General features: G+C 65.2%; 52 protein-coding genes and 2 pseudogenes (2 of these 54 running past the window's edge). 16 read left to right on the top strand and 38 right to left on the bottom strand.

Annotated elements, in window-relative coordinates:
* From LU671_RS17255 to LU671_RS17265, 3 genes are all read right to left on the bottom strand, one after another.
* A protein-coding gene (locus LU671_RS17255; protein WP_232856346.1) for an AAA family ATPase crosses the window boundary here: on the bottom strand, positions 1 to 1,030 show its 5' portion. Its footprint begins 134 nt before the window's first position; 1,030 of the gene's 1,164 nt are visible here — the first part of the coding sequence; it begins with the start codon at positions 1,028 to 1,030; its stop codon lies off the left edge, out of view.
* 82 nt (positions 1,031 to 1,112) lie between these two features.
* Positions 1,113 to 2,429, bottom strand: a complete 1,317-nt coding sequence (locus LU671_RS17260; protein ID WP_232856347.1) for an APC family permease — start codon at positions 2,427 to 2,429, stop codon at positions 1,113 to 1,115.
* Positions 2,430 to 2,848: 419 nt separating this feature from the next.
* The gene (locus LU671_RS17265; RefSeq protein WP_232856348.1) at positions 2,849 to 3,661 is read right to left on the bottom strand and encodes a LuxR C-terminal-related transcriptional regulator; all 813 of its coding nucleotides are present in this window, start codon (positions 3,659 to 3,661) and stop codon (positions 2,849 to 2,851) included.
* A gap of 123 nt (positions 3,662 to 3,784) precedes the next feature.
* Between LU671_RS17265 and LU671_RS17270 the strand changes: the two genes are divergently transcribed.
* Positions 3,785 to 4,600, top strand: coding sequence for a carbon-nitrogen hydrolase family protein (locus LU671_RS17270; RefSeq protein ID WP_232856349.1), 816 nt, complete (start codon positions 3,785 to 3,787; stop codon positions 4,598 to 4,600).
* 63 nt (positions 4,601 to 4,663) lie between these two features.
* Here the strand turns inward: LU671_RS17270 and LU671_RS17275 are convergent, their stop codons facing one another.
* Positions 4,664 to 5,536, bottom strand: a complete 873-nt coding sequence (locus LU671_RS17275; RefSeq protein ID WP_232856350.1) for a contractile injection system protein, VgrG/Pvc8 family — start codon at positions 5,534 to 5,536, stop codon at positions 4,664 to 4,666.
* Between the two features lie 187 nt (positions 5,537 to 5,723).
* Positions 5,724 to 6,827 carry a polyamine ABC transporter substrate-binding protein gene (locus LU671_RS17280; RefSeq protein WP_186733918.1) on the bottom strand — a complete coding sequence of 368 codons (1,104 nt, stop codon included), beginning with the start codon at positions 6,825 to 6,827 and terminating at the stop codon, positions 5,724 to 5,726.
* A gap of 138 nt (positions 6,828 to 6,965) precedes the next feature.
* On the opposite strand from LU671_RS17280, the gene LU671_RS17285 reads away from it, so the two are divergent.
* On the top strand, positions 6,966 to 7,757 hold the full coding sequence (locus LU671_RS17285; protein WP_232856351.1) for a helix-turn-helix transcriptional regulator: 792 nt from the start codon (positions 6,966 to 6,968) through the stop codon (positions 7,755 to 7,757).
* 2 nt (positions 7,758 to 7,759) lie between these two features.
* Here LU671_RS17285 and LU671_RS17290 read toward each other — a convergent pair whose 3' ends face one another.
* The 3 genes and pseudogenes from LU671_RS17290 to LU671_RS17300 form a co-directional block, all read right to left on the bottom strand.
* On the bottom strand, positions 7,760 to 8,215 hold the full coding sequence (locus tag LU671_RS17290; RefSeq protein WP_232856352.1) for a hypothetical protein: 456 nt from the start codon (positions 8,213 to 8,215) through the stop codon (positions 7,760 to 7,762).
* A gap of 167 nt (positions 8,216 to 8,382) precedes the next feature.
* Positions 8,383 to 8,787: pseudogene (locus tag LU671_RS17295) on the bottom strand (MAPEG family protein); the annotation flags it as partial.
* A complete protein-coding gene (locus LU671_RS17300; RefSeq protein ID WP_232856353.1) occupies positions 8,784 to 9,098 on the bottom strand; it encodes a DUF2834 domain-containing protein in 315 nt (104 codons plus the stop codon). The gene LU671_RS17300 and the pseudogene LU671_RS17295, both read right to left, overlap by 4 nt.
* A gap of 246 nt (positions 9,099 to 9,344) precedes the next feature.
* Here LU671_RS17300 and LU671_RS17305 point away from each other — a divergent pair, with 246 nt between their 5' ends.
* Positions 9,345 to 10,169: a helix-turn-helix domain-containing protein gene (locus LU671_RS17305; protein WP_232856354.1), complete on the top strand. Its 825-nt coding sequence runs from the start codon at positions 9,345 to 9,347 to the stop codon at positions 10,167 to 10,169.
* Positions 10,170 to 10,214: 45 nt separating this feature from the next.
* On the opposite strand, the gene LU671_RS17310 is transcribed toward LU671_RS17305, so the two are convergent.
* The 5 genes from LU671_RS17310 to LU671_RS17330 form a co-directional block, all read right to left on the bottom strand.
* Positions 10,215 to 11,567, bottom strand: coding sequence for a spinster family MFS transporter (locus LU671_RS17310; protein WP_232856355.1), 1,353 nt, complete (start codon positions 11,565 to 11,567; stop codon positions 10,215 to 10,217).
* 179 nt (positions 11,568 to 11,746) lie between these two features.
* Positions 11,747 to 13,000: an OprD family porin gene (locus tag LU671_RS17315; protein WP_232856356.1), complete on the bottom strand. Its 1,254-nt coding sequence runs from the start codon at positions 12,998 to 13,000 to the stop codon at positions 11,747 to 11,749.
* 63 nt (positions 13,001 to 13,063) lie between these two features.
* On the bottom strand, positions 13,064 to 14,368 hold the full coding sequence (locus tag LU671_RS17320) for a CitMHS family transporter (RefSeq protein ID WP_050704953.1): 1,305 nt from the start codon (positions 14,366 to 14,368) through the stop codon (positions 13,064 to 13,066).
* A 124-nt stretch (positions 14,369 to 14,492) separates the two neighbouring features.
* Positions 14,493 to 15,806, bottom strand: coding sequence for a C4-dicarboxylate transporter DctA (gene dctA, locus LU671_RS17325; protein ID WP_028690501.1), 1,314 nt, complete (start codon positions 15,804 to 15,806; stop codon positions 14,493 to 14,495).
* A 76-nt stretch (positions 15,807 to 15,882) separates the two neighbouring features.
* Positions 15,883 to 16,962, bottom strand: coding sequence for a 4-oxalomesaconate tautomerase (locus LU671_RS17330; protein ID WP_028690500.1), 1,080 nt, complete (start codon positions 16,960 to 16,962; stop codon positions 15,883 to 15,885).
* Positions 16,963 to 17,108: 146 nt separating this feature from the next.
* On the opposite strand from LU671_RS17330, the gene LU671_RS17335 reads away from it, so the two are divergent.
* The 3 genes from LU671_RS17335 to LU671_RS17345 all read left to right on the top strand — a co-directional run bounded on the left by LU671_RS17335 (position 17,109) and on the right by LU671_RS17345 (position 20,651).
* The gene (locus tag LU671_RS17335) at positions 17,109 to 18,002 is read left to right on the top strand and encodes a LysR family transcriptional regulator (RefSeq protein WP_028690499.1); all 894 of its coding nucleotides are present in this window, start codon (positions 17,109 to 17,111) and stop codon (positions 18,000 to 18,002) included.
* 133 nt (positions 18,003 to 18,135) lie between these two features.
* Positions 18,136 to 19,389, top strand: coding sequence for an MFS transporter (locus LU671_RS17340; protein WP_232856357.1), 1,254 nt, complete (start codon positions 18,136 to 18,138; stop codon positions 19,387 to 19,389).
* Between the two features lie 8 nt (positions 19,390 to 19,397).
* Entirely contained in the window at positions 19,398 to 20,651 is a 1,254-nt protein-coding gene (locus tag LU671_RS17345; protein WP_232856358.1) for an arsenic transporter, read from the top strand.
* A gap of 9 nt (positions 20,652 to 20,660) precedes the next feature.
* Here the strand turns inward: LU671_RS17345 and LU671_RS17350 are convergent, their stop codons facing one another.
* The 3 genes from LU671_RS17350 to LU671_RS17360 all read right to left on the bottom strand — a co-directional run bounded on the left by LU671_RS17350 (position 20,661) and on the right by LU671_RS17360 (position 23,229).
* Positions 20,661 to 21,884: an amidohydrolase family protein gene (locus LU671_RS17350; protein WP_232856359.1), complete on the bottom strand. Its 1,224-nt coding sequence runs from the start codon at positions 21,882 to 21,884 to the stop codon at positions 20,661 to 20,663.
* A 184-nt stretch (positions 21,885 to 22,068) separates the two neighbouring features.
* On the bottom strand, positions 22,069 to 22,539 hold the full coding sequence (gene cynS / locus LU671_RS17355; protein ID WP_186714928.1) for a cyanase: 471 nt from the start codon (positions 22,537 to 22,539) through the stop codon (positions 22,069 to 22,071).
* A 30-nt stretch (positions 22,540 to 22,569) separates the two neighbouring features.
* Positions 22,570 to 23,229 (bottom strand): carbonic anhydrase, encoded by a 660-nt coding sequence (locus LU671_RS17360; RefSeq protein WP_186733909.1) that lies wholly within the window; start codon positions 23,227 to 23,229, stop codon positions 22,570 to 22,572.
* Between the two features lie 110 nt (positions 23,230 to 23,339).
* Between LU671_RS17360 and cynR the strand changes: the two genes are divergently transcribed.
* A complete protein-coding gene (cynR, locus tag LU671_RS17365) occupies positions 23,340 to 24,230 on the top strand; it encodes a transcriptional regulator CynR (protein WP_232856360.1) in 891 nt (296 codons plus the stop codon).
* A 3-nt stretch (positions 24,231 to 24,233) separates the two neighbouring features.
* On the opposite strand, the gene LU671_RS17370 is transcribed toward cynR, so the two are convergent.
* Positions 24,234 to 24,572 (bottom strand): hypothetical protein, encoded by a 339-nt coding sequence (locus LU671_RS17370; protein WP_110738724.1) that lies wholly within the window; start codon positions 24,570 to 24,572, stop codon positions 24,234 to 24,236.
* Positions 24,573 to 24,667: 95 nt separating this feature from the next.
* Positions 24,668 to 25,507 (bottom strand): AraC family transcriptional regulator, encoded by an 840-nt coding sequence (locus LU671_RS17375; protein WP_442799891.1) that lies wholly within the window; start codon positions 25,505 to 25,507, stop codon positions 24,668 to 24,670.
* 165 nt (positions 25,508 to 25,672) lie between these two features.
* On the opposite strand from LU671_RS17375, the gene LU671_RS17380 reads away from it, so the two are divergent.
* A complete protein-coding gene (locus tag LU671_RS17380) occupies positions 25,673 to 26,059 on the top strand; it encodes a hypothetical protein (protein ID WP_232856362.1) in 387 nt (128 codons plus the stop codon).
* 18 nt (positions 26,060 to 26,077) lie between these two features.
* Positions 26,078 to 26,377, top strand: a complete 300-nt coding sequence (locus tag LU671_RS17385) for a hypothetical protein (RefSeq protein ID WP_232856363.1) — start codon at positions 26,078 to 26,080, stop codon at positions 26,375 to 26,377.
* A 4-nt stretch (positions 26,378 to 26,381) separates the two neighbouring features.
* Here LU671_RS17385 and LU671_RS17390 read toward each other — a convergent pair whose 3' ends face one another.
* Positions 26,382 to 27,308, bottom strand: coding sequence for a LysR family transcriptional regulator (locus LU671_RS17390; protein WP_232856364.1), 927 nt, complete (start codon positions 27,306 to 27,308; stop codon positions 26,382 to 26,384).
* 228 nt (positions 27,309 to 27,536) lie between these two features.
* Between LU671_RS17390 and lysA the strand changes: the two genes are divergently transcribed.
* The gene (gene lysA, locus LU671_RS17395; protein ID WP_232856365.1) at positions 27,537 to 28,766 is read left to right on the top strand and encodes a diaminopimelate decarboxylase; all 1,230 of its coding nucleotides are present in this window, start codon (positions 27,537 to 27,539) and stop codon (positions 28,764 to 28,766) included.
* A gap of 87 nt (positions 28,767 to 28,853) precedes the next feature.
* Here the strand turns inward: lysA and LU671_RS17400 are convergent, their stop codons facing one another.
* The 14 genes from LU671_RS17400 to LU671_RS17465 form a co-directional block, all read right to left on the bottom strand.
* Entirely contained in the window at positions 28,854 to 29,549 is a 696-nt protein-coding gene (locus LU671_RS17400; protein WP_232856366.1) for a response regulator, read from the bottom strand.
* Positions 29,546 to 32,200 (bottom strand): sensor histidine kinase, encoded by a 2,655-nt coding sequence (locus tag LU671_RS17405; protein WP_232856367.1) that lies wholly within the window; start codon positions 32,198 to 32,200, stop codon positions 29,546 to 29,548. Before LU671_RS17405 ends, LU671_RS17400 begins: the two co-directional genes overlap by 4 nt.
* 156 nt (positions 32,201 to 32,356) lie before the next feature.
* Complete coding sequence (gene kdpC / locus LU671_RS17410) at positions 32,357 to 32,920, bottom strand: potassium-transporting ATPase subunit KdpC (RefSeq protein WP_232856368.1); 564 nt, start codon at positions 32,918 to 32,920, stop codon at positions 32,357 to 32,359.
* A gap of 10 nt (positions 32,921 to 32,930) precedes the next feature.
* The gene (gene kdpB / locus LU671_RS17415) at positions 32,931 to 34,985 is read right to left on the bottom strand and encodes a potassium-transporting ATPase subunit KdpB (RefSeq protein ID WP_232856369.1); all 2,055 of its coding nucleotides are present in this window, start codon (positions 34,983 to 34,985) and stop codon (positions 32,931 to 32,933) included.
* 10 nt (positions 34,986 to 34,995) lie between these two features.
* A complete protein-coding gene (kdpA, locus tag LU671_RS17420) occupies positions 34,996 to 36,690 on the bottom strand; it encodes a potassium-transporting ATPase subunit KdpA (RefSeq protein WP_232856370.1) in 1,695 nt (564 codons plus the stop codon).
* 9 nt (positions 36,691 to 36,699) lie between these two features.
* Positions 36,700 to 36,789 carry a K(+)-transporting ATPase subunit F gene (kdpF, locus tag LU671_RS17425; protein WP_011534724.1) on the bottom strand — a complete coding sequence of 30 codons (90 nt, stop codon included), beginning with the start codon at positions 36,787 to 36,789 and terminating at the stop codon, positions 36,700 to 36,702.
* A gap of 238 nt (positions 36,790 to 37,027) precedes the next feature.
* The gene (locus tag LU671_RS17430) at positions 37,028 to 38,080 is read right to left on the bottom strand and encodes an AI-2E family transporter (RefSeq protein ID WP_232856371.1); all 1,053 of its coding nucleotides are present in this window, start codon (positions 38,078 to 38,080) and stop codon (positions 37,028 to 37,030) included.
* Positions 38,081 to 38,092: 12 nt separating this feature from the next.
* Positions 38,093 to 38,887: a DUF4892 domain-containing protein gene (locus LU671_RS17435; protein ID WP_203651834.1), complete on the bottom strand. Its 795-nt coding sequence runs from the start codon at positions 38,885 to 38,887 to the stop codon at positions 38,093 to 38,095.
* Between the two features lie 102 nt (positions 38,888 to 38,989).
* The gene (locus LU671_RS17440; protein ID WP_232856372.1) at positions 38,990 to 39,844 is read right to left on the bottom strand and encodes an alpha/beta hydrolase; all 855 of its coding nucleotides are present in this window, start codon (positions 39,842 to 39,844) and stop codon (positions 38,990 to 38,992) included.
* The gene (locus tag LU671_RS17445; RefSeq protein ID WP_232856373.1) at positions 39,841 to 40,629 is read right to left on the bottom strand and encodes an alpha/beta fold hydrolase; all 789 of its coding nucleotides are present in this window, start codon (positions 40,627 to 40,629) and stop codon (positions 39,841 to 39,843) included. The genes LU671_RS17440 and LU671_RS17445 overlap by 4 nt, the downstream gene beginning before the upstream one ends.
* Before the next feature lie 99 nt (positions 40,630 to 40,728).
* The gene (locus tag LU671_RS17450; protein WP_203651830.1) at positions 40,729 to 41,076 is read right to left on the bottom strand and encodes a hypothetical protein; all 348 of its coding nucleotides are present in this window, start codon (positions 41,074 to 41,076) and stop codon (positions 40,729 to 40,731) included.
* 334 nt (positions 41,077 to 41,410) lie between these two features.
* Positions 41,411 to 41,869 (bottom strand): phosphohistidine phosphatase SixA, encoded by a 459-nt coding sequence (gene sixA, locus LU671_RS17455; RefSeq protein ID WP_232856374.1) that lies wholly within the window; start codon positions 41,867 to 41,869, stop codon positions 41,411 to 41,413.
* A complete protein-coding gene (locus tag LU671_RS17460; RefSeq protein WP_203651828.1) occupies positions 41,866 to 42,213 on the bottom strand; it encodes a DUF4389 domain-containing protein in 348 nt (115 codons plus the stop codon). Before LU671_RS17460 ends, sixA begins: the two co-directional genes overlap by 4 nt.
* 11 nt (positions 42,214 to 42,224) lie before the next feature.
* Positions 42,225 to 43,250, bottom strand: coding sequence for an NAD(P)H-dependent glycerol-3-phosphate dehydrogenase (locus LU671_RS17465; protein WP_232856375.1), 1,026 nt, complete (start codon positions 43,248 to 43,250; stop codon positions 42,225 to 42,227).
* 195 nt (positions 43,251 to 43,445) lie between these two features.
* Here LU671_RS17465 and LU671_RS17470 point away from each other — a divergent pair, with 195 nt between their 5' ends.
* From LU671_RS17470 to fabB, 5 genes are all read left to right on the top strand, one after another.
* Positions 43,446 to 45,593 carry a TonB-dependent receptor plug domain-containing protein gene (locus tag LU671_RS17470; protein WP_203651827.1) on the top strand — a complete coding sequence of 716 codons (2,148 nt, stop codon included), beginning with the start codon at positions 43,446 to 43,448 and terminating at the stop codon, positions 45,591 to 45,593.
* On the top strand, positions 45,593 to 46,483 hold the full coding sequence (locus LU671_RS17475) for an ABC transporter substrate-binding protein (protein ID WP_232856376.1): 891 nt from the start codon (positions 45,593 to 45,595) through the stop codon (positions 46,481 to 46,483). The genes LU671_RS17470 and LU671_RS17475 overlap by 1 nt, the downstream gene beginning before the upstream one ends.
* Positions 46,480 to 48,408, top strand: coding sequence for a response regulator (locus LU671_RS17480; RefSeq protein WP_232856377.1), 1,929 nt, complete (start codon positions 46,480 to 46,482; stop codon positions 48,406 to 48,408). Before LU671_RS17475 ends, LU671_RS17480 begins: the two co-directional genes overlap by 4 nt.
* A gap of 206 nt (positions 48,409 to 48,614) precedes the next feature.
* Complete coding sequence (gene fabA / locus LU671_RS17485) at positions 48,615 to 49,130, top strand: 3-hydroxyacyl-[acyl-carrier-protein] dehydratase FabA (RefSeq protein ID WP_102684717.1); 516 nt, start codon at positions 48,615 to 48,617, stop codon at positions 49,128 to 49,130.
* A gap of 11 nt (positions 49,131 to 49,141) precedes the next feature.
* On the top strand, positions 49,142 to 50,362 hold the full coding sequence (gene fabB, locus LU671_RS17490) for a beta-ketoacyl-ACP synthase I (protein ID WP_050706509.1): 1,221 nt from the start codon (positions 49,142 to 49,144) through the stop codon (positions 50,360 to 50,362).
* 209 nt (positions 50,363 to 50,571) lie between these two features.
* Here the strand turns inward: fabB and LU671_RS29755 are convergent, their stop codons facing one another.
* The 3 genes and pseudogenes from LU671_RS29755 to LU671_RS17500 all read right to left on the bottom strand — a co-directional run bounded on the left by LU671_RS29755 (position 50,572) and on the right by LU671_RS17500 (position 53,319).
* Positions 50,572 to 51,435, bottom strand: coding sequence for a methyl-accepting chemotaxis protein (locus LU671_RS29755; protein WP_420713669.1), 864 nt, complete (start codon positions 51,433 to 51,435; stop codon positions 50,572 to 50,574).
* Positions 51,427 to 52,197 (bottom strand): annotated as a pseudogene (locus LU671_RS29760) (MCP four helix bundle domain-containing protein); the annotation flags it as partial. The gene LU671_RS29755 and the pseudogene LU671_RS29760, both read right to left, overlap by 9 nt.
* Before the next feature lie 114 nt (positions 52,198 to 52,311).
* The gene (locus LU671_RS17500) at positions 52,312 to 53,319 is read right to left on the bottom strand and encodes an amidohydrolase family protein (RefSeq protein WP_232856379.1); all 1,008 of its coding nucleotides are present in this window, start codon (positions 53,317 to 53,319) and stop codon (positions 52,312 to 52,314) included.
* Positions 53,320 to 53,428: 109 nt separating this feature from the next.
* On the opposite strand from LU671_RS17500, the gene LU671_RS17505 reads away from it, so the two are divergent.
* Positions 53,429 to 54,292: a pirin family protein gene (locus LU671_RS17505; RefSeq protein WP_232856380.1), complete on the top strand. Its 864-nt coding sequence runs from the start codon at positions 53,429 to 53,431 to the stop codon at positions 54,290 to 54,292.
* Between the two features lie 104 nt (positions 54,293 to 54,396).
* Here LU671_RS17505 and LU671_RS17510 read toward each other — a convergent pair whose 3' ends face one another.
* Positions 54,397 to 55,122, bottom strand: coding sequence for a dienelactone hydrolase family protein (locus tag LU671_RS17510; RefSeq protein WP_232856381.1), 726 nt, complete (start codon positions 55,120 to 55,122; stop codon positions 54,397 to 54,399).
* Between the two features lie 159 nt (positions 55,123 to 55,281).
* On the bottom strand, positions 55,282 to 55,975 hold the 3' portion of the coding sequence (gene htpG / locus LU671_RS17515; protein ID WP_232856382.1) for a molecular chaperone HtpG. It continues 1,214 nt past the right edge of the window; 694 of the gene's 1,908 nt are visible here — the last part of the coding sequence; its start codon lies beyond the right edge, outside the window — the gene reads right to left on this strand; the stop codon is at positions 55,282 to 55,284.

Genomic DNA, 55,975 nt, shown 5'->3' on the forward strand with positions numbered 1-55,975 from the left:
CCTCCACCCGCACTTCACGCCCCACGAACGTCGAATACTCCCCCGCCGCCTCGCTGGAAAACACACCCCGCGTCTCGCCATCCACGGAGGCGATCCGGGCGAAAATGGCCTGGGCCAGCACGCCCAGTTCCTCGACCTTCATCAGTTCCAGGTCGGCCGCCGCCGAACGCAGCGTGGCCGCGATCACCGGCAGCACCACATCCGCCCCAGAACCGAGGCTGGGCGAGTGAATCAACTGACGCAGGGCACGGATGAACTCTTCAGGCCGGCTGCCCAGTGTCTTGAACGCTTCGGTCGCCACCTCCAGCGAGGGCAGGTTGTCGAGGCCATCTGCGGCGAGCCGCTGGAGCCAGAACGCGACATAGCCCTCGTCCAGCACCGGATAAGCCACGTTGGTGGCGCCGGCAAACGCCTGGTTACGCCGGGCGGTCAGCTCGTTGACCATGGCCCGGTGCGAGCCGGTGCCGATGAACAGGAAATGCCCAGGCGTCGCGGGCCTTGGGTTGATGGCGTCACGTGCGGCCTTCAGGGCCAGCATCATCTGCTGCCCGTCTTCTGTGGTGATGGCATGCTGCACTTCGTCGACGATCAGCACGACTGTCGCCTTGGCCTGGTCCACCGCTTCGGTCAGCGCTTCGGCGAGTGTCACGCCGCCTGCCTCACCCAGGGTATCGAGGTTGAAACCGAACTTGAAACCGGCCAGCTCCACCTCGGCGCCACGCACGCGCTTGAGACGTTGCATGAACGACGAGGTCGGTGTCTGCAATTCGTGCAGGGCTTTGCGCACGGCAGCCAGCACCAGCTTCACCGGGCTTGTCTGGGTGTCGCTCCACAGGTCGACGTAGATCACCAGTGCGCCCTGTGCCTCCAGGGCCGGGATCAGATCGTTCTTGAGGAAGGTGGTCTTGCCCGTCCGGCGCAGGCCGGACAGGAACAACCCGGAACGCAGGCCGATATCCAGTGCAGAGGGCTTGAGCAGTTGCCTGGCCATATCGGCCGCCAGTTCCGGGCGCAGGAAAATGTCAGCCATGGGTTTATCCTAAATTATGAGTTACCAATAATTATTGGCCTGGAATAATTCCGTGTAAAGCTGCAGTGGCATACGCATCACCTCAAGACTCAACCTCCATAAGCCCCGGCGTGGACTTGCTGAACCCCGCCGTCAGCCACATCAGGTACAACCCGCCACACACCAGCCAAGCCACCCCGGCCAGTATCACCACCGTGCTCAGCAGCGACAGCAGATACAGGTTCACCCCAATCGCCAGCAGCGGAAACACCACGAACCCCACCCCGCTCAACCGCTGCTTGCGCCGCTCACGCAGGTAGTACGCAATCACGCAGACATTCACCGCCGCAAACGCCAGGAACGCGCCGAAGTTGATCAGCGAAGCGGCCGAGCTCACATCCGCGCCGATCCCGATCAACCCCAGCCCGGCAATCAGCAGCAGGTTGAACACCGGCGTGCGCGCTCTGCCCTGCAGCTTGGCGAAATAACGCGGCGGCAGCACGCCTTCGCGGCCCATGAAGTACAGCAAGCGGCTGGCGCTGACCTGCACCGCCAGGCACGAGGCGAAGCCGGCGACGATGCCGCCGAGGTTGACGAAGTCGGCGAAGAACTGCCCACCCACCTCGATCGACAGTGCGTAGGTCGCAGTCTCTGGGTCGGCGAACTGGCCGCCGGGGTGGCTCAGTTGCATCAGGTAGGCCACCGCCGTGAACAGCAGCCCGCCCACGCTGATCACCAGCAGCACCGCACGTGGGATGTCGCGCTTGGGCTGCTCGGCCTCCTCGGCCAGGGTGGTCACGGCGTCGAAACCGAGGAACGAATAGGCGGCGATGGCGGCGGCGGCGGTGAGGCCGGTCAAGGTGCTGTGCTCGTTCCAAACGGGGTGGGTGAAGCCGACCTGGGGCTGGCCGGCCACATAGCGCAGGCAGTAGCCAATGAACAACAGCACCAGGGCCACGCTCAGGACCGTAAGCACTTTGTTCAGGCGGTCGGTCAGGGTCATGCCGCTGACGGTCACCGCCGTGGTCAGGCCGATGTTGATCAGCAGCCAGCCCCAGGTGGGCACCTGCGGGAACTGGGCGTTGAGGAACACCGACTGCAACAGCCAGGCGACCATGGGCATGAACAGGTAGGCCAGCAGCACCGCCCAGCCGACCACGAAGCCGCAACCGGGGCCGAGCAGGCGCTTGGCGTAGTAGTAGGCCGAGCCGGACACCGGGAACAGGCGCGACAGCTTGGCGTAGCTCAGGGCCGACAGCAGCATGGCGCCAGTGGCCAGCAGGAAGGCGCTGGGGGCGATGCCGTCGCTGCGTTCGGAGATCACGCCGAAGATCACCATGGCCAGGCTCGGGCACATGTAGGCCAGGCCGAAGGCGGTCAGGGAGGTCAGGGAGAGTTTTGCGGGGGTGGCGTCAGGCATGGGTGGCCTCCTGGCGCGCAGGGGCAATGCCACGGGCCAGGCCGTGAGCGAAATGAGCCATGGGTCATCCTCTTGTGATTGTTCTAGGAAATTGCCAAGCCGGTCTGCAGCACGCTAAGCAGGTGCAGCAGGTGCAGGAAATACAGCGTGGGAGCGGGCTTGCCCCGCGATGCAGGCAATGTGGTGGATGGCACCGGCCTTGCCGGTGATCGCGGGGCAAGCCCGCTCCCACGCTACGACCGCGCAGCCCGCTACTACGCTACGACCGCGAACCCCGCTCCCACGCTGCGACCACGAAGTCCGCTCTCACGCGGCTTCCAGGTGGTCACGCGCAAGGAAGCTGCCAGCCCAGTATGCGGATCCCCGTGGGGATTCCTATAACGTCGAAGGATTAACCTGGGGGTAATGGCGCGGGGGAATCACGGCGCCGGTTGCAGGCTGGCGAGGTCTTCGCCGGCCAGGAACAGCAGCGAAAAAAGCTCGCTCTGGGAGTTCACGTCCAGCTTGCGGTACACGTTGCGTCGATGGACCTTCACCGTCTCGGCCGACAGCTTGAGCTTGATGGCCGTCTCCTTGTTCGAATGCCCCGACAGGATCAACCGCACCACGTCCAGCTCCCGCGCCGTGAGCACCGACTCAAGTTGCCGGCGCGCCTCGTCGCGCCCCTGGGCCAGGCCCAGCGCGGGCTTGGCCGGTGCGCGCTCGGGCACTTGTTCGAAGTGCAGGCGCTGGCGCAGCAGACCGATCAGCCAGGGGCGTACCAGCTCCAGCTGGGCGATGGCCTGGGCGTCGAAACGTGAGCGCCCGCCCAGCGACAGGCACAGTGTGCGCCCATCGCCCAGGGCCAGGTTGAACTGCACCTCGTCGGCGACCACGTTGTGGGTGAAGTACAGGCGGTAGTAGTCGGTCTGCTGGAACTGCTCCGGGGCCACGTCGGCCAGGCGCACCAGGCCGGTCAGCGGCCGCTCGCGGTTGCTGATGTAGAACGGGTCGAGCAGGTACAGGCCGTTGGCGTACACACTCACCAGCGGGTCGATGCCCTCGCGCTCGTAAGGGCTCTGGTCGAAGATCAGCGGCTTGTCGTGGCTGAACAGCAGCGCCACCCAGGTATCCACCTCGACGAAGTCGCCGAGCAGCATCGCCAGTGTGCGCCAGAAGCTCGGCCGGTCGAGGTGCTCGATGCATTGGCCCACACCCTGGTGCCACGAAAGATCCTGCAGGCTCAAGCTCATGCCCTACCCCCGGGTTAACCCGTCGAAGTGATTGTTTTGCCAGTGATTGTTTTCATACTTGCACCACCCTTCGCAAATGTCACTCGCCCGCGGAAGGGTCGGGCCCAGCGAGACGGATTGCCCATGAAGATCGAAGTGGTACAGACGACAACCCGCGACGGCGACACCGCCCACAACCTGCGCGGTATCCTCGAGGCCCTGGCCCAGTGCGCGCCGGACACCGATATCCTGCTGTTCCCCGAGTCGCACCTGACCGGTTTTCTCACTGAGGACGACGTCGGCATGCTGTCCGAAGCCGTCCACGGCGATGCCGTGCAGGCGGTGGTCGCGGCAGCGCGCCGGCACAATGTCGCGGTGGTGCTGGGGCTGTACGAGAACGACGGTGGCACCTTCTACAACACCACCCTGTTCATCGCCCCTGAAGGCATCCTGCTCACCTACCGCAAGACCCACCTGTGGTTGCCGGAGCACGGCATCGTCGTTCCGGGCAATCGCTTCGCCACCGTCGAATGGCGCGGCGTGCGCCTGGGTCTGTTGATCTGCTACGACAGCGAATTCCCCGAGACGGCGCGGGCACTGAAGGCCTTGGGCGCGCAGTTGATGCTGATCACCGATGGCCTGGCCGAACCGGAGGATCATGTGCACCGGGTGTCGGTGATGGCCAGGACGATGGAGAACCAGGTGTTCGCCGTGGTCGCCAACCGCGTGGGCGATGGGCCGGATGGCTGCGTGTTCGTGGGGGCGAGCCTGGCGGTGGACCCGTATGGCCGCACGCTGTTCGAGGCTGGGCGCGGCGAGTCGAGGCATAGCGTGACCCTGGACCTGTCGCTGATCGGCAAGGCCCGCGCCTTCCATGACTACAGCGCCAACCAGCGCATCCAGTTGCCGGGTGAGCGGATCGAGCATGCCAGTGGCGTATGGGAGCTGGTTATCGATTAAGGGAAAACACGACAGGGCAGGACGCAGAGGATTTCGGATAAAGCTGCCGTAGCCAGAATGAGGCTATCGGCAGCACAGGCACCCACTGACCCGCGGCTGATCAGGATCGTTTCCGAGAAACGTGACCATGACTTCCATTCCCGTTCGTGGGGCAGTGCTTTCACAGCACCATTCGGACTCCACCGACAACCAGCAACAGCTCTTGTCGTCGAACCTGTCCTCAGGATCCCAGGGAAACTTGACCTGAATCCGGGCAAGGCGCCGATCACACCGGCTCTCGTCATCCTCCACGGCAATGACCACGGCGGTCTGATTCTCCACCACCCGGGGCTTGGCATGAACCAGGGGCGGACGATAAAGCACGCCCCACGGCAGCACCGTCTGGCCATCGGCAAACACAAGCACATGGCCTTGGGCACTGTGCTGGAAGTGGAAGCGAATGCCCTCCTCTTCACACAAGCGCTGGACGAAGTGCAGATCCGTTTCGCCATACTGGGTGCAGTAGTCGCGCTCGGGGTAGCTCGCACTCAGCTCGAAGCGATAGGCGTCTCCCACGATCCCATGCTCTTCCAATACCAAGGCGACGATCCTGGGCACTGAGAACTGTTGAAAGATCCGCTGGTTGATGCGGTGACGCAGGTAGGACAAATGCGGCACCAGAGTCAACCTGTAACGCGCCGAACACGGGGCCTGCCCCATCGGCGCGATGTGGTAGATCCGCCCATGGATGCCATTGCCGTTCATGTCGAAGCTGAAGAAGGCCTCGAGGTCGAGGAAGCGTTCAAGGTCCAGGCTAGGCCGTTCGCTGGCCAGTTCCACGTTGAAGAAGAAAGGCCTGTTGGCCACCGCTTCCCCGGTGTAGCCGAGCACCTGGAAATCGTGCTCCACACCTTTGATCGTCAAGTTCAAGTATGTCTTATGGGCTGGGCTGAACATCCGCTGTTCTCCTCCGGCATAAGATGAAATCAGGTGCGCAAGACCATCGCCCGCTACTGCCAAACAGCCGGGTTCCACGAAACGATGGTATTCGCGGGGCGCTGAAGCAATCGGCCGCAGGCAACCCTGTTCAACGCGCTGCCCGATACACCCTTGCACCAGGCAGCTGGCGACACATCAGCTCAGGTCAAACGCCACTCTTCACCTTGGTCCAGACCCGTGTGCGGATCCGCTCCAGTTTCAACGGCAGCGGCTCGAGCGGGATCAACGTGGCAACCGTCTTCTTGTCGGGGTAGATCCACGGGTTGTCCCGCAGCGCCTGTTCGACGAACTGGGTGGCGTCCTTGTTGGCGTTGGGGTACAGGGTGTGGTTCGAGGTCTTGGCGATCACTTCCGGGCGCATCATGTAGTTGATGAACGCCATGCCGGCCTTGGGATGGGGCGCATCCTTGAGCAGCACCAGGTTTTCCGACCACACCAGCGCGCCTTCGCGCGGCAGGCTGTAGCCGATCCGCCGCCCGGTGTTGTTCTTCTCGTTGAGGGCCTGGGCGGCCAGGGCGCCGTTGGCCCAGCCGACCACCGCGCAGATATTGCCGTCGGCCATGTCGGTGTCGATGCGCGACGAGTCGAAATACAGCACGTACGGGCGGATCTTCATCAGCAGGTCTTGCGCCTTCTGGTAGTCCGCCGGGTTGCTGCTGTTGCTGGGCAGGCCCAGGTAGTTCAGGGCAATCGAGATGATCTCGCTGGGCGAGTCGAGCATCGCCACGCCGCAGGATTTGAGCTTGCTGATGTTCTCTTCCTTGAAGATCAGGTCCCAGCTGTCCACCGGCGCCTGGTCGCCCAACGCGGCCTTGACCTTGTCGATGTCGTAGCCGATGCCGGTGGTGCCCCACAGGTAGGGCACGGCGTAGCGGTTGCCGGGGTCGTTGACCGCCAGCTGGGCAAGGATATCGGGGTCGATATGCGAAAGATTACCCAGTTGCGCGCGGTCCAGCGGCTGCAGCACGCCCGCCGCGATCAGGCTGGGCAGCACGTTGGAAGTGGCCACCACCACGTCATACCCGGTGCGCCCGGCCATGACCTTGCTCTGCATGATGTCGGCGCTGTCGAACGCGTCCATGTGCACGCGGGTGCCGGTTTCCTGCTCGAACGCCTTCGGCGTCTCCGGTGCGAGCAGCCCGAACCAGTTGTACAGGTGCATCCCGGGCTCGGCGGCCAGCACCGAGGTACTGATCCCCGCACAGAGCAGCGAGGCCGAAAAAAGGGTTCGCAAACGTGACCGTCTCATGCAACATCCTTATCGAATCGATGTATCTTCACGGCCATCCTAGGCCCAGTGAGCGACTATACCGGGCAGGACCGGATAGTAAATACCTCGGAATACTTACCTCTGACCCGCGAATGCCTAACCCAAAAGGGGTAGATAATGCCGTTCGACCTGCAAAGCCTGGCCTGGCACCGATCGATCGGCAAGCTGATCATGCAGCTGGACCGTCCGGCGTTCTGGAGTTCGCTGGTTAGGGTGTTGAACGAGTACGTGCAGATCGACAACTGGGTGGTGCTGATCTTCGCCAACCAGCAAGTGGAAGTGGTGAGCTTGCCCGAGGTGGCGGATGCCGAAGAGGTCAACGCGTTCATCCATCGTTATGTGAAGGGGCTCTACCTGCTGGACCCGTTCTACATCGCCAATCGGGAAAACCCGCAGAGCGGGTTCTTCCACCTGCTGGATATCGCGCCGGAGTACTTTCTCGAAACCGAGTACTACCACCAGTACTTCGCGCACTACATCTCGGCCGATGAAGCACAATACAACGTTCAGCTCGACGCCGACCGCACGCTGTGCATCTCCATTGGCAGCAAGGCGCGCTTCAGCCAGGAGCAGATCACCATCCTCGACCTCATCAAGCCCTGGGTGACGGCCTTGATGCACCAGCGCATGGCCTTTGAAGTGGACGTCGAGAAGGACCTTGCCGAGGCACCGCCCTGGCAGGAAACACTGAGCCAGCTGGGCGCGCAGATCACCACCCGTGAAAGCGATGTGCTCAGGCTGCTGCTGAGCGGTTTCTCCAACAAAGAGATTGCCGGGAAACTTTCACTCTCGGCGGAAACGGTGAAAGTGCACCGCCGGAATATTTACGCCAAGTTGAACATCAAGTCACAGTCTGAATTGTTTGCTCGGTTCTTTGTGCCCAAGCCGGATGCATTCTGTACCCGTTGAAGTCAGGCTTTTTGACTGACGCTGCTCCCTGTCCATCCGGTGCTTTGCAGCAACAACAGGGCAAACACCGCGCAGCCCAGCAATGGCCATCCCAGAAACACCTTGAACCACAGCGACCCTGGAAACCAGCACATGATCGCCAGGTTCGCTACGACCCCGCAGCCCAGCCCCGCCCAGGCCGAGCCGATCCATTCCGGCGCCCGGGTGCTGCGCAGGAAATGCCGGTACAGCTTTAGCCCTGTGTTCACGCCGACAAGGCCTACGATCAACACAATGACCAACCCAATGCGATTCAGTTGATAGTCCCAAGGGTCATTGAACCCGTTATAGATCATCCCCGGGAGCAAGAACACGGCGAATGTGGTGCAGTATCCCGTTACCAAAAACACGGGCAGCACCACGACCAACCCCAATAGCCGAATGGCCAGTTTCCTGAGTACGGAAGGGGTATCGCTCATATCGACTGTCCTTGTCATTCGAGAACCAACGGCCCGCAGCCTCATGGCTCGGCGGCGCAAACTACCACAGCCGGGCTTCATGCACGAGCGCGTGCCAGTCCGGTGATGGGCTGCGTAGCAGCCCCAATGCCGCTTGCTGGATCCTGCACCGAATACAGGCTGTCGATGACCAGCGCCGCCAGCCCGATCAGGCACAGTACCCCGACGCCATAACTCACCGTCCGCCACGGCTGGATGCCCGCCAGGTAAGTCACCGTATGCGACACCCTCGCCACGGTGAATACCCCGCACAGCCAAGCCGTCATGACAACGGGCGCCTCCAGCACCACCGCCAGGCCGCCCAGCGCGAGGAACATCGGAATGTTCTCCAGATCGTTGCGCCAGGCCTGCATGGCCCGCGTGACCTGCGGCAGCTCCGCAGGGCAAGCCAAACGCTTGAACACCGCCGCATCCTCGCTGTTGGTGAAGGCCAGGAAGCGCAGGCGGAAGTAACCCTGGTAGCAGGAAATCGCCAGCATCTTGAAGAACAGCACCACTACGCAGCAGGCGTAGACCGCGAGAGCGCCGCTCATGCCCCGCGTCTCTGCGCAAAGCCCTTGACCACGATGTACAGCAGCGGCCCCAGGGAAACAAACACCGCTGTCAGCAACAGATAGGGCATGACGCCGAGCAACGATCCGCCTCGCTGGCGCTGGTCGCTGACCATCCACACACAGCCCAGCCCAGCCATCACATACAGGTCAATAACGACTTGAGCTGTATCCGGCCGGGATATCAGTTCAAGGCCAAAGGCGATAAGCGATTGATCAACAATCATAAGGGTCCAGCCGGTGTACAGGGTAAACAACACCAATACGGGCAGCGTGATCCATTCAGCTTTCATTGTCCGACTCCTTGGCAGGGACCTGTAGGAGCGGGCTTGCCCCGCGATGCAGGCGCCGCGGAGCCTGGCACCCGTGACGCGGGTGATCGCGGGGCAAGCCCGCTCCCACGCAGCCCCAGTCAAATCAAAGAATTATGTTTTGTTCCATGACCGCGATCCTGCTTTCACGGTAGTGATAGAGTCGTCCCCGCCTCAATGACCTCACAGGTCATGGACGCTTCAGCCAAGGACAGCCAGAGTCGATGCATGAGCCCTTCTCCGTTTCACGCCACGCAAACACCCGCCTTCAACGATGCCGGAGAGCACCTGCGCCGTCTGCGTCGTAAGGCCGGCCTCAGCCAGCTCGACCTGGCGCTGTTGGCGGGCCTGTCGCAACGCCACCTCAGCTGTGTGGAAACCGGTCGCGCCAAGGCCAGCCCAAGCACACTGCATGCCCTGCTCAGCGCGTTGGCAGTGCCGCTCGAACACTGCAACGAAGTGTTCCTCGCAGCAGGCTACGCGCCGCGCTATGCAGCCACGGCACCCGACGCTCCGGCCATGAAGATGGTGCTCGACGCGCTGGAGCACATCCTGCAGGCCAACAACCCCGCACCGGCCATCGTCATCGCCAGCAACTGGGACATCACTGCGGCCAATGCCAGTGCCGGGTTGCTGTTCACCATGGCCGGGGTACCGACGAGCAGCACCTCGGGCCTCAACCTGCTGGACACACTGCTACGCCCGGGCGGACTGGGGGATCATCTGGTCAATGCCGATGAGATACGGGCGATCGCCTGGCAGCGGGCGGCCAGGGAGGCGATGGGCAATCGTGACCTGGCGCGGCGGCTACAAGGCTTGCCCGTGCCTCCCGCCATAGCGCCGGACACGCCGCTGTCACCGGTGGTGCTGACGCGGGTACGGGCAGGCGAAGGTGAGCTGAGGTTTCTGTCCACCTTCACCTCCTTCGGCATGCCACAGGACATCACGGTGGCCTCGCTGCGCATCGAACACCTGGTGCCGGCCGACGGCACCACGTGGCGAACTATGACGGCGGCCTATGATCAATGGCTGGCTCGGCATCACCGACGATGAACCCGATGATGATCGAGCCGCAACATCTGGCCAAACTACGGGGATTCAAGCCTGTGCGCCCTGCCCCGCCACCTCTGCGCCATCCAGCACCATGCCCTCGCGCATCCGCTGCGCATCCCGGCTGAAACACCGCGAGGCCGCCAGCAGGAACACCATGGTCAGCAACAGGGCCACGGGGATCAGGTACATCGCGTCATGCAGACCCTGGGCCTTGAACGCTTCGCTCATCGCCACCTCGCCCGCCGCCGCCATGGCCGCTCCGGCAAAGTGGTCCGACAGCCCACCGACCACCACTGGCCCCAGGCCGCCACCCAGCAGGTAGAGCCCGGCGAAGAACAGCGCCATGGCCGTGGCCCGCAGGCGCGGCTGCACCACATCCTGGATGGCGGTGTACACGCAGGTGTAGAAGTTGTACGAGAACAACCAGCCGATCCCGAACACCGCCACAAACACGCCCAACTCGATACGCCCGGCATGCAGCGCCCAGGCGGTGCACAAGGTAGCGCCCAACATGCTCAGCGCGGCGAACACCAGACGTCCGTTGGCAAAACGCTGGTGTACCTTGTCGGCCACCCAGCCGCCAAGGGTCAGGCCCACCAGGCCGCTCAGGCCGACGATCATCCCGGTGGCCACCGCGGCGTCGTGCAGCGGCAATGCGAAGTAGCGCTGCAACATCGGCACCATGAACGAGTTGCAGGCATACGAGGCGAAGTTGAAGGTCAGCCCCGCCAGCACCAGCCAGGCGAAAGTGGGCACGCTGAGCACCCGCCGCAGGGGGCGGTCCAGCGGGGCCTGGGCGGTGGCCACCGTCTCCGCCGCGCCGCGCGCGGGCTCGCGGATCATGAAGATGAACAGCGCCAGCAGCACGCCAGGCACGGCGGCGATGAAGAACGGCGCGCGCCAGCTGTCGAAGGCCTGGACCATCGCACCGATGGTGAAGAACGCCAGCAACAGGCCCAGCGGCAGGCCGAGCATGAAGATGCCCATCGCCCGTGCCCGCCGTCCGGCCGGGAACAGGTCACCGATCAGCGAGTTGGCGGCCGGCGCGTAGCTGGCCTCGCCGATGCCCACGCCCATGCGTACCAGCAAAAAACTCCAGAAACTGCCGACCATGCCGTTGACCGCCGTCAGCCCGCTCCACGCCAGCAGGCCCCAGCCCATGAGCTTGCTGCGTGAACCCGTGTCGGCGATACGCGCCAGCGGCAGGCCGGCGATGGCATAGACCAGGGTGAAGGCGGTGCCGATGATGCCGATCTGGAAGTCGCTCAGGTGCCACTCCAGGCGGATCGGCTCTATGACGATGGCGGGGATGGTGCGGTCGAAGAAGTTGAACAGGTTGGCCAGGAACAGCAGGAACAGGATGCGCCAGGCGTTGGATGCTTGGGTGGCGGTGGGCATAGTCGGGTCCCTCGTTATTGTTGTTCGGGGCTTCCAGCACGCCTTTGCAATCTAGAGGGACATCAGGCCATCGTCTGCCAACATTGATCGCGCTGATAGCAGCCGATGGACCTCGACAAGCCCGCCATCAATGCCCACAACCAACGCCTGGACGCGCACCGTCCACCCAGGATGGACACTCACCAAAGCGCGATGTCGTAGGTCAGGTACACACGGTTGCTATCGCGACCTCGGGCGAAGTCGGAACGATAGACATAGTTACGCAACCTCACCCCCAGGCCTTTGAGCGGGCCACCCTGGACCACGTAGGCCAGTTCGGCGTCACGCTCCCATTCCTTGATACCCGCCTCCCCGGCGCGACCGTTGTCGCCGCTGAGGTAACGCGTCATGAAGGTCAGCCCGGGCACCCCTGCGGCGGCGAAGTTGTAGGCATAGCTGGCCATCCAGGTTTTTTCCTGCTCCTCGATGAACTTGCCGATACCGACGTTGCTGAACGAATACACCGTTGCGCCGCTGATATAGGGCAGCCCCGCCTCGCCATCAAGCACCTGGTAGCCGGCACCGACCGTATGCCCGGAATGCGCATACGCCAGTTGCCCGCTGTACAGGTCGTTGTCGATGGCGCCGCCATGGGCGGCACCGCTGTCGCGGCTTCTGAAGTAGCGCAGGTCGGTGGTCAGCACACCGCCGGCCAGCGGCAGGTCATGCACCAGGCCGGCGAAGTCCTGGCGATAGAAGCCGTCGAGCTGGGCGTGGAAGTAGCTCAGGCGCAGCGGCTTGCCCACCGCATAATCGGCACCGACGTAGGAGAAATCACCGGACGCGTTGCCGCTGTAGCCATCCAGGTACAAGCCGGTGCTGTCCGAGGAGTCGCGCAACTTGAACTTGTCCAGGTGACCGGCGGTGAGGCTCAACCCATCGATGTCGGTGCTGGTCAGCTGCGTGCCCTGGTAAGTCTGCGGCAACAACCGCGCGTCGTTGTAGACCAGCACCGGGGTCTTGGGCAGCAAGGTGCCGTGCTTGATCACGGTCTGGCCCAGGCGCGCCTTGGCGGTCAGGCCGGCGCTGCTGAATTCGTCCGCGGCCCGACCGTCGTCGTGCACCGGCAACAGGCCGCTGCCGCTGCGACCGCGTCCGGAGTCCAACCGCACGCCCACCAGGGCCAGGGCATCGAGCCCAACGCCCAAGGTGCCTTGGGTGAACCCGGACTGGTAGTCGAGCAAAAAGCCCTGCGCCCACTCGGTCCGCTCATGCTTGGCGGAGGCCGCCGCGCGTGGGGACAGGCCCTGCTCGTCACGGAAGTTCTCGTTGAAATAGACGTTGCGCAGCTGCAGCTTGAGCTTGCCGTCGTCGACGAATCCGCCAGCGCCGGCAACGGGCAACCAGCCGCAGAGCAGGCCACAGGTGGCCCCACGGAAAACACTTCGGAACATGATCGGTACTCTGTTGTTGTTCTTGGATGAGCGGTGGGTGGGCGCCGCGCGGCGCCCGGTGATTCACACGAAGAAAGACAAGGCACCTGTGAGCAGCGCCAGCGCGGTGATCACCAGCGAGGTAAGCACCGCCCACTTGACGGTGGCTTTCTGGAAGTCGCCGATATCGCGGTCGACCATCCCCACCAGCAACAGGGTCGAGGCTACCAACGGGCTCATCAGGTGCACCGGCTGCCCCAGTACCGAGGCCCGGGCGATTTCCACCGGGTCGATGCCATAGGCCGCGGCCGCGTTGGCCAGGATCGGCACCACCCCGAAGTAGTAGGCGTCATTGGACAGTACGAAGGTCAGCGGCATGCTGGTCAGCGCCACCACCAGCGGGAACCAGTGGCTCCAGGCGTCGGGGATCCAGTCCACCAAGGTCTGGGCGAGGGCGTCGACCATTTTGGTGCCGGAGAAGATGCCGGCGAATATGCCGGCGGCGAACACCAGCAGCACGACGGTCATGGCATTGCCCGAATGGGCGAGAATGCGCTCCTTCTGCAGCTCCAGTTGCGGATAGTTGATCATCAACGCGGCGACGAAACCGATCATGAACAGCAGCGCGGAATGCATCACGCCCATCACCAGCGCGGTCATCACGGCGATCACCAGCATCAGGTTCACATAGGCCAGGCGCGGACGCTTGTGTGGGTTGTCGCCTAGGATCTCCTTGATGTAGCAATTGCCGCCCCCTGACGCCAGGGTGACATTGCCGATGCGCCGACGCTCGGCGCGCCCCAACAGATAGGCGGTGAACACCACCCAGGCCGCGCCGCCGATCACGGTGGGCAGCATCGGGATGAAGTATTCGGTCGCATCCAGGCCAAGGGCGGCGATCGCGCGGGTGGCAGGCCCGCCCCAGGGGCTCATGCCGCTCATGATACTCAGCGATAGCATCGACACCGTGGCCAAAATCATCGGGTTCATGCCGATGCGTTTGTACAGCGGCAGCATCGCCGCGCAGGTGATCATGTAGGTGGTGGTGCCGTCGCCGTCGAGGGCAACCAGCAACGACAGCAGCGCGGTGCCTATGGCGATCTTGATCGGATCGCCGTTCACCCGCTTGAGAATCTTGCGGATCAAAGGGTCGAACAGGCCGGCATCGATCATCAGGCCGAAGAACAGGATGGCGAACAGCAGCAACGCCGCCGAGGGTGCCACCATCTTCAGGCCATCGAGCATCATCTTGCCGAGCTCGGGAGCGAAACCGCCGATCACGGCAAAAACGATGGGTACCACTGTGAGCGCGACGATCGGCGACAGGCGTTTGCTCATGATCAGGTAGGTGAACGTCACCACCATGATCAGGCCCAGGAGTGCGAGCATGGTTTTTTCTCTTGTTTTTATTCTGTGTTTGGCCGCCCGACGCGCAGGCGGCCCCCTGCCCCACCCGGCATCGCAGGGATGCTGGGGGGAAGTCTACTGCAACATGGGAGCGATAACCGGTTGGTCAGCCGTGCCGGGGAGGCTGCGCGGACCACTCGGGGTGAGCGTCGACGGCTTCGTCGGCCGCCGATGGCGCGCCGTCGAGGCGGCGCAGCAAGGTTTCGCGATCGCAGGCATGCTCCGACAGCGAGATGACCACGGTGGCCACGGCGTTGCTGGCCAGGCTGGTCAGGGCCCGCGCCTCGGACATGAAGCGATCGATACCGATCAACAAGGCAAGCCCGGCCAGCGGTATGTCGTGAATGACCGTGAGGGTCGAGGCCAACGCCACGAAGCCGCTGCCGGTCACGCCGGCGGCCCCCTTGGACGACAGCAGCATGATTGCCAGCATGGTTACCGTCTGCCCGAGGGTCAGGTCGATGTTGCAGGCCTGCGCGATGAACACGGCCGCCAGCGACAGGTAGATGGCGGTGCCATCGAGGTTGAAGGAATACCCGGTTGGCAGCACCAAACCCACCACGCCTTTGCGACAACCGAGCCGCTCGAGCTTTTCGAGCATGCGCGGCAGCACCGGCTCGGTGGACGAGGTACCCAGCACCACCAGAAATTCTTCGCGGAAATAGCGCAGCAGCTTCCAGAGGCTGAAGCCATGGGCGCGACAGATGCCGCCCAGCACAACCAGGACGAAGAAGGCGCAAGCGATGTACAGCGTGCCCACCAGCTTGGCCAGGGCGCCGAGGGAGGTGACGCCGTATTGCCCGACGGTGAAGGCCAGCGCACCGAACGCACCGACCGGGGCGAAACGCATCAGGTAACCGAAGATACGGAACACCATGATCGAGACCGACTCCAGCACCGCAAGGACGGGCCGGCCCTTCTCGCCCATGGACGACAGGGCGAAGCCGCTGAGTACGGCGATGAACAGCACCGGCAGCACCTCACCCTTGTTGAAGGCACCGATGAATGTCTCCGGAATGATGTGCATGAAGAAGTCGACCACGCCCAGTTTCGCCGCCGAGGCGGCGTATTGGCCCAGGCCCTCTGTACTCAGGGTGGCAGGATCGATGTTCATGCCGGCGCCGGGCCGGAACAGGTACACCGCCGCCAGGCCGATCACCAGGCTGATCACGGTCAGCAGCAGGAACAACAGCAAGGTCTTGCTCATCAGGCGCCCCAGGGAGCGCTTGTCGGTCATGCCGGCTATGCCGGTGACGATGGTGCAGAACACCACTGGCGCGATCATCATCTTGATCAACTTGATGAAGGCGTCGCCCAGGGGTTTGAGGGCAACGGCCTGTTGCGCCCAGAAGTGGCCGACCACCACGCCCAGCAGGACGGCGCAGAGGATCTGGAAATACAGGGATCTGGCAAGTTTCATGAGGCATCACCCATTGTTGAAATTGTGCGGATGCGCTTGTTGCTGAAGCCACGCTGATGGTGGCGGCGGCCTGGGTCTATCCCGCCAGCCTGCGCGAGGACGGGGCATAGACGAACCCTGAGAAAAGCCGACGGGCGGTACGCACCACCGATGCCTGCAGGGTCTTGCCATCGACGCCGCTACGCGACAGCGCCACGTCGATGCCACCACTGGGATGTTCGATGCGCACCTGCTCCAAGTGTTGTGCCCCCTCGCCGAGCAGGTCGCCGACCACCGTACCGGCGCTGACGCAAGCCGTGGCCAACCCGACGGCGCCGGTGATCGCCAGGGCCCGGTGGCAATTGTGCGGCATGAAATAGCGCACCTGCACTGTACCGTCATGCCGAGGTGGCGCGACCAGCACCGGCTTGGGAATCACCATGCCGCTGACATCACCCAGGCCCATGGCCTTGCCAGCCTTCAGGCGCAAGGCTTCCAGGCGCTGCAGCAAGGCATTGTCGGCATCCAGCTCGGCCGGGGTTTCCGAGCCGGTCACGCCCAGTTGCCGGGCGTCGACGATCATCATGGGCATCGCCATGTCGATGCAGGTGACCGGCACGCCGTCGATCACATCCTGAGGTTTGCCCGTAGGGAACAGCTTGCCGGTCTTGCTGCCCACTGCATCGAGGAACGTCAGGTGCACCGGGGCCGCCGTGCCAGGGACGCCGTCGATCGCCGTGCGCCCTTCGTAGCGCACGATGCCACCAGGCGTTTGCACCAGTGAATCGACGAAGGTTCCGGTATTGAGGTTGCGGATGCGTACCAGGGTCTTGCCGTCGTTGGCCTTGACCAGCCCTTGCTCGATGGCGAACGGCCCGACGGCGCACAGCATGTTGCCGCAGTTGGGCGCGGTGTCGACGCGCCGCTGGGCGACCATCACCTGGACGAACAGATAGTCGACATCGGCATCGGCGTGCAACGACGGGCTGATGATCGCCACTTTGCTGGTCTGCGGGCTGCCGCCACCGATGCCGTCGATTTCCAGCTCGTGTCCGGAGCCCATCAGGTTGATCAGCAACTCGTCGCGCTCGACCACGTTTGCAGGCAGGTCCCAGGCGTGGAAGAACGGCCCTTTGGAGGTACCGCCGCGCATGAGTACGCAAGGAATTCGTTGCATGATTTCGCACTCTTGTTGATCAATGGACATCATTGATGTTGTGAGCAAAAGAGTGACAGGGATGGATAAATCAATCCAATGCAAATATCGTAGTCATTATTGCGATGCAAGCATCAATAATCGAACGGCCCACTGAGCGATGCCTGATGGAATATGAACTGCAAGATATAAGATCTTTCGTGAAAATCGCCGAACTTGGCAGCTTTCACGAGGCTGCAGAAGCGCTGCACTTGTCCCAACCCGCCCTGAGCCGACGAATCAAGAAGCTCGAGGAAGGGCTCGGTACTTCGTTACTCGAACGCACTACGCGCCGGGTCAGCCTGACGAGCGTGGGTCGGGATTTCCTGCCCAAGGCCAGGCGCCTGCTGGATGATTTCGAGGATTCGATCCTGAGCATCCGCGAACTGGCCGAGCGCCAGACGGGGCAGGTCACCCTCGCTTGCATTCCCACGGCAGCGTTCTACTTTCTGCCCTCGGTGATCCGCGACTACAACGCGCAGTACCCGAAGATCCGCATCCGCCTGCTGGACCTCAGTGCCAACGATGGGCTGGAAGCCGTACTGCGCGCAGAGGCCGATTTTGGCATCAACATGATGAGTGGCCAGCATCCGGACATCGAGTTCGTCTCGCTGGTACAGGAGCATTTTGTGCTCGCATGCCGCCGGGACCACCCGTTGGCCAAGCGCGAGTCGGTGACCTGGGCCGAACTGGCCGACTACCGCTTGATCGGGGTCGGTCGCCTGAGCGGCAACCGCATGTTGCTCGATCATGCGCTAGCCGGCCTGAACCTTCGTCCTCAATGGTTCTACGAGGTCCAGCACCTGTCGACCTCGCTGGGCATGGTCGAGGCCGGGCTGGGGGTCTCGGCCATGCCTAGCCTGGCCATGCCCAGCGCCGACCATCCGACGTTGGTCAGCGTGCCGCTGGGCGAGCCGCAGGTCAGCCGCACGCTGGGCTTGGTGTTTCGTCGCGGTGCGTCGCTGTCGCCGGCGGCCGAAAAGTTCGTATCGATCCTCTTGCAGCAATGGCCCAATCGCTGACCCCTGGACCGATGGCATGCCGGATCCGCGCAAAGTTCATCAGCACCTGCGCCACGGAGTGCATAACGTATGCGGCTGTTGACCGCCCTTGAAATCCAGGGTGCTCTGTTCACTTGTCCCTGCGGAGTTTTCCTTGGCCTCGCCTGCTCATGAACGTTCGCTCGATGGGTTGAATTTTTTCCTGGCCGATGTCCGTGATGGGCTTGGGCCCTACCTGGCGATCTACCTGCTGGCGGTGCACCATTGGGAGCCCGGCAGCATCGGCCTGGTCATGACCTTGGCCAGCGTCACGACATTGCTGACCCAGACGCCAGCTGGCGCGCTGATCGACAGGACCACGGCCAAGCGCGCCGTGATGGCCATCGCCGCGCTGCTGGTGACCGGCAGTTGCCTGGTGCTGCCCTGGGTCACCAGCGTCGCGCTGGTGACGTTGACCCAAGCCATCAGCGCGCTCGCCGGTTCCGTGTTCGCACCGGCCATCGCTGCCATTTCACTGGGCCTGACCGGGCCCCGGGCATTCACCCGGCGCATGGGCCGCAACGAAACCTTCAACCATGCCGGCAATGCCTGCTCGGCGGTGCTCGCCGGCGGGCTGGCCTACCTGTTCGGACCGGTGGCGGTGTTCTACCTGATGGCGGCGATGACTGTGGCCAGCCTGATCGCCATCAGCCGAGTGCCGGCGACAGCCATCGACCATGACCTCGCGCGCGGCCTTGACCCGCGGCCGCCGGGCCAGCATGCCCACCCCGCCGGCCTTGCCGTACTGTTGCACAATCGCCCCTTGCTGCTGTTCGCCGTGTGCTGCGCGCTGTTCCATCTGGCCAACGCGGCAATGCTTCCGCTGGTGAGCCAGAAGCTGGCTCAGGCCAACCTGCAGTTGGCCACGCCGCTGACCTCGGCGTGCATCGTCGCGGCGCAGCTGGTGATGGTGCCCATGGCGCTGCTGGCCGGCGCCAGGGCCGACCGCTGGGGACGCAAGCCGCTGTTGCTCGCCGGCTTTCTGATCCTGCCGCTGCGTGGCGTGCTTTACGTGATGTCGGACGATCCGTTCTGGCTGGTGGCCGTGCAATTGCTCGATGGCATCGGCGCCGGACTGTTCGGGGCATTGTTCCCGGTAGTGGTCAAGGACCTCACCCAAGGCAGCGGGCGCTTCAATGTCAGCCTTGGCGCATTGTCCACGGCCTTCGGCCTGGGCGCGGCGCTAAGTCCCGGTGTCGCGGGGCTGGTGGTACAGTCCGCAGGCTACGACGCGGCATTCCTGACATTGGCGGGCATCGCGACTGCAGCGTTGCTTCTGCTTTGGCTGGCCATGCCGGAGACCCGCCGACCTGCCAGCGATGCCAACGCCGAGCAAGCCCCTCCCCTTCACTCCCCTTCCGGAAACTGAGTCCTCGCATGCCTGTCGCTGAGTCATCCCTGATCATCTGGTCGGTTGCGGCCGCGGCCACCGCCCTGGTCATCCTTCGGCCGGGACGCGTGCCCGAATATGTCTGGGCGATGGGCGCCGCCTTAGGGCTGACGGCCTGCGGCCTGATCCCATGGCGCCTGGCCTTGGCGGCAATCGCCGAAGGAGGCGATGTCTACCTGTTCCTGACCGGCATGATGGTGCTGGCCGAGCTGGCTCGCCAGGAAGGCTTGTTCGACTGGCTGGCCAGGTACGCGGTGCAGCATGCCAGGGGCTCGGGCCAACGCCTGTTCGACCTGGTATTCCTGGTCGGTACACTGGTCACCGTGTTCCTGTCCAATGACGCCACCGCTGTGGTGCTGACACCGGCCGTGTATGCGGCGTGCAAGGCGGCCAAGGCCGAGCCGCTGCCCTACCTGTTCATCTGCGCCTTCATCGCCAATGCCGCCAGCTTCGTGCTGCCCATCTCCAACCCGGCCAACCTGGTAGTCTTCGGCAGCCAGATGCCACCGCTGCTGGAATGGCTGCGCCAGCTCACCCTGCCCTCGCTGGGCGCCATCGCCATGACCTACCTGGTACTGCGCGTGACCCAGCGCAAGCGCATCCGTCAGCCGCTGGCCGTGGCCATCGAGATGCGCCCCCTGTCGGCCGGCGCCCGGCTTTGCGCGCTGGGCCTGATGTTCACCGGCACCCTGCTGTTGACGGTATCGGCACTGGACGTGCCGCTAGGGCTGCCGACATTTTGCGCAGGCATGGCCACCACCGGGTTGATCCACCTGCGTCAGCGGCGCAACCCGGCGCCGTTGCTGCGTCACGTGGCCTGGGGGGTCCTGCCCTTGGTCGCAGGATTGTTCGTGCTGGTGGAAGCCGTGGCCCACACCGGCGTGATCGACCGTCTTGCCCAATCGTTGGCCGCCCTGGCGCAACAGTCGGCAGGCACGGCAAGCTGGACGGCGGGCGTGACTGCGGCCGTGGCCAGCAACCTGATGAACAATCTGCCCACCGGCCTGATCGCCGGTTCCATCGGCCACCTCGTCGAACTGCCCCGGCAGACCACCGCCGCCTTGCTTATCGGCGTCGACCTGGGACCGAACCTGTCGATCACCGGCTCCCTGGCCACGCTGCTGTGGCTGGTGGCGATCCGCCGCGAGGGCGAGCATGTCGGCGCATCGAGTTTCTTGCGTCTGGGCGTGCTGGTAATGCCCCCGGCACTGCTGGCGGCACTGTTGCTGCTGGCCGTCTGAACCCGGCCTTCAGAACACCACCGAACGCCGCTGCTCCGCTGTCGCCACCACCCTGCCGCGCTTGAGCACCATCAGCCGCGCGGGCAGGTCGAGGATCACGTCGCTGACACGGTGGGTGTCCATCAGCACCAGGTCCGCGTCGTTGCCCACCGCCAAGCCATGGCTCTGCAAACCCAGGGCCTTGGCCGGGTTGCTGGTGAGCATCGGCAGCACCGTGGCCTGGTCGTCCGCCCCGCCCAGGTGACAGGCGGGGATGGCCAGCTGCGCGATATGCAGCAGGTCGCCGGTGCCGTAGGGAGTGAAGGCATTGCGGATGTTGTTGGTGGCCAGGCACACGTTCACTCCGCCATCGCGCAAGGCTCGCACCGGGGTCAGGGTGCGCCGCACATTGTGGCTGTCGCCACGGGCGCCCAGGTGCAGGTCGGTGGCCGGCAAGCACATCACGCTGATGTCGGCTTCGCGCAGCAGCGCGATGATACGCGACTGGCGCGCTGGTTCGACGGCCGCCAGGCTGGTCAGGTGGCCGACGCTGACGCGCCCTTGGTAGCCTGCCGCGAGGGTCCGGCGGGCCACGTATTCGATGGTCATGTGCTCGGCGTCGTCGGCGAAGTCCTGGTGCAGGTCGATGTCCTTGCCATAACGCTGGGCCAGGTCGAAAACGAAATCAATGTGCTCGTGGGGCGATACGTCGTTGTAGGGAATGCCGCCGACCACATCGGCGCCCTTCTCCATCGCCTCGACCATCATCGCTTTCATGCCGGGCAACTTGAGGATGCCTTCCTGGGGAAAGGCGACCACCTGGATATCGATGACATCGCGGAATGTTTCCCGTAGCTGCAGCACCACATCCAGGCCAGTAAAACCCTGGGCGGGGTCGAACTCGGCGTGGGCACGGACATGGGTGGTGCCGGCCTGCACCAGCGCGCGCAACACCTGGGTCGAGCGCTCGCGGATGTCTTCGCGGGTGAGCGTGGGCTTGAGCTCGGCGGTGACGGCGATCGCTTCCTTCAAGGTGCCGGAGCGGTTGGCCTTGCGTTGCATGACATTGGCTTTTTCCAGGTGCAGGTGGCCTTCGACGAAGCCTGGGATCAGGACATTGCCATTGCCTTGGATTTCCTGGGTTGCCGTTGCGGTGATCGTCGGGGCGATTTCAGTGATCTTGCCGTTGTGCACGGCCACATCCATCAAGGGTTTTGCATCGTCGATGCGGACATTTCTGATGATCAGGTCCATGCCGTCGTTTCTCGTAATCAGTCATTACGGTCGACACCCTGTACTCGCGATGTTGGACAACGCGGTGGATGGCTCCGGCCTTGCCGGTGTTCGCGGGGCAAGCCCGCTCCTACAGGGGGCCAATATCGTCTGTAGAAATGGCCCGGCCACCCTGTGGAGACCGGGCCATGTCCCTATGGGCGAATCAGAACGGTTTGGTCGGCAGGTACTTGCCATCCAGGGTGATCACAGCGCGGGAACCGCCTTCCGGATCATCGACCTTCTTCACATCCAGCTTGAAGTTGATGGCGCTGATGATGCCGTCGCCGAACTTCTCGTGGACCAGCGCCTTGAGCGTGGTGCCGTACACCTGCAGCATCTCGTAGAAGCGATAGATCGTCGGGTCGGTCGGCACGCCACCTTCGATACTGCCGCGCAGTGGGATGGTCTGCAGCAGTGCGATGCCGTCGGCGTCCAGACCGAGCTTGTCACCCACCACCTGGGCGGCGCTGGCCGGCAGCGGGTGCTGGCCCAGCAGCGCGGCGGTGACGAAGGCTTCGGACAGGCCGGTGCCATCGGTGATCTGGGCGAACGACAGGTCCTTGCGGGCCTTGGCCAGGAGGATGACCTCGCTCAGGGCAAGACGGGCGTTCTGGCTGATTTGCGACTGGATCATGGGAGTGTCTCCTTGGGTTGAAAATCGGGTTCAGGCAACGTGCCGGGAAGCGTGGGAAACAGCGCGGACGTCTGGGTTGTCCGCCAGGGATACGAACTGGCCGGTGCGTCCGTCGAAGGCGTCGATGCGGCCGCTCTCGATGTCGTAGATCCAGCCATGCAGGGCCACGCGGCCCTCTTCCAGGGCCAGGCGCACCGAGGGGTGGGTCTGGATGTTGGCCAGCTGGGCGATCACGTTCTCTCGCACCATGGCCTCGACCTTGGCGTGAGGGGTTTGATGCGGGCGGGCTTCGTTGACCACACGGGCGGAGTCGGCGTAGCGCAACCAGCCGGCCACGGCGGGCATGTGGTCCAGGCACTTGCAGGTGGCGATGGCAGTCATGGCGCCGCAGTCGGAGTGACCGCAGATGACGATATCGGCCACTTGCAGGGCGGCGACGGCATACTCGACCGAGGCCGACACCCCGCCGGGTTCAGGGCCGTAGGACGGCACGATGTTGCCGGCGTTGCGGATGACGAACAGGTCGCCCGGCTCGCGCTGGGTGACCAGCTCGGGCACCAGGCGGCTGTCGGAGCAGGAGATGAACAGCGCCCGCGGGCTTTGCTGGGTGGCCAGGTCCTTGAACAGCTTGACTCGCTCGGGGAAGGCGTCGCGCTGGAACTTCAGGAAGCCGTCGATGATGTCTTGCATGGCTGATGCCTCAGTGTCGCGGTGTGTGAGGCAAAGGTTAGGCGGTGCGTTACATAAGGTAAAAGTCTCATTTATGATGAATGGCATCAGATTATCTTATGGAGAGAAGCATGCTCGCCCGGCATATCCAGTACTTTCTCGCGGTCGCGCAACACCATAGCTTCACTCGGGCGGCGGCAGCCCTGCACGTCTCCCAGCCCGCGCTTTCGCAGCAGGTCAGGCAACTGGAGGAAAGCCTGGGGGCGCAGTTGTTCGATCGCTCGGGGCGCACGACTCGGCTGACCGATGCCGGCGAGGTCTATCTGCGCTATGCGAAACGGGCGTCGCAGGAACTGCAGGAGGCCAGGCGCGCGATCCATGATGTGAGCGACCTCAGCCGAGGTTTATTGCGGGTGGCGGTGACGCCGACCTTTACCAGCTATCTGGTCGGCCCCTTGGTCGAGGCCTTCCACAGCCGGTACCCGAATATCACCCTGAACTTGCGCGAAATCGCCCAGGAGCACATGGAGGAACTGCTGCTGGCGGACGAACTGGATGTCGGTATCGCCTTCGATGAGCCCCACGCCCAGGACATCGACACCTACCCATTGCTGGTCGAGACACTGGCGCTGGTGGTCGGCAGCCAGCACCCATTGGCCCATGCACGCGCCATCGGGCTACAGGCGCTGAACGACGAGTCGATGATCCTGCTCAGCGCCGAATTCGCCACTCGGGAGCAGATCGAGCGCTATTGCCGGCAGCACGGCATACGCCCGCAGGTGCGGATGGAGGCCAATGCTATCGGCGCGGTCATCGAAGTGGTGCGCAGGACGACGCTGTCGACGCTGCTCCCCGCCAACATCGTCCTGGCGCATGACGACCTGACCGCCATCGCCCTCGACCCCTTGCGCCTGCAACGCACGGCCGTGCTCATGCAGCGCAGGGGTGTCTACCAGACCGCGGCGGCGCAGGCCTTCCTGGCGCTGGCCAAGGAAGTGGCCGCACAGCTGGAGCGCAGCTGAGGCTCAGCTCAATTGCGCAATCAGCACCGCATTGGTGTAGATCAGGCTGCCATCGCTGGCCCGATGCCCGACCAGATGGAACTGGCCCCGCTCGTCGTCGCTCAGGTAGACACGCAGGCGGCAGTCGGACAAGGGGCCATAGCCTTCAGGCAAGACCAGGTTCAGTGTGTCCATGTCGACATCCACCATCGCTTCGCGCTCGTGGCTCTGCTGCAGGCGCTCTTCGGCCTGCTCCAGCGCCGTGTGGGCGGCGCCCTGGATGTCAAAGTGAATGTCGCCCACCGGGGTGGACCTGCGGTCACCGTCACCTTTGCACCAGCCTTCGATCGTCAGGGTACTCATGATCAATCCTCATGCTGTGGAGCGTTTCTGATCACTGCTGAAGGGGTTGACCCTGACGGGAATCGAATCGTTCAGGTTTCCGGGGTACCTCCCGCTCAGGGCGCGAGCACGATGCCACGGGCTGCTTCGGCCGGATCACCGGCACCGCGCTCGAGCAGATAGCGCGCAGGCGGCTTGCCCATGGCCTTGCGGAACATGGTGACGAAGCCACTGGCGCTTTCGTAACCCAACGCCAGGGCCACCGCCTGCACACTCTCGCCCTTGGCAAGGCGTTGCAACGAAAGGATCACATGAAGCTGCCGCCGCCAGCGGCCGAAACTCATGCCGACTTCCTGCAGCAACAGCCGGCTCATGCTGCGCTCGCTCATGCCGATGCGCCGGGCCCATTCGCCGATCGGCGCTGTGCTCGCCGGGTCGGCCAGCAGCCGCTGCGCCAGCTGGCGCAGCCTGCGGTCCTGGGGCATGGGCAGGTGCAGATCCTCGACGGGGGCGGCGCACAATTCGTCCAGCAACGTGGCGATCAGTCGCGCCTCGGGCCCGCGCTCGGCGTACAGCGCCTCGAAGCCCGTCGCCTTGAGCAACAGTTCGCGCAACAGTGGCGACACCGCCAGCGTGCAGCAGGTGGTCGGCAGATACTCGACCGCCTCCGGCTCGACGAACAGGCAATGGCATTCGGTTTCTCCCGAGCCACGGGTCGAATGCAGCAGCCCCCCTGGGATCCACACCGCGCACTGCGGCGGCACGATCCACACCCCGGTCTCCACCTCACAGTTGAGAATGCCGCGCACCGTGTAGATCAACTGCGCCTTGCGATGACGGTGAGGGGCAAGCTCCCAGTCCTTGCCTACGCGGGACGCGCACAAGGCGATGACCTGACGTGGAATGCCATCGACATCCCATGGGCTGGCCAGGGTTTCGGGGGTGATTGATTCCACGATGCTGCTCATTGCTCGAAGCTGACGCATTGGCCGAAATGAAAAACAGAATGACAAGATTTCGCAATGACGTCCATGAGTCACGTGGTTATCGTGCATCTGGGTCGCCGATGTCGGTTTTCCAGAACGGCGACCACGCATCAACACACGCAGAGGATCAGACAGATGCTTTTGGATTCCACCTATTTTCCGCTGGTCTGGATGGATACCGGTAATACCACCATCGATACCCGCGATGAAGGTTTCGCAGTCTTCGAAACGCTGCTGGCAGGCGCCGAACCGTTCGTCTTGCTGGACGCGGAACGCGCCAGGCAAAAAGCCAATGGACATACCCATGACGAACAGAAACAACTGTCACTGTGGATGAAGCGCCACAAGGCCGCGCTGCGCACCTACGTCCGGGGGCAGATCCTCATCGAGCCGGATGCCGACAAACAGGAGGCCGCTCAATTGTTCGCAGCCAAGTTCGAAGCCTTCTGGGGCTACCCCCTGCATATCGTCGCCACCCAGGAAGAAGCCTTCAAAGTGGCGAACCAGCTGCTGGCGAAGTGAACACAGGGAGGGCTCGCCATGGGTCTGGTCGCAATCAACACCGTCGAGATCATCCCGGCCATCGGTTCGGCAGCGGTGCTCCAGGAGAGGCTGGAAGGCTTGTTGGAGGTGTTGAACCGTACCTCGGGATGCGTGGTGTACAGCCTCAAGTACGCAGCCTTGCCGAGTGAACGCTGGATCCTCACCGGCCACTGGGACTGTGTCGAACAGATGACCGCGCACTTCAAGCTACCGTGCCTGGCCATGCTCTTCGATCTGACCGCGCAACGGCTGGCGACGGGGCTTTGCTTCCGAACGTTCAAGGCCATGGCGCATTGAGCGATCAGGTGGCGCCATGGAAGGCCTTCGCCAATGCCGCCTGCATGTCCCGCGCCTGCGCCCTCAATGCCTGGCAAAACGGTTCCAGCACCGCCGATGCCGGGCGCAGCTCCGGCCGGATCAACATCACCTGGTACGGCACCGAGAGGCTCAAGCGGCGAATCGGCAAGCCCCCCTGCCCCGCTTCCAGCCCGCTTAGCGGATTGATGATCGCCACCCCCAGGCCCTGCCGGACCATCGCGCACACCGACGCCGCGCTGGTGGTCTCGATGATCGTGCGTCGGTTCACCCCTGCTTCGCGGAAGTGCCGGTCAAGCTGTTGCCGGTAACTGTCCAGGCTGGCCAGGTTGATGAAGTCGACCTCGTGGAAATCCTGCAGCGCCAGCACCGGCTTGGCCTGCAATGGGTGGTCTTCGGGCAGCACGCAGACCATGTCGGCACTGAACAGCAGCTCCCCGACCGCGCCCCGTGGCACCTGCGCGGTTTCGGTCAGGCCGAGGTCGTGCTGCTGGGCCACCAGCGACTCCTCCAGCAGCGGAGACTCCTGCGCGGTGATGCTCACGCTCACGCCGGGGTGTTGCTGGTGGAACGCCTTGCAGGCTTTGGGCAGCAGGGTTTGCGAGAACAGCGGCAGGCAGGTGATGGCCAGCCGGCCCTGTTCGAAGTTGCGGATGGCCTGGGCGAAGCGATCGATGCGCTCCAGGCCGACGAAGGCGCGCTCGACCTCCTCGATCAGCAGCAAGGCCTGGGCCGTGGGTGCCAGGCGCCCGCCTTCGCGTTCGAACAGGTTCAAACCGGTGACCTGCTCCATGCGCGCCAGCTCGCGACTAACGGTGGGCTGCGAGGTGAACAGCAGGCGCGCGGCGCCGGTGACACTGCCGGCAGCCATGATGGCGCGGAACACTTCGATGTGGCGGATGGAGAGTTTCATGGGGGCATGCAACACCTGAACGTTTGGCAGGGACCTGTAGGAGCGGGCTTGTCCCGCGAACACCGGCAACGCGGTGGATGGCACCGGCTTTGCCGGTGTTCGCGGGACGAGCCCGCTCCTACAGCAGTCGAATGTATATCAAATACGGATGACCTTCTGAAAATTATCTATTTTTATGAATCATCCAACTCACTCAAGATCGGTGCATCCATTACAAGGAACACCACCATGACCACCACCCTCCTGGCCCAGGCCGTCCGCCAGCACGGCTCGCCACTGTGGGCCTACGACGCCCAGACCATCCACCAGCGCATCGACCAGCTCCTGCAGCACTTTGACACGGTCCGCTTCGCGCAGAAGGCCAACCCCAACCTGCATGTCCTGCGCCTGATGCGCGAACGTGGCCTGGTGCTCGATGCCGTGTCGCTGGGGGAAATGGAGCGGGCCTTCGCGGCCGGGGCGACGGTGGACGGTGACCCGGCCGGCGTGGTGCTGACCTGCGACGTGCTGGACCAGCCGACCCTGGCCCGAGTGGTAGAGACGAAGATCGAAGTGAACGCCGGTTCCATCGACATGCTCCGTCAGCTGGGCGAGCACTCCCGTGGGCACCGGGTCTGGTTGCGCATCAACCCGGGCTTCGGCCATGGCCACAGCCGCAAGACCAACACCGGGGGCGAGAACAGCAAGCACGGCATCTGGCACGAGCAACTGCCCGAGGCGCTGGCCTGCGTGAAAGAAAACGGCCTGCACCTGGTCGGCGTGCACATGCATATCGGCTCGGGCGTGGACTACGAGCATCTGGAACAGGTGGCCGGCGCGATGGTCGGGCTGATCGGCAAGCTGGGCGTGGACATCGAGGCCTTCTCCATCGGTGGCGGGCTGTCCACGCCATACCGCAGCGACGACCAGCCGGTGGACCTGCAGCGCTACGCCCGCACCTGGGCGGTGGCGCGGGCGGAAGTTGAAACCATGCTCGGCCATCCCGTGCGCATGGAAATCGAGCCGGGGCGCTTCCTGGTGGCGGAGTCGGGTTGCCTGGTGGCCGAGGTGCGTGCCGTCAAGCAGATGGGCGACAGGCACTACATACTGGTCGATGCCGGCTTCAACGACCTGATGCGCCCGGCGATGTACGGGGCCTACCACCGCATGAGCCTGTTCGATGCCGTGGGCCGGCCAGTGAGCCGTCCGCTGCAACCGACCGTGGTGGCCGGGCCGCTGTGCGAGTCGGGGGATGTATTTACCCAGAACGACGAGGAGCTGACCCCGCAGCAACTGCCAGAGGCCAAGGTGGGTGACCTGCTGGTGATTCATGACGCGGGGGCTTACGGGGCTTCGATGTCGTCGAACTACAACAGCCGCCCGTTGCTGCCTGAGTTTCTGGTCGAGCAGGGCAACCTGCGCATGATCCGTCGGCGCCAGACCGTGCAGGAGCTTTTGGCACTGGAACTGGGTATTTAGCGCCCAGCTCTACCTGTGGGAGCGGGCTTGCCCCGCGATACGATGCGTGGCACCGGCTTCGCCGGTGGTCGCGGGGCAAGCCCGCTCCTACAGGGCCGGCGTCACCAGCCGGTACCCTACCCCCGCCTCGGTGACGATGAACCGCGGCGCCGTGGGGTCATCCCCCAGCTTCTGCCGCAGATGCCCCACCACGATGCGCAGGTAGTGGGTGTCGTCCACATGGGTCGGCCCCCAGATGTCCTTCAGCAGCTGCTGCTGGGTGATCACCCGCCCCGGGTGCCCGGCCAGTTGCGCCAGCAGCGCATACTCCTTGCGCGTCAGCGCCACTTCCACGCCATCCAGGGTCACCTTGCGAAAGGCGAAGTCCACTACCAATGGCCCGAAGCTCGCGGCAGACGTCGCACTACCGACCTGCGGCGCCTGGCGCAGCAAGGCCCGCACCCGGGCCAGGAACTCCTGGATGCCGAATGGCTTGGTCACGTAGTCGTTGGCCCCGCCATCCAGTGCATCGACCTTCTGCACCTCGCTGGCACGTACCGACAGCACCATCACCGGCACCGTGCTCCATTCACGCAACTCGCGCAACACCTGCTGGCCGTCCATGTCCGGCAGGCCCAGGTCGAGCACCACCAGGTCAGGTTTGTTCAGCGCGGCCTGGGCCAGGCCCTCGCTGCCGGTGGCGGCTTCGAGCACCTTGTAGCCCTGGGACGCCAGGCTGATGCGCAGGAACTTGCGGATCTGCGGCTCGTCGTCGATGACCAGCAGGGTGGCGGCTTGGCTCATGGGGCTTCACTTTCAGTATCGGGTTGGGTCGGCAGCGGCAAGCATAGAGTGATGCAGGTGCCGTGGCCATCGATGCCATCATCGACCAGGATGCGGCCGCCATGGGCGCCGATCATGCCCTGGCAGATCGCCAGGCCCAGACCGGTGCCCTGCCCGCCCCGGTCGCCGCGGGCAGCGGTGTAGAACATGTCGAAGATCTTTTCGCGCTCGTCCGGGGGAATGCCTGGGCCTTCGTCGGCGACAGCGAAGCACAGCTGCTCGTCGCGCACCGAGACCTGCAGCTCCAGGCGGCCCTGCGGCGGGGAGAAACGGGCGGCGTTCTCCAGCACGTTGATCAGCGCCTGCTCGATCAACGCCGCGTGCACGAACAGCAGCGGCAGCTCCGGCGGCACTTCGGTGTGCACGCGCAGGGGCGTCAGCACCACGCGCAGGCGATTGAGGGCACTGCCGACGATATCGGCCGGGGCCACCCAGTCGCGGGCCAGCTTGAGGGTGCCGTGGCCCAGGCGGGTCATGTCCAGCAGGTTCTGGATGTAGCGATCCAGGCGCTCGGCTTCGTTGCGGGTGCCTTCGAGCAGTTCGCGGCGGTCGTCCGGGGGAATCGCGTCGCCCAGGGCCAGCAGGCTGTCGATGCTGCCGCGCATGGAGGTCAGCGGGGTGCGCAGGTCGTGGGATACCGAGGCGAGCAAGGCGCTGCGCAGTTGCTCGGTTTCACCATGCAGGCGCGCGGCTTCCAGTTGCTCGCCAAGGCGTGCGCGGGCCAGGGCCTGGGCCAGGGGTTGCGCCAGGGCCTTGAGCAGACGGCGGCGCTGGGCACTCAGCGGCTCGCCATCGCGGGGACGTATGCCGAGCAGCGCCAGGGGTTGCTCTTCCACGGCCAACGGCCACCACCACCAACGACCGTGAGGCAAGGTATCGCTGCCAAAGCCTGCGGCCTGGCCATGCTGCCAGGCCCATTCGGCGGCGGCGCGCTCGTTGTCGGTGAAGGCATGGTTGCCACCGCTGGCGACTTGCAGCAAGCCATCGGCACTGCGCTCCAGCAGGCACACCTGCACGTCCTGCCAGCCGTCCATATGCTGGCCGGCGGCGCTGAACACGGCCTGGCGGTCGGTGGCCACGGTCAGGCGCCGCGACAGGTCGAGCAGCTGGTTGGTCTGCGCCTGGGTCTCGCGCAGGGCCTGCAGCTGGCGGCGCTGGCGGGCGGCCAGGTTGCCAGTGAGCGCCGCCATCAACAGGAAGAACACCAGGGTCAGCACATCCTCCTCGCGCTGGATAGCGAAGGAGAAGTTCGGCGGGATGAACAGGAAGTCGTAGGTCAGGAACGACAACGCCGCGCAGGCCAGCGCCGGGCCCAGGCTGCTGCGCACCGCCACCAGCAGCACGGCGGCGAGGAACACCAGGGAGATGTTGGGCAACGCCAGCATGCTCGACACGGCCCAGGCCAGGCCGGTGGCCAGCACGGTGGCGAACAGCGCCAGCAGGTAGTGACGCCACACCCACACACGCTTGACCGCCGCCCGCGCCGCTTGCGGCTGGGCGTCGCGGTCGAGGACGTTGATCTCCAGGCCGTGGCTCTCACGCAATAAACGGGCAGCGACACCGGCGCCGAAGAAGCGCCGACGCAGCAGGTCGCGGGACTGCCCTACCAGTACCAGACTGGCGCGACGCTCGGCGGCGTGCTGGATCAGCGTACGGGCCACTTCACCGGCACGTAGCAGCACCACTTCGCCGCCCAGGCGCTCGGCCAGTTGCTGGGCGGCCTGCAGGCGATGGCGGGCGGTCTCGTCGCGCAGGCGGCCGTTGTCCACATGCACCACGCTCCACGGCAGATGCCGGCGCTGGGCCACGCGGCAGGCGTGGCGCACCAGACGCTCAGCCTGGTCGTCGCCATCGATGCCCACCAGCAGGCGCCCACGCAAGGCAGGGGCTTCCTGGCCGCGCTGGCGGTAGCCGCTGGCCAGGTCCGCGTCGACCTGGGCGGCGGCGGTCTGCATGGCCAGCTCGCGCAGGGCGGTGAGGTTGGTCTGGGAGAAATAGGCCTCGATGGCCGCCCGCGCCTGCTCGGGCACGTAGACCTTGCCCTCGCGCAGGCGCTCGAGCAACTCGCGGGGCGGCAGGTCGATCAGTACCAGCTCGAAGGCTTCCTGCAGCACCCAGTCGGGCAGGGTCTCGCGCACCTGCACGCCGGTGATGTCGCGGACCTTGTCGTTGAGGCTTTCCAGGTGCTGGACGTTGACCGTGGTGTACACATCGATGCCGGCGGCGAGCAGCTCCTGCACGTCCTGCCAGCGCTTGGCGTGGCGGCTGCCGGGGGCGTTGGTGTGGGCCAGTTCGTCGACCAGCACCAGAGGTGGCGCGGCCTTGAGCAGGCCGTCGAGGTCCATTTCCTCAAGCATCACGCCGCGGTATTCGCTGCGCAACAGCGGTTGCTGGGCCAGGCCGCCGAGCAGAGCCTCGGTCTCGGCGCGGCCGTGGGTCTCGACCACCCCGGCCACCACGCGCACGCCCTGGCGTAGCTGGGCATGGGCGGCTTGCAGCATGGAAAAGGTCTTGCCGACCCCGGGCGCGGCGCCAAGAAATACCTTGAGCCTGCCCCGGCCTTCCCGGGGCAGGCCCGCCAACAGCGCGTCGGCGCGGGCGGAGTCACTCATGTTTCATCCTTTTTTGCCTCATTACGCGGTCGATGTAGGAGCGGCCTCGTGCCGCGAAAGGGCTGCATAGCAGCCCCAGTTGATCTGCGGTGAGGCAACAATCGCTGGGGCCGCTGCGCGGCCCTTTCGCGGCACGAGGCCGCTCCTACAGGGGTGTCAGTGCGCGGCCACAGGCGCCAAGCGCTCCAGCGCCTGGTTCAGCGCCAGCACATTCACCACGGGCGGCCCGACCAGTGGACGCAGGGTGGCCTCATTCACCAGCGCTTGCAAGCGTTCCACCGGTACCTGCCGTGCCGCCGCCACACGCGGCAGCTGGTAGGCGATGGCCTCGGGCGGCAGGTGCGGATCCAGCCCGCTGCCCGAGGTGGTCAGCAGCGCTTGAGGCACCGGCCCCTGCTGCCCCTGGTACTGCGCGGCGGCATCAGTCTTCACGCGCTCGGCCAGCGCCGGGTTGCTCGGCGCCAGGTTGCTGGCGCCACTGGCCACGGTGGCATAGGCGCCCGCCGAAGGCCGCGACTTGAACCAGGCGTCGCCCTTGAACTCCTGGGCAATCAGCGCCGAGCCACGCACCTCGCCGCGGTCATCGCGCACCAGGCTGCCATTGGCCTGGCCAGGGAAGGCGACCTGGGCGATGCCAGTCACCGCCAGGGGATACAGCGCGCCGGTGACCAGGGTCATCAGCAGGACCAGGCTCAGGGCCGGGCGTACATAAGCGGTCATATCAGCCTCCTCAGACCAGGTGCAGCGCAGTGAGCAGCATGTCGATCAGCTTGATCCCGGCGAACGGCACGACGATGCCGCCCAGGCCGTAGATCAGCAGGTTGCGGCGCAGCAGGTGGGCAGCGCTGGCGGCCTGCACCCGCACCCCGCGCAAAGCCAGGGGGATCAGCACGATGATGATCAGCGCGTTGAACACGATGGCCGAGAGGATCGCGCTCTGCGGGCTGGCCAGGTGCATCAGGTTGAGCACGCCCAGCTGCGGGTAGATGGCGGCGAACAGCGCCGGCAGGATGGCGAAGTACTTGGCCACGTCGTTGGCGATGGAGAAGGTGGTCAGCGCACCGCGGGTGACCAGCAGCTCCTTGCCCACCTGCACCACGTCCAGCAGCTTGGTCGGGTCGCTGTCCAGGTCGACCATATTGGCAGCCTCGCGGGCGGCCTGGGTGCCGTCGTTCATGGCCATGCCCACATCGGCCTGAGCCAGCGCCGGGGCGTCGTTGGCGCCATCACCGCACATGGCGACCAGACGGCCGTCGTTCTGCTCCTGGCGGATGCGCGCCAGCTTCTTCTCGGGGGTAGCTTCGGCCAGCACGTCGTCCACGCCGGCCTCGGCGGCGATGGCGGCGGCGGTCAGCGGGTTGTCGCCGGTAACCATCACGGTGCGGATACCGAGCTTGCGCAGTTCGGCGAAGCGCTCACGGATGCCGGGCTTGACCACGTCCTTGAGGTGGATCACACCGAGCAGGTGCTTGTCGACGCACACCAGCAGCGGGGTGCCGCCGCTCTGGGCGATGCGCTCCACTTCACGGGCCAAGGCGGCGGGCAGTTCCAGGCGTTGCAGGCCACAGAAGGCCAGCACCGCGTCGACGGCGCCCTTGCGGTAGCGGCGCTGCTGGAAATCGATGCCCGACAGGCGGGTCTCGGCGCTGAACGCGATGGCTGCGTACTGCTCGGTCAAAGGCTCGGCGAAATCGTGCAACTGGCGCAGGTACTCGACGATCGACTTGCCCTCGGCGGTGTCGTCGGCCAGCGAGGCGAGCAAGGCGCCCTCCCCCAGCTCCTTGGCGGTCACCCCTGAGGCGGCGTGCAGGGCGCTGCAACGGCGGTTGCCGAAGGTGATGGTGCCGGTCTTGTCGAGCATCAGCGTGTGCACGTCGCCGGCCGCCTCGACGGCGCGGCCGGAGCGGGCGATCACGTTCAGGCGCACCAAGCGGTCCATGCCGGCGATGCCGATGGCCGACAGCAGGCCGCCGATGGTGGTGGGGATCAAGGTCACCAGCAGCGCGGCGAGGAAGATCAGCGGCAGCTCGCCACCAGCGAAGCGGGCGAACGGCTGCAGGGTGACCACCACGATCAGGAAGATCAGGGTCAGGCCGATCAGCAGGATGTCCAGGGCAATCTCGTTGGGGGTTTTCTGGCGTTTGGCGCCTTCGACCAGGGCGATCATGCGGTCCAGGGTCGACTCGCCCGGGTTGCTGGTGATGCGGATCAGCAGCCAGTCGGAGACCAGACGGGTGTTGCCGGTGACCGCCGAGCGGTCGCCGCCGGACTCGCGGATCACCGGGGCGGACTCGCCGGTGATCGCCGACTCGTTGACCGCGGCGATGCCTTCGAGCACCTCGCCGTCGCCGGGGATCATTTCGCCGGCCACCACGCGCACCACATCGTCCTTGCGCAGCTGGGTGGCGGCGACGCTCTCGAAACTGCCGTCGCTCTTGCGGCGCTTGGCGGTCAGGCCTTGGCTACCGGCCTTGAGGCTGTCGGCGCGGGCCTTGCCGCGGCCCTCGGCCAGGGCTTCGGCGAAGTTGGCGAACAACACGGTAAACCACAGCCAGACGGCGATCTGCACTGCCACACCGGTACTCACGCCGCTGCCGGGCACCAGGCACAGCACGGTGGTGAGCACGGCGGTGAGGGCCACCACCAGCATCACCGGGGCGCGCTTGAGCTGGCGCGGGTCGAGCTTGACGAAAGCCTGTACCAGCGCCGGACGCCACAACGCGCTGAAGCGGGTCTGGTCCTTGGCGCCTTGACGCGCCTTCACTTCGGGAATGGGCATGTTCATTGTGTATTCCTCAGAAACCCAGGCTCAGGTGTTCGGCAATCGGCCCCAGGGCCAGGGTCGGCAGGAAGGTCAGGCCACCGACCAGCAGGATGGTCACCAGCAGCAGCGTGGTGAACAGCGGGCCGTGGGTGGGGAAGCTGTTGAGGCCTTGCGGCGCGCTCTTCTTCGCCGCCAGGCTGCCGGCCAGGGCCAGCACCGGCAGGATGTAGCCGAAGCGGCCGATCAGCATGGCCAGGCCGATCATCACGTTGTGGAACACGGTGTTGGCGCCGAAACCGGCGAAGGCCGAGCCGTTGTTGGCGGTGCCGGAGGTGTAGGCGTACAGCAGCTGGCTGAAACCGTGGGCGCCGGGGTTGGTCACCGCGCCGGCCGGCCCAGGCAGGCTGGCGGCGATGGCGCCGAGGATCAGCACGCCCACCGGCATCACCAGCAGACTCGCCACCAGCAGTTGCACTTCACGGGCCTGCAGCTTCTTGCCCAGGTACTCCGGGGTGCGGCCGATCATCAGGCCGGCCAGGAATACCGCGATCAACACGAACAGCAGCATGCCGTAGAGGCCGGCGCCGACGCCGCCGAAGATCACTTCGCCAAGCATCATGTTGACCATCGCCACCATGCCGGTAATCGGGTTGAGGCTGTCGTGCATGGCGTTGACCGAGCCGTTGGAGGCGGAGGTGGTGGTCACCGTCCACAACACGGAGCCGGTGGTACCGAAGCGGCTCTCCTTGCCTTCCAGCGGCGCGCTCTGCTGTACCTGGGCGCTTTCCAGGGCCGGGTTGGGCTGATGTTCCGACCACAGCGCGGTGCTGCCGCCGATCAGGAACAGCGCCAGCATGCAGGCGATGATCGCGCGGCTCTGGCGCAGGTCCTTGACGTAATGGCCGAAGGTGAACACCAGGGCCACCGGGATCAGGATGATCGAAGCCACCTCGAACAGGTTGCTCCAGGCCGTGGGGTTCTCGAACGGGTGCGCCGAGTTGACACCGAAGAAGCCGCCACCGTTGGTGCCCAGCTGCTTGATGGCGATCTGGCTGGCGGCCGGGCCCAGCGGGATGGTCTGGTCGGTGCCTTGCAGGGTCACGGCGTGGACGTAGTCGGCAAAGGTCTGCGGCACGCCCTGCCAGACCAGCAGCAGCGCCAGCACCAGGCACAGCGGCAACAGGCCGTAGAGGGTGGCGCGGGTCAGGTCGACCCAGAAGTTGCCCAGGGTGCTGGCCGAGCGACGGGCGATACCCCGGCACAGGGCGACCAGCACGGCAAGGCCGGTGGCGGCGCTGACGAAGTTCTGCACGGTCAGGCCGATCATCTGGCTCAGGTAGCTGACCGAGGCTTCACCGCTGTAGGCCTGCCAGTTGGTGTTGGTCATGAAACTGACCGCAGTGTTGAACGCCAGCGACCATTCCTGGCCCGGCAGGTGCTGCGGGTTGAGCGGCAGGCTGCCCTGCAGTTGCAGGACACCGAACACCATCAAAAAACCGACCAGGTTGAAAGCCAGCAGGGCCAGGGTGTACTGCTTCCAGCTCTGCTCCTGGTCGGCGCGCACGCCGGCAACGCGGTAGCAGCCCCGCTCCACCGGGCCGAGGAGCGGCGACAGCCAGGTGCGCTGGCCTTCCATCACCTTGTAGTAGAAGCGACCGAGCCAGGGCGCCGGCAGCAGCACGATGGCGAAGAACGCCAGCAGCAGCAGGTAATCGTAACTGTGCATGGTCGCCCCTTAGCCGCGGTCGGCGCGCAGCAGCGCCACCAGCAGGTAAACCGCCAACGCCACCGCCAATAGCAGTGACAGCCCGTCGAGCATGTACATGAGTGAATCTCCCCTTGGTGCGGCGTGAGGGCCGCTTTGGGGAAATTGTCCGAGGGAGGGGCGTAAAGGGGCGAGATCGGGGGTGGGGTCAGGGCATAAAGAAAGCGTAAAGATCAGATACACCGGATCGCTTCACGGGCCCATTCGCGGGTAAACCCGCTCCCACAGGTGCTGCGCCAAGCTCAAGGGCTGCGCTGTACCTGTGGGAGCGGGTTTACCCGCGAAGAGGCCCGAAAGGTCAACGTTGCGGCGTGTGCTGCGCCGAATTGCGGCTCCAGTCCAGCAGCAGGCTGTACCCCACCGCCAACAGGGTCGGCCCGATAAACAGGCCAATGAAACCGAACGCGATCAGGCCGCCGAACACCCCCAGCAGCACGATCACCAGCGGCAGGTTGCCGCCCCGGCTGATCAGGTAGGGTTTGAGCACGTTGTCCACGCCACTGATGATGAACGTGCCCCACACCCCCAGGAATACCGCCATGCCGTAGTCACCCTTCCATACCAGCCAGGCGGTGGCGGGGATCCAGGCCAGCGGCGGACCCATGGGGATCAGGCTGAGCATGAAGGTCACCAGGCCGAGCACGATGGCCCCCGGCACGCCGGCGATCAGGAAGCCGATCAGCGCCAGCAGGGCCTGGGCCGCGGCGGTACCGATCACGCCGTTGACCACCCGTTGCACGGTGCCGGCCACCAGGTCGACGTAGTACTCGGCGCGCTCGCCCACCAGCCGTTGCAGCAGACGATGGACGAAAGCTGCCAAGCGTGGCCCGTCGCGGTAGAAGAAGAACACGAACACCAGGCTCAGGGTCAGCTCCAGCACCCCGCCGCCAATCTGCGCACTGCGTGCCAGCAGCCAGTTGCCGACCTGGCCCAGGTACGGCTTGGCCGAGGCCAGCAAGGCCGCGCCCTGCTGGTCGAACGACTCCCACCAGCTCACCAGGCGCTCACCGCCGAACGGAATGCCCGCCACCCAGGCGGGCGCGTCCGGCAGGCCATCGACCTGCACGTCGCGAATGAACGCGGTGGCATCGCGCACATGGTCGGCCAGGTTGAAACCCAGCCACACCAGCGGCAGCGCCACCAGCAGGATCCACACCGTGGTCAGCAGGCTCGCGGCGAGGGTTTCGCGCCCACCCAGCACACGGGTCAGCAGGCGCATCAGCGGCCAGCTGGCAAAGGCCAGGATGGCGCCCCACAGCAGCGCCGAGATGAACGGTGCCATCACCCACAGCGCGGCCCCCAGCAGGGTCAGCAGCAGGATCTGGATCAACAGGCGGTCATTGTTGGCCATGGTGGCGCTCACTCAACGGATCAGTTCCAGGTGCAGGCCCTCGGTCGGGGCGTCACCGACCTCCAGCCGCGCGCTGCGCACGCCGGCCTTGACCAGCTGCTCGCGCCAGGCCTCGGCGCCCTTGCCGCTGAGGCTGACGCGCAGGGTGCTGTCGAGGTTCAGGCTGCGGGCCAGCAACGTTGCCCAGGTAGCCTGGGGCTCGGCCAGATCAGGGTAGTCGAGCTTGCCGGTATCGCGCAGTTCGCGCAGCACCGTGGCGGCAGTGGGCAGCAGCTCGCCCAGCGGGCTGCCGGCGACGAACTCCTCGACATGCAGATAAGCACGGCGGTTGCCGCGAGTCACGCTGTACAGCGCCACCAGGGTGTCGGCTTCCTCGGCTGAGCGACGCAGCAGGATGAACGCTTGCTGCTCGTCACCGCCATTGAGCCGGGCATTGGCGAACACGTCGTTGGCCCACAGGCTGGCCTCGCCGCAATCGCGGCCCTGGCACCAGAACAGTGGATAGCCGCCCTCCTGCTGCAGGGCCTCGCGGGCGCTGGTGAAAGCTTCGCGGGCGCTGCGCTCGACCGGCAGCTCATAGGTCACCGAGCTGACCTGGCCACGGCTCTCGACCTTGTCGTCGACCCGCAGGCGGCCGCTGATCTTGCGCAGCGGTCCCATGGGGTAGACCCGCTCCTGCTCCACCGCCGGGCGCTGGTCGACCACCTTGGCGTCAGGCGGTACCGGCAGGCTGCCGGCCCACAACAGGGGGCTGGCGATGGCGAAGCAGGCGGCAATGGCGCCGCGAACGAAAACAGGTGCGCTCATCGACCGCCCTCACAGGTGGCGGGGCAAGGCGCGTGGATGTCTGGCATGTACATGGTTGTCTCCCTTTCAACCCGCCAAGCCTCGACACTTGTCCGGTGCAAGTCAAGGAATGCCAAAGAAGCGATTGAAACAGTCTGCGACAAGGGCCGCGCCCTCGGCGTCGTTCAGGTGCAAGTGGTGGCCGCCCGGCAGGGTCACCCGCTCGAAGGGTAGCTGCTCCAGCAATTCCGTGTGGCGCGCCAGCATGCCGTCGGCGGCCACCACCAGGCAGGCCGGGCAGGCGATGCGTTTGACGAAGGCCATGGCCTGGTCCTGGTTCAGGCGGGTTGGCGAGGGCAAGGTGAGGCGGCTGTCGCTGCGCCAGCTGTAGCCGCCGGGCACCGGTATCAGGCCGCGCTGGGCCAGCAGTTCGGCAGCTTCGCGGCTGACCGCGACCATGCCCTTCATGCGCGCCTCGACGCCCGCCTCCAGGGTCGCGTACACCGATTTGCGCTTGCCCTCCAGGCGCAGTTGCGCCTGCAGCGCCAGCCCCAAGCGCTCGGCAGCGTCCTGTTCGCTGAGCGTCGGCGGAATCACCCCGTCGATCAGCGCCAGGTGGCTGACCCGCTCGGGCAAGGCCCCGGCCAGCTGTACCGAGATGATTGCGCCCAACGAATGACCGAGCAGACCGAAGCGCTTCCAGCCCAGTTGTTCGGCAACCCGCAGCACGTCATGGGCGTAGTCCGCCAGGGCATAGCCGGCGCCGACCGGACGATGCTCGGAGTAGCCATGCCCGGCCAGGTCCAGGGCGACGATACGCAGCCCCTTCAGTTGCGGCGCCAGGCGAGCGAAGCTGTTGGCGTTGTCCAGCCAGCCATGCAGGGCGATCACCGGCAGGCCGTCAGCCGGGCCGAACAGGTGTGCGGCCAGCTCGATATGGCCCAACGTCAGGCGGATCTCCTCGACCTGGGCGCTCATGCCTGGCTCCAGCGGTCGAACAGGCCCTTGATCAGGCCAGCGGTGTCGGTGGGCCGCTCCAGCGGAAACATGTGCCCGCCCGGCAGGCTGTGGTACTCGCCCTTGGCCATGGCGCGCACGGCCAGGGCGTGGTGTTTGCGGATCACCCGGCTCTGGGCGCCGCGTACCATCGCCAGCGGCACCTGCAACTGGCGTGGCCGGGCCGGGCTGACATGGGGAATGCTGCGGTAGATGCTGATCTCGGTGGCCGGGTCGAAGCGCAGGCGCAGGCCCTCCTTACCCTGCTCCAGGCCATGTTCCAGGTAGGCTTCCAGGCAGTCCGGGTCGAAGTGGCGGAACAGGGTCTTGCCGGCGAAGTAGCGGCGGGCGCTGTCGCGGTCGGGAAATGCCTCGCGCCGGCCCAGGGTGCGCCCGGCCGGGGTGATGCGGTCGATGAAGCCCAGGCGCTTGGCGGCCTGGATCAGCCATTCATCGGCACGGGTCAGCACCGGCGAGTCGAGCATCACCACCCCACGGTAAAACTCCGGGCGGCGCAGCGCCGCATGCAGGTGCAGCACGCCGCCCAGCGAATGGCCGACACCCCAGACCGGCGCATCCTGCTGCTCGAGGTGATGCAGCAGTTCGTCCACCAGGTTCTGCCAGTTGTCGTTGACCGGAAAACGCGGGTCGTGGGCGTGCTGCGCCAGGTGATGCACCTCGTAGTCCGGCTCCAGGGCGGCGAACAGCTTGCCGTAGGTGGCCGAGGGGAAGCCGTTGGCGTGGGCGAAGAAGATCTGCTGCGACATGGCCGCCTGCTCTGCACGAGGGATGGATAGCCCATTGTCGGCAAGCCGGACCCTGGCGGCAACGTTCGGAAAGGTCATCGCCGGTGGCGATCAGGTCATTCAGCAGCGCTCGAGGCTGGCCAGCGAACGGTGCAGGCAGGCTTGCATGTAGCCCAGTTGCCACTCCAGGGCCTGGCGGCCCAGGCTGCAGTCGTTCTCATTGTCAGCCAACCGGCGCAGGGCCAGACAGCTGGTCTGCAGCAGGTGCGCCATGCGGATGCTGGCCTGGCGCAGTTGCTCGAACTCATGCTGGCCTTCGAACCGGCGTATCAGCTCATCAAGCTTGGCATCGGCGATGTCCTGCATCAGGCGATACTCGGCGAAATCCAGCCGACCATCGTCCGTCAGCTTGTCGAGCAGCCACTGCGGGTCGACCGAGCGCACCAGCGCCATGCGATAACGGCTCACTCACCACTCCCTGTGCCTGTCGGCCCCATGAATCATTCACCGCGCCACGCTACTTGGGCCGCCTCCCGGCTGGCAACTGACAGAAATACCAGTTGCCAGGGCTCAGCCCAGCCCTTTCAAGGTCTTGATACTTGGCGTCCGGCTTGGACTTGCCGGGGCTGCTTTGCAGCCCTTTCGCGGCACAAGGCCGCTCCTACAGGCGACCGCGTGCTCCTGTAGGAGCGGCCTTGCCGAGGCGTCGGACCGGCCGGAAAGGGTCGCAAAGCGACCCCGGCAATCCTGAGTTGGAGCGGTCATATCCGAAAAATCACAAAACCTTGAAAGGGCTGAGGGTTCAACCGGGATGACGCAGGCTACGCAGGGTCATCAGGCCGCCCAGCGGCCAATTCCCTTCCAGCTCCGCCAGGCTAGCCGTACTCAGCGGCGCCGGTTGCTGGCAGTGGCCGTGCTCGAGCAGGCCGACCAGGGTTCCCACCAGCGGCTGGTGGCTGACCAGCAGCACATGCTCGAGCCCCAGGCGCTCGACTTCGCCGATCACCTGCTGCACGTCGCTGTCTGGCGTCAGCCAGGGCACCGTGCGCACCGGTTCGGCAAAGCCCAGCGCGCCGTGCACCAGGGCGGCGGTCTGCTGGGCGCGCACGTAGGGGCTGGCGATGATCGCCTGCAACGGCTGGCCGAGTAGGTGCGCGGCGCTGCGCAGCACCTGCTCGCGACCGTGGCCGGTCAGGCGGCGCTCGGCGTCGCTGTTGGCCCGGGGTTCCGCCTCGCCGTGACGCAGCACCCAGAGCTTCACAGCTTGGGCTCCTCATCACGCACCGGGTGCGCTGCCGGGGTGACGGCATGCGGTGCCTCGCCTTCCGGGGTGCGCGGCGTCGGCCAGTCGGCGAACGGCCAGGGCTTCTGGTCGGAGTGGAAGGTGCCGAAGCGGCCGATCTGTGCCAGGTACTGACTGAGGCTGTCGCCGAAGTTCATCAAGCTGGCGCTGGGCGCGCCGTAGATCAGCCGGTAGATCAGTTGCACCAGCACCAGGCCGCCAAGCAGCAGCTCGGCCAGTTGCCAGGCCACCAGGAATACCAGCATCCACAGCACCCGCAGGATGATCGACTCGCGCTGGGCGCGCTCGGGAGTATCGTTCATGGGTCGCTCCTTCAGTTGAAACCGCTGGTGGAAATGAAATCGACATCGGTCTTGGGTTCGGCACGCATCAGGTGCTCGATCACCTGGTTGAGCGTGCGCCCTTCAAACAGGATCGCGTGCAGGCCCGCCACCAGCGGCATGTACACGCCCACTTCCTGGGCCTTGGCCTTGAGCACCTTGAGCGTGTTGACGCCCTCGGCCACTTCGCCCAGGCGGCTGACCGCCTGCTCCAGGCTCAGGCCCTGGCCAAGGGCGTGGCCGACCTGGTAGTTGCGGCTCTTGGGCGAGGAGCAGGTGACGATCAGGTCGCCGACCCCGGCCAGCCCCAGGAAGGTCATGGGGTTGGCGCCCTGGCTCACGGCAAAGCGGGTCATCTCGGCCAGGGCGCGGGTGATCAGCATGCTCTTGGTGTTCTCGCCCATCCCCAAGGCCACGGCCATGCCGGCGATGATGGCGTACACGTTCTTCAGCGCGCCGCCCAGTTCGACGCCGAAACGGTCGGCACTGGCGTAGACGCGGAAGGTACGGCCATGCAGCACGGCCTGCACCTGCTGGCACAGCGCCTCGTCCTCGCTGGCGACCACGGTGGCGGTCAGCGCATGCTCGGCGATCTCGCGGGCAAGGTTAGGGCCCGACAGCACGCCGATGCGCGCCTGGGGGGCGATCTCTTCGAGGATCTGGCTCATCAGCTTGAAGGTGTGCGCCTCGATGCCCTTGGTCAGGCTGACCAGGCCCTTGCCACGCAGCAGTTCGGCATGGGGCGCGAGCACGCTGCGCAAGGCGCTGGAGGGCAAGGCAACGAAGATCAACGCGCTGCCCTGCAAGGTGGCGAGCAGGTCGTTGACCGGCTCGACGCCGTCGTGCAGGCGAATGCCCTTGAGGTAGCGCGGATTCTCGCGATCGACGCGCATCGCCTCGGCCTGCGCCGGGTCGCGCATCCACTGCCGCACCAGATGGCCGTTTTCGGCCAAGAGGTTCGCCACGGCGGTGCCGAAGCTGCCGCCTCCAAGAACCGCAACAGGTTGCTGTTCAGTCATATCCAATCCGTTAACCAATAAAAGTAAGTGGCGACCGGGGCATTATACGGTGCCGTTGCGACAGAACCAGTGCGTATGCATCGCGGGGCAAGCCCGCTCCCACGCACCCGGACACAATCAAGAGAAAGTTCAGGTGGTGCGATGCGGCAATAGGCCATCCGTCGATCACTGGCAAAAGCCGTACGGTCGGTTAACATGCCTGATTCATTTGTGAAACAAGGCCGTTTCGTGTTCCCTGGCACGCCTCCCTATCCACGCCTGCTGTTGCTGACTGCCCTGCTAGGCGGCCCGGCCGTGGCCGACGACCTGTTCATCGACAACCAGGACCTGCCGCAGGTTCTGACCGCCACGCGCCTGAAACAATCCCCGGCGGCGGTCCCGGGCAGCATGACTGTGCTAGACAACGAGCTGATCCGCGCCAGCGGCGCCCGCGACATCCCCGAACTGCTGCGCCTGGTGCCAGGGATGATGATCGGCTACGGCGCCGGCAACCAGCCGACGGTCAACTACCATGGCAGCAATGTCAGCGACGCCCGGCGCATGCAGGTGCTGATCGACGGTCGATCGGTGTACCGCGCAGGCCTGGCCACGGTGGACTGGAGCGATATCCCGGTGGCGATCGAGGACATCGAGCGCATCGAGGTGTTCCGCGGCCCCAACACCGTCAGCTACGGCGCCAACGCGCTGATGGCGGTGGTCAACATCCTCACCCGCAACCCGGCCGACAGCCACGGCTCGCGGGTCAAGCTGACCCGTGGCCAGGATGGCATCAACGATTACTACGCGAGCCAGGGCTTTGGCTGGGACAGCGGCGACCTGCGCCTGTCGCTCTCCGGCCAGCAGGACGATGGCTTCGACCACGACCAGTTCGGTCGCGATTACCGCGACAGCCGCCGGCTCAACCGCGTCAACCTCAACGCCAGCCACACCCTGGCGCCGAACCAGACCCTGGAATGGCAACTGGCGGCCAAGGAAGGCAGCAACCAGCGGCCCTATACCTACCAGCCGGTGTTCGGCAACTACCGGGCCGGCGACAACGCCGACGTCAACGCCAAGGACTACGCAGGCTCGGTGCGCTGGAACCTCGACCTGAACCCCGAGCACAGCCTGTATGTGCAGGGCTCGGCCCAGCACTTCGACCGCCAGCAGGTGTGGCGCGCCTGCGATGCGGCGATCGCCTTCAGCCCGGAGCTGACCCGCCTGTGGCAGCTCGACCCGAACTTCGCCGAGAAGGTCGCGCGCAATCTGTTTACCGGCAACCTGCCCACCACCAGCAACCCCGAGCTCGGTTCGTTGATGGGCCAGGTACAAGACCAATGGGCCAACGGTGGCCGCAACACGATCTGCGGCGACGTCGACCAAAGCACCCGCGAGACCCGCTACGACCTGGAAATCCAGGACACCCTGAGCCTGACCGACAGCCTGCGCCTGGTCACCGGCATGAACTACCGTTACGACAAGGCCGACTCGCAGACCTACTTCAACGGCAGCATCGACGACCAGACCTGGCGCCTGTTCGGCCAGCTCGAGTGGCGCATCGACGAGCACTGGATCGTCCAGGGCGGGGCGATGCACGAGCACTCGCAGCTGTCGGGCAACTCGCTCACCCCGCGGGTGGCGGTGAACTACCTGATCACCCCGCGCCATGGCCTGCGCGCGGTGTATTCCGAGGCGATCCGTTCGCCGGACATGTTCGAGAACAATGTCAACTGGAGCTACACCGTCAAGAACCTCACGCCCAACCGCTACGGCCTGCAGAACGGCGAATATTTCGTCAAGACCCGCGGCCCGGGCAACCTCGACCAGGAGCGCATGCGCTCGCGTGAGCTTGGCTACAACGGCTACTTCACCGACCTCGACCTGAGCATGGACGTGAAACTGTTCTACGACGAGATCACCGGGATGATCAGCGAACCGTTGAAGAACAACCAGTACATCGCCAGCAACGCCAACAAGGCCCGCTTCAGCGGCAGCGAGGCGCAGTTCGACTGGCACGCCACCCAGCGCGACCGCCTGCGTCTGACCTACGCCTACGTCGACGCCTGGGCCAGCAACCCCAACGACCGGCGCCTGAGCGCCCGCAACAGCGGTTCGGCCGGCTGGCTGCGCGATTGGGGCGAAGGCTGGTCCAGCGCCCTCTTCTACTACGGTGACGACGCCCTCAATGGTTACCGTTACGAACGGGTCGACCTGCGCCTGGCCAAGCGTTTCAAAGTGCAAGGCAGCAACCTGGAGCTGGCCGCGCTGTGGCAGCAGCGCCTGGATGACGAGCCGATCACCCTGGAACAGAACCGTTACGACAGCCGCCACCGCCTGAGCGTCAGTGCGGAGCTGGAATTCTGATGGTCCGTCTGCTGCGCCTGTTGCTGCTGTGCCTCTGGCCCCTGGGATCGCTGTCCGCCAGCGAAATCCTGCTGGTCGGCGCCGAGGACCAGCCCGGCATCCGCAGCTTCGTCACGGCCCTGGAAAAACGTCGTCCCAACGACCAGGTGCGGTTCCAGACCGTCGAGCAGCTGCCAAGCCCGGCCAAGCTCAAGGCCGACACCCGCCTGATCCTCCTCGACACCTCGGCCCTGGAGTGGCGCCTGGCTGAATCCGTAGGGCCGGCGGCGCTGGCGTTGCGGGTCAGCCGGGTCCAGATCGAACAGCGCCTGGGCACCTCGCGCCCTGCCTACCTGACCCTGCTGTGGAGCGATCCGCCCCTGGCCCGGCAGCTGCGCCTGGCCCGCTACCTGTTGCCGCAGGCGCGGCGTATCGGCGTGCTCTATGGCGAACACAGCCGTTTCCTGCTCGACGAGTTGCGCCAGGCCGCCAGTGCACTGGGCCTGGAAATCGTCGCCCAGGACTGGCCCGATTTGCGCGACAGCCGTCCCCTGCAAGACCTGCTGGGCAACAGCGACGTACTGCTCGGCCTGGACGATCCCGACCTGTACAACTCCAAGTCGGCCAAGAACGTGCTGCTCAGCAGCTATGGCCGGCAGATGGCGCTGATCGGGCCGAACGTCGGATTCGTCCGCGCCGGCGCCCTGGCCAGCACCTATAGCGACCAGGACGACTGGCTGGCGGTGCTCGGGCAACTGCTCGACCTGCCACCGGCCCGCTGGCCGCGCAGCCTCTACCCCGCGCACTTCGGTGTCAGCGGCAACCAGCAGGTGGCCCGCGCCCTGGGCCTGGAGGCGATCGACCCGGTCGCCGCCGCCCTGGCCCTTGCCGAAGGAACCTCCACCCCATGAGCAAGCGCCTGAGCTGGGACATCCACACCCGCACCCAGATCATCAGCCTGGGCCCGGCCCTGTTGCTGACCCTGCTGCTGATCAGCTTCTTTACCTTCGTGCGGATCCAGGACCTGCGCCAGGAACTCAACCACACCGGGCAACTGATCGCCAACCAGCTGGCGCCGGCCTCGGAGTACGGCGTGATCTCGGGCAACAATGAAGTGCTCGAGAGCCTGATGCGCGCCACCCTGAGCATTCCCCACGTGCGTTTCCTCGAGGTGCAGGACAGCCGCAACCATATCCTGGTGTACGTCGAGCAACCCGACGAAAGCCACAGCCGCGCCCAACGCGTCGAGGTGTTCCAGGCTCCGATCCGCCTGCAGCAGATCCGCCTGGACAACGACTTCCTGCAGGGCAAGGCGCCAGCGCCGAACATTGGCGACGACTATCTGGGTCGGGTAATCGTCGGCATGTCCGACGACGCCTTCAGTCAGCGCCAGCAGGAGATCGTGATCAAGGCCGCGATCCTCGCCCTGTTCGCCCTGCTGTTCACCTTCCTGCTGGCCCGGCGCCTGGCCACCAGCCTGTCCAAGCCGATCAGCGACATGGGCCACGCGGTCCGGGCGATCCAGCAGGGCGACTTCAACGCGCCGCTGCCGGTGGTCGACGACAGCGAGCTGGGCCACCTGGCCCGGCACATCAACAACCTGGCCAGCGCCCTCGACCAGGCCGCCCATGAACAGCAACAGGCCATGGGCCAGCTGATCCAGGCCCGCGAGGAAGCCGAGCAGGCCAACCGCGCCAAGTCGGACTTCCTGGCGATGATGAGCCACGAACTGCGCACGCCCATGAACGGCGTGCTGGGCATGCTGCAACTGCTGGAGACCACCGAGCTGACCAGCGAGCAGGCCGACTACACAGCGGTGGCCAGCGAATCCACCGGCCACCTGCTCAAGGTGATCAACGACATCCTCGATTTCTCACGGATCGAGCGCACCACCCTGGAGCTGGAACATATCGACTTCAACCTCGGCGAGCTGATCACCAGCAGCGTGCTGTCGTTCCAGCACAGCGCCCAGCAGCGCAACCTGGACCTGCGACTGCAGCTGCCAGCGGGCATGAACTCGCTGCAGGTGGTGGGTGATCCGACGCGCATCCGCCAGATCCTGCTGAACCTGGTAGGCAATGCGCTGAAGTTCACCGAGCGCGGCGAGGTGGCCATCGAGGCCCGCTGGCAGGTGCTCGACCGCCAGCTGATCTGGCTGACTTGCACCGTACGCGACACCGGCATCGGCATCGACAACAACCGCCTGGAGATGATGTTCGTGGCCTTCCAGCAGGCCGACAACACCATTTCCCGGCGCTACGGCGGCACCGGCCTGGGCCTGTCGATCGCCCGCACCCTGGCCGAGCGCATGGGCGGCCAGTTACGCGGCGAGAGCCGCGAGGGGCTGGGCTCGACCTTCACCCTGGAAATGCCGCTGGCCCTGGCCAGCGCTCCTGCCACCTTGCCCGGCGCGACGCCCCAGGCCAGCACGATGGGCGAAGGCAGCGGGCGAGTCCTGCTGGTGGAAGACAACCCGGTCAACCAGAGCGTCATCGAGGCGATGCTGCGCAGCCTTGGCTTCGAGGTGAGCCTGGCCATGGACGGTGCCCAGGCGGTCGACCTGGTCGGCCAGCAACGCTTTGCCGCCGTGCTGATGGATTGCCGCCTGCCGAATGTCGACGGCTACGAGGCGACCCGGCGCATCCGCCAGTTGCCGCGCACCGAGGGCCTGCCGATCATCGCCCTGACCGCCAGCGCGCTGCAGGGCGACCGCGAACGCTGCCTGGCCGCCGGAATGAACGATTACCTGAGCAAGCCGTTCAAACGCACGGATCTGCAGCGCATCCTGCAGCGCTGGTTGCCGGGTCGGACAGCCGCGACTGGCGATAAATGCTAAAGTGCGGCAGTCTTAAGGACTGGACAGGACCGCCTCAGGGCCGGAAAATAACATTTCAGTGCACACCTGTACTTCTTTTGCCAGGTGCGCTGTGACTTTCACCACAACGCAATAGTCTACCTGTAGGCTGCCGCCTCGAATGCCAAGTGCTTCGGGCCGGCCGGGAAGATTCATCCCCTGCCGCAGGGGGTTATTGAGGAGCTCGCATGACCAAACAACACGCCTTTACTCGGGAAGACCTGCTGCGCTGCAGTCGCGGTGAGCTGTTCGGCCCCGGTAATGCGCAACTGCCCGCCCCGAACATGCTGATGGTCGATCGCATCACCCATATCAGCGAGGAAGGCGGCAAGTTCGGCAAAGGTGAATTGGTCGCCGAGCTGGATATCAATCCGGACCTGTGGTTCTTCGCCTGCCACTTCGAAGGCGATCCGGTGATGCCGGGCTGCCTGGGCCTGGACGCCATGTGGCAGCTGGTCGGTTTCTTCCTCGGCTGGCAGGGCCTGCCGGGCCGTGGTCGCGCCCTGGGTTCGGGCGAGGTGAAATTCTTCGGCCAGGTGTTGCCTACCGCCAAGAAAGTCACCTACAACATTCATATCAAGCGCGTCCTGAAGGGCAAGCTGAACATGGCCATCGCCGATGGCTCGGTCAGCGTCGACGGTCGCGAGATCTACACCGCCGAAGGCCTGCGGGTCGGCGTGTTCACCTCCACTGACAATTTCTAAGGGTTATTCGCATGCGCCGCGTCGTGATCACTGGTCTGGGCATCGTATCGTGCCTGGGCAATGACAAAGCTACCGTCACCGAAAACCTGCGCAACAGCCGTCCGGGTATCCGTTACAACCCGGAATACAAGGAAATGGGGCTGCGTAGCCAGGTTTCCGGTTCCATCGACCTCAACCTCGAAGAGCTGATCGACCGCAAGGTCTATCGCTTCGTCGGCCACGCCGCGGCCTACGCCTACCTGGCGATGCAGGACGCGATCAAGGACTCGGGCCTGACCGAAGAGCAGGTTTCCAACCCGCGTACCGGCCTGGTTGCCGGCTCCGGCGGCGCTTCCACCCTGAACCAGATGGAAGCCCTGGACACCCTGCGCGAAAAAGGCGTCAAGCGCGTCGGCCCGTACCGCGTCACCCGCACCATGGGCAGCACCGTGTCGGCGTGCCTGGCCACTCCGTTCAAGATCAAGGGCATCAACTACTCGATCTCGTCGGCCTGCGCCACCTCCGCGCACTGCATCGGCACCGCCCTGGAGCAGATCCAGTGGGGCAAGCAGGACATCGTCTTCGCCGGTGGCGGTGAAGAAGAGCACTGGAGCCAGTCGTTCCTGTTCGACGCCATGGGCGCCCTGTCGACCAAGCGCAACGAAACCCCGGAACTGGCCTCGCGCGCCTACGATGCCGACCGTGACGGCTTCGTCATCGCCGGCGGCGGCGGCATGGTGGTGGTCGAGGAGCTCGAGCACGCCCTGGCCCGTGGCGCCAAGATCTACGCCGAGATCGTCGGCTACGGCGCCACTTCCGACGGCTACGACATGGTCGCCCCAAGCGGCGAAGGCGCGATCCGCTGCATGCAGCAGGCGCTGTCCACCGTCGACACCCCGATCGACTACCTGAACACCCACGGCACCTCCACCCCGGTCGGCGACGTCGCCGAAATGAAGGGCGTGCGTGAAGTGTTCGGCGACAAGGCACCGAAGATCAGCTCGACCAAGAGCCTGTCGGGCCACTCGCTGGGCGCCGCGGGCGTGCACGAGGCGATCTACTGCCTGCTGATGATGGAGAACAACTTCATCGCCGGCTCCGCCAACATCGACGAGCTGGACCCGGAGGTCGCCGACCTGCCGGTACTGCGCAAGACCGAAGAGAACGCCAAGATCGACACGGTCATGAGCAACAGCTTCGGCTTCGGCGGCACCAACGCCACCCTGGTGCTCAAGCGCTGGACTGGCAAGTGATCGCTTGATCTGCTGAACGAGAACGCCCGGACCTTGGTCCGGGCGTTTTTGTTTGTGCTGCCAGACGAAGCACGCCCACCTGTAGGAGCGGCCTTGTGCCGCGAAAGGGGCGCAAAGCGCCCCCGGCGATTCATCTGTGAGGTCGATATTCCGGGGCCGCTTTGCGGCCCTTTCGCGGCACAAGGCCGCTCCTACACGGGTCAGGCCTTTTACACGGAGAAACGCTGCACCAGGGTGTTCAGGTCCACCGCCAACCGCGACAGCGCCTGGCTCGCGGCGGACGTCTCCTCGGCCCCGGCCGAGGACTGATGCGCCAAATCGCGGATGGTGGTCAGGTTGCGGTCCACCTCCCGCGCCACCTGGGCCTGCTGCTCCGAGGCACTGGCGATCACCAGGTTACGCTCGTTGATCTGGCCGATGGCCGCGGCGATCGCCTCCAGCGCCTGGCCGGCGGCATGGGCGCCATCCAGGGTCGAACGGGCCTGGGCATCGCTGTGCTGCATACCCTGCACCGCTCGCTCGGCGCCGCTGCGGATGGCGACGATCATCTGCTCGATCTCCTGGGTCGAGGACTGCGTGCGATGGGCCAGCGCCCGCACCTCGTCGGCGACCACCGCGAACCCGCGCCCGGCCTCGCCGGCCCGCGCCGCCTCGATGGCGGCGTTGAGCGCCAGCAGGTTGGTCTGCTCGGCGATCGAGCCGATCACATCCAGCACTTTGCTGATGTCGTGTACCTGCTGGGCCAGTTGCCCCACCTCTTCGGCATTGCCCGCCACGCCATTGGCCAGCGCCTCGATGGCGGTGACCGTGGCCTGCACCTGCTCACGCCCGCGACGGGCAATCTGGTCGGATTCGCGGGAAGCCTCCGAGGTGGCCACCGCATTGCTCGCCACCTCCTCCACCGCCGCCGTCATCTGGTTCACCGCGGTCGCCGCCTGCTCGATTTCCATGCTCTGCTGCTGCAGGCCGCGGGTGGCGTCCTCGGTGACCGCGCTCAGCTCCTCGGAGGCCGAGGCCAGCTGGCTGGCCGAGTCGGAAATTCGCCCGATGGTCTCGCGCAGGCTCTGCTGCATGCTCTTGAGCGCCGCCAGCAGGCGCGCCGGCTCATCATCGCCCTGCACGGTGATCTGCGGTGTGAGATCGCCCGTGGCGACCGTCTCGGCGACCTTCAGCGACTGCCCGAGCGGCCGCACGATGCTACGGGTCAGGGCCAGGGCGAGCACCACGGTGAGGCTCAGGGCGATCACCAACAGCACGCCGACCCAGACCTTCGCGCCGTTGTACACGGCCTCGGCCAGGTCGGTGGCGGAGTTGGCCTGGTGGTTGTTCAGCTCGATCAGCTCGTTGAGCGTGGCGGTCATCTGGTCGGCAAGCTGGTTCATCTCGCCGTTGACCAGCGCCGCCGCCGCCTGGACGTGCCCATCGGTGGCCAACTGCACCACCTGCCCCTGCAAGATCATGTACTGGCGCTCGAGGACCTGGTAGCGGTCGAACAAGGTCCGCTCCTCAGGCAGCACGATCAACCCATCGTAATGGTTCTGGGCCTTGCTCAGGCCGCCCTTGATCTCTTCGATGCGGGCACGATTCTGCTGCTGGGCCGCCGGGTCGGTGTTGACCAGCAGGCGCAGGGTCAAGGCGCGGATGCGCAGCATGTCCTGGGTCATGCGGCCCACCGAGATCACGCTCGGCAGCCAGTTGTTGTCGACCTGCTCGGACTGCTGGCGCATGCTGGTCATCTGCTGCAGCGCGAAGCTGCCCAGCGCCACCACCAGCAGCGCCATGATGCCGAAACCCAGGCCCGCGCGCGGGGCGATATTCAAGCGTCTCAGGCTCATTTCCAGGATCCCTCCCAAAAGCGTTGTTCCGTCGCTTAATGAAGGTATCGGGCCGCCTGGAAATTGCGTAAGACGAAAAGGCGATATCAAAAAGCTATCTACTGCTAAAACGCGCTACTTCGCCGCTTTTGGCAGCAGATTGACAAAATTTGTCCGACTCACCTGCTCCGCCACCGCTGCCGGCAAGGCATCGAGGAAGGGGTTGAAACCGTGCATCTGCTCACCCAGGCTGTCAAACCGCCCCACCAGGTCGGAGCCGAGTACGAAACGCTGCGGGAAGCGCTTCACCAACGTCACCCAGTCCTGGCGCGGCACACCCTGCGAGTCGAGCAGGTAGGGCTTGAGGACGCTCCAGGACAGGTCGACATACAGGTTCGGGTAGTCCTCCAGCAGCCGGGTCAGCACCGGCAGGAGAAAATCCATCTGTTCCTGGTGGCGGTGGATCTCCAGGCTGCTGCCGGCGTGGGCCCAGATGAAGCGGGTATGCGGGTGGTTGCGCAGCGGCTCCTCGATCTCGGCCAGGTACAGCGGGTTGCGCTCGCGCTTGGAGGTGATGTTCGAATGCAGCAGCACCGGCAAATCGCGCTCGGCGGCCAGGTGATAGATGCGGGTCATGGCTTCGTTGTTGGCCCGCGGCGTATCGCCGCTGGTCAAGGCGGTGAGGTCGTCGTGGCGGGTGAATACTTCGCCGATGCCCTGCCACAGCCCCGGATAAAGCTCGAGCATGCGCTCGATATGGTTGACGGCGTTCTTGTCCACCGGATTGAAGCCGGTGAGGAACGGGTGGAAGCGACGGCGTTGCTGCGCTGGCAGCTTCTGCAACGCGTCGGCGACGTACAGGTCGGTGGCGCTGTACCAGTAGGCGTCGGCGTCATCTCCGGCGTAATAGCGCGGGCGCTTGGGCTCGTCCTCATGCCACTTCTTCGCCACCGGGATGCCGGAAATCATCGACTGTTCAACCCCAGCTGCATCCATGGCCTTGAGCAGCGCCGGCATGCCCTCGGTTTCCTGGAAAAAGTCCACGTAGTGCAGGTGCGCGTCGCTGTAGCGGTAGTCGCGGGCCTGCGCGGTGTCGAACAGGCCTGTGCTCAGCAGCAGGCAAGCCAGTGTGCGGGCGATCATCGGAGCCTCCTTTGCCGGTCCCGCAAGAGTAGACCGGACAGCGCCCGCGACGGTTCAGCCACGGGCGGCGAAACGCTATGCTTGCAGGCATCCCTCAAGGAGTGTCGCCATGAGCAGTCCCCTGGTCATCCGCCCACGCGCCGAATCGGTCGAGGGCCAGCCGATCCTGCGCCCGCTGCCCTCGGCGCAGTGCCGCAGCGTCGGCCCATTCGTGTTCTTCGACCATATGCTGGAAACCGACTACGCGCCGGGGCATGGCATGGACATTCGTCAGCATCCGCATATCGGCCTGTCCACCCTCACCTACCTGTTCGAGGGTGAAATCCAGCACAAGGACAGCCTGGGTTCGGACCAGCGCGTGGGCCCCGGGGACGTCAGTTGGATGACTGCCGGGGCGGGTGTGGCGCATGTCGAGCGCACGCCAGCCGATCTGCTGGCCAAGGGTTCAAGACTGCACGGGCTGCAGGTCTGGCTGGCGTCGCCTCGCGAGCACGAGCAGGGCAAGCCGAGCTACAGCCATCATCCGGCGGCGAGCCTGCCGGTCAGTGACAGCCTGGGCGTGCAGATCCGCATGATTGCCGGCAATGGTTTTTGCCTGGAGTCGCCAGTGCCGGTGCTCTCCCCTACCCTGTATGCCCACGTGCACATGCAATCGGCCACGACGCTGGTGGTGCCCGATGAACATGCGCAGCGAGCATTGTATCTACTGGACGGTGAGCTATTCATCAACGGCGAGCAGGTCGAGGCTTGCAGCATGATCGTACTGCAGGAAGGGGAAGAGGTGACGCTGTATGCCGAAGAAGAATGCCAGTTGGTGCTGATTGGCGGCGAGCCGCTGGATGGGCCTCGGCGGATGAACTGGAATTTTGTGGCCAGTGATGCGGAGCTGATCGAGCAAGCGCGGACTAATTGGGCTGCGGAGGATTGGCCGAGGGTGCCGGGGGAAACTTCGAGAATCGAGCTGCCTCGCTGAATTGGGGCTGCGTTGCAGCCCTTTCGCGGCACAAGGCCGCTCCTACAGAAATACGCATCCCCCTGTAGGAGCGGCCTTGTGCCGCGAAGCGTCCCCCTGCGGTATCAGCGCTGGAACACTTCCTTGAGCAGGTTATGCATCGCGCGGAACGCCCGCTCCGACGTACGCCGGTCATACTGCATCTTGCCCGGCACATTGGCATTCGGGTCGGTGAACGAGTGCACCGCACCGCCGTAGCTGAGCAACTGCCAGTCGACTTTAGCGGCGTTCATCTCCTCCTCGAAGGCCGGTAGCTGCTCTTTGGGCACCAGCGGGTCGGAGGCGCCATGAAGGACCAGCACCGAGCCTTTGATACGCTTGGCATCCTCGGGGTTTGGCGTATCCAGGGTGCCGTGGAATGAAACAGCGGCCTTCAGGTCGGCACCGGTACGGGCCAGCTCCAGGGCACAACAGCCGCCGAAGCAGAAGCCGAAGGTAGCCACCTTGCCGGGCTCCAGCAAGGCCTTCGATTGCCCCACCAACTGCGCCAGCGCCTCCTGCATGCGCTTGCGCAGCTCGGCACGATCGTTCTTCAGCGGCATCATCGCCGCGCCCGCCTCGTCGGCATTGGACGGACGGACCGACTGGCCGTACAGGTCGGCGATCAACACCACATAGCCTTGCTCGGCCACTTCCCTGGCGATACGTTCGGCGCCCTCGCCGATACCCATCCAGTTCGGCGCCATCACCAGCCCCGGCTGCGGCAGCGCGCCCTGGGTATAGACCAGGCGGCTTTCGTAAGTTTTGCCTGACAGGTGATAGACCAGCGACTCGACAATGACCTTGCTCATTCAGCTCTCCTTGGGCTTTCACGGGTAAGCACATGATAGATGTATTCGTGGGAGCGGGCTTGCCCCGCGAAGGGGACATCGCGGGGCAAGCCCGCTCCCACAGGCGAGTCCCCGCCAGAAATGAAAAAGCCCGCCGAAGCGGGCTTTTTCTGCGTCAGATCAAGCGGACAGCTCGACCAGCAGCTTGTTGAGGCGACGCACGTAGGCCGCCGGGTCCTTCAGGCTGTCGCCGGCCGCCAGGGCCGCCTGGTCGAACAGGATGTGCGAAAGCTCGGCGAAGCGATCTTCGCTCTGCTCGCCATCGAGCTTCTCGATCAGCGGGTGGGTCGGGTTGAACTCGAAGATCGGCTTGGACTCCGGCACCTTCTGCCCGCTGGCTTCGAGGATCTGGCGCATCTGCAGGCCCAGGTCCTGTTCGCCGATGGCCAGGATTGCCGGCGAGTCGGTCAGGCGGTGCGAGACACGCACCTCCGCCACGCTGTCACCCAGCGCGCCCTTGAGGCGCTCGACCAGGCCTTCCTTGTCCTTGGCGACTTCTTCCTGGGCCTTCTTGTCCTCTTCGGAGTCCAGCTTGCCCAGGTCCAGGTCGCCACGGGCGACGTCGACGAAGGCCTTGCCATCGAACTCGCTGAGGTAGCTCATCAGCCATTCGTCGATGCGATCGGTCAGCAGCAGCACTTCGATGCCTTTCTTGCGGAAGACTTCCAGGTGCGGGCTGTTCTTGACCTGGGCGTAGGACTCGCCGGTGAGGAAGTAGATCTTGTCCTGGCCTTCCTTGGCGCGGGCCAGGTAGTCGGCCAGGGCAACGCTCTGCTCGCCGCTGTCGTCATGGGTGGAGGCAAAGCGCAGCAGG

The organism is Pseudomonas sp. NMI760_13, assembly GCF_021283245.1.
Classification (GTDB): Bacteria; Pseudomonadota; Gammaproteobacteria; order Pseudomonadales; family Pseudomonadaceae; genus Aquipseudomonas; species Aquipseudomonas peradeniyensis.

Bases quoted from the DNA above. Each gene is read 5' to 3' on its own strand.
- LU671_RS17260 (WP_232856347.1), bottom strand. From the start codon at position 2,429: ATGCCTGACGCCACCCCCGCAAAACTCTCCCTGACCTCCCTGACCGCC.
- LU671_RS17265 (WP_232856348.1), bottom strand. From the start codon at position 3,661: ATGAGCTTGAGCCTGCAGGATCTTTCGTGGCACCAGGGTGTGGGCCAA.
- LU671_RS17270 (WP_232856349.1), top strand. From the start codon at position 3,785: ATGAAGATCGAAGTGGTACAGACGACAACCCGCGACGGCGACACCGCC.
- LU671_RS17275 (WP_232856350.1), bottom strand. From the start codon at position 5,536: ATGTTCAGCCCAGCCCATAAGACATACTTGAACTTGACGATCAAAGGT.
- LU671_RS17280 (WP_186733918.1), bottom strand. From the start codon at position 6,827: ATGAGACGGTCACGTTTGCGAACCCTTTTTTCGGCCTCGCTGCTCTGT.
- LU671_RS17285 (WP_232856351.1), top strand. From the start codon at position 6,966: ATGCCGTTCGACCTGCAAAGCCTGGCCTGGCACCGATCGATCGGCAAG.
- LU671_RS17290 (WP_232856352.1), bottom strand. From the start codon at position 8,215: ATGAGCGATACCCCTTCCGTACTCAGGAAACTGGCCATTCGGCTATTG.
- LU671_RS17300 (WP_232856353.1), bottom strand. From the start codon at position 9,098: ATGAAAGCTGAATGGATCACGCTGCCCGTATTGGTGTTGTTTACCCTG.
- LU671_RS17305 (WP_232856354.1), top strand. From the start codon at position 9,345: ATGAGCCCTTCTCCGTTTCACGCCACGCAAACACCCGCCTTCAACGAT.
- LU671_RS17310 (WP_232856355.1), bottom strand. From the start codon at position 11,567: ATGCCCACCGCCACCCAAGCATCCAACGCCTGGCGCATCCTGTTCCTG.
- LU671_RS17315 (WP_232856356.1), bottom strand. From the start codon at position 13,000: ATGTTCCGAAGTGTTTTCCGTGGGGCCACCTGTGGCCTGCTCTGCGGC.
- LU671_RS17320 (WP_050704953.1), bottom strand. From the start codon at position 14,368: ATGCTCGCACTCCTGGGCCTGATCATGGTGGTGACGTTCACCTACCTG.
- dctA (WP_028690501.1), bottom strand. From the start codon at position 15,806: ATGAAACTTGCCAGATCCCTGTATTTCCAGATCCTCTGCGCCGTCCTG.
- LU671_RS17330 (WP_028690500.1), bottom strand. From the start codon at position 16,962: ATGCAACGAATTCCTTGCGTACTCATGCGCGGCGGTACCTCCAAAGGG.
- LU671_RS17335 (WP_028690499.1), top strand. From the start codon at position 17,109: ATGGAATATGAACTGCAAGATATAAGATCTTTCGTGAAAATCGCCGAA.
- LU671_RS17345 (WP_232856358.1), top strand. From the start codon at position 19,398: ATGCCTGTCGCTGAGTCATCCCTGATCATCTGGTCGGTTGCGGCCGCG.
- LU671_RS17350 (WP_232856359.1), bottom strand. From the start codon at position 21,884: ATGGACCTGATCATCAGAAATGTCCGCATCGACGATGCAAAACCCTTG.
- cynS (WP_186714928.1), bottom strand. From the start codon at position 22,539: ATGATCCAGTCGCAAATCAGCCAGAACGCCCGTCTTGCCCTGAGCGAG.
- LU671_RS17360 (WP_186733909.1), bottom strand. From the start codon at position 23,229: ATGCAAGACATCATCGACGGCTTCCTGAAGTTCCAGCGCGACGCCTTC.
- cynR (WP_232856360.1), top strand. From the start codon at position 23,340: ATGCTCGCCCGGCATATCCAGTACTTTCTCGCGGTCGCGCAACACCAT.
- LU671_RS17370 (WP_110738724.1), bottom strand. From the start codon at position 24,572: ATGAGTACCCTGACGATCGAAGGCTGGTGCAAAGGTGACGGTGACCGC.
- LU671_RS17380 (WP_232856362.1), top strand. From the start codon at position 25,673: ATGCTTTTGGATTCCACCTATTTTCCGCTGGTCTGGATGGATACCGGT.
- LU671_RS17385 (WP_232856363.1), top strand. From the start codon at position 26,078: ATGGGTCTGGTCGCAATCAACACCGTCGAGATCATCCCGGCCATCGGT.
- LU671_RS17390 (WP_232856364.1), bottom strand. From the start codon at position 27,308: ATGAAACTCTCCATCCGCCACATCGAAGTGTTCCGCGCCATCATGGCT.
- lysA (WP_232856365.1), top strand. From the start codon at position 27,537: ATGACCACCACCCTCCTGGCCCAGGCCGTCCGCCAGCACGGCTCGCCA.
- LU671_RS17400 (WP_232856366.1), bottom strand. From the start codon at position 29,549: ATGAGCCAAGCCGCCACCCTGCTGGTCATCGACGACGAGCCGCAGATC.
- LU671_RS17405 (WP_232856367.1), bottom strand. From the start codon at position 32,200: ATGAGTGACTCCGCCCGCGCCGACGCGCTGTTGGCGGGCCTGCCCCGG.
- kdpC (WP_232856368.1), bottom strand. From the start codon at position 32,920: ATGACCGCTTATGTACGCCCGGCCCTGAGCCTGGTCCTGCTGATGACC.
- kdpB (WP_232856369.1), bottom strand. From the start codon at position 34,985: ATGAACATGCCCATTCCCGAAGTGAAGGCGCGTCAAGGCGCCAAGGAC.
- kdpA (WP_232856370.1), bottom strand. From the start codon at position 36,690: ATGCACAGTTACGATTACCTGCTGCTGCTGGCGTTCTTCGCCATCGTG.
- kdpF (WP_011534724.1), bottom strand. From the start codon at position 36,789: ATGTACATGCTCGACGGGCTGTCACTGCTATTGGCGGTGGCGTTGGCG.
- LU671_RS17430 (WP_232856371.1), bottom strand. From the start codon at position 38,080: ATGGCCAACAATGACCGCCTGTTGATCCAGATCCTGCTGCTGACCCTG.
- LU671_RS17435 (WP_203651834.1), bottom strand. From the start codon at position 38,887: ATGAGCGCACCTGTTTTCGTTCGCGGCGCCATTGCCGCCTGCTTCGCC.
- LU671_RS17440 (WP_232856372.1), bottom strand. From the start codon at position 39,844: ATGAGCGCCCAGGTCGAGGAGATCCGCCTGACGTTGGGCCATATCGAG.
- LU671_RS17445 (WP_232856373.1), bottom strand. From the start codon at position 40,629: ATGTCGCAGCAGATCTTCTTCGCCCACGCCAACGGCTTCCCCTCGGCC.
- LU671_RS17460 (WP_203651828.1), bottom strand. From the start codon at position 42,213: ATGAACGATACTCCCGAGCGCGCCCAGCGCGAGTCGATCATCCTGCGG.
- LU671_RS17465 (WP_232856375.1), bottom strand. From the start codon at position 43,250: ATGACTGAACAGCAACCTGTTGCGGTTCTTGGAGGCGGCAGCTTCGGC.
- LU671_RS17470 (WP_203651827.1), top strand. From the start codon at position 43,446: ATGCCTGATTCATTTGTGAAACAAGGCCGTTTCGTGTTCCCTGGCACG.
- LU671_RS17475 (WP_232856376.1), top strand. From the start codon at position 45,593: ATGGTCCGTCTGCTGCGCCTGTTGCTGCTGTGCCTCTGGCCCCTGGGA.
- LU671_RS17480 (WP_232856377.1), top strand. From the start codon at position 46,480: ATGAGCAAGCGCCTGAGCTGGGACATCCACACCCGCACCCAGATCATC.
- fabA (WP_102684717.1), top strand. From the start codon at position 48,615: ATGACCAAACAACACGCCTTTACTCGGGAAGACCTGCTGCGCTGCAGT.
- fabB (WP_050706509.1), top strand. From the start codon at position 49,142: ATGCGCCGCGTCGTGATCACTGGTCTGGGCATCGTATCGTGCCTGGGC.
- LU671_RS29755 (WP_420713669.1), bottom strand. From the start codon at position 51,435: ATGCAGCAGAGCCTGCGCGAGACCATCGGGCGAATTTCCGACTCGGCC.
- LU671_RS17500 (WP_232856379.1), bottom strand. From the start codon at position 53,319: ATGATCGCCCGCACACTGGCTTGCCTGCTGCTGAGCACAGGCCTGTTC.
- LU671_RS17505 (WP_232856380.1), top strand. From the start codon at position 53,429: ATGAGCAGTCCCCTGGTCATCCGCCCACGCGCCGAATCGGTCGAGGGC.
- LU671_RS17510 (WP_232856381.1), bottom strand. From the start codon at position 55,122: ATGAGCAAGGTCATTGTCGAGTCGCTGGTCTATCACCTGTCAGGCAAA.